Below are 57,023 nucleotides of genomic sequence, written 5' to 3'. Positions count from 1 at the left end.
TTTACTTGCTGGCGCCTGATCATGGACTGCTCTTCAAGGGTCATGAGAATTCCTCCCTCATATATTCTTGAGGTTATTATCTCAGTTCTTAAAGGCAGTTGCTATGTGCAGATTTTTTGACAATTACGATACAACTGCCCAAACTTTATCACTCTAAGTTGTATTTTGAACCGCAAGAACCAAGAACCGCCCCCCCTGAGTCATCCATCTAACCCATATTTATTTTGTAACAACCCAATAAGTCTTTTTCTATAATATTTGAGTTGTATAACCTATCAATCCCTTCCAAAATCTCATTATCTGTATATCTTTTTGCTTTATCCTCAGACCATAGTTTAAATTGTTCTAATATTTCACCTTGCGATAACCCTTTTTGTTCATCAATTAAAAACATTATGGTAGCTAAACACTCTAGCTCATGATTTGAATTAATAGAATTTACATAATTAGCAGCTTTTTCAATACTCGGCAGTAGTTGAGTTAACTTAGCTTCTACATGACCGCTAACAATCTTATTATATAGAATTCCATATGCCTCTTTCGTGTCTTTTACGTTGTGATATTTCTGAAATTCTTTTATGTTTTTACTTATTATTGCTATAGAATTATCATATGGGCCATACTTATATCTCTTAAAATTAAAATAGTTTTGAGAAGAAAATATGTTTAAAAAATAAGCTGTTTTTTGCAACCGCAGTGTATTAAAATGATTTAGCCGTTTTTTCATTTCCATAAGAACAAGCGCAGACAAACTAAGTTTTGGCTCTGCAATGGGTTGTGATACATAACTCTTAGATGGTTCATAAATGATAATTTGCACATCATTACTCAATACTGAAAGCTTTTGCTCAATTATGTCTCTAACTTCACCCCAAATAAGACCTCCATTACCACTGCCAAGCGGAGGTATAGCAATAGTCTTTATATTTAGCCTGTCGATTAACAAGACTAATTCATCAAGTCCATCTTTTATATATTCAATCTTAGAATTTGCTCTCCACTTATCTTTAGTGGGAAAGTTAATTACTATTTTCCCTTTTTCTCTAAAATAATGCAATTTTCCGACTCTAAGATCCCCTTTTTTGCATGCCTTTACATAATCCTTATTATTTTCGGGAAACTGTAATTTAAACTGATAAGCTATACCTTTCCCCATATACCCCTCGCAATTTACAGTATTTACCAAAGCCTCTGCTGGGGATTTTAATAGATCTCCAGTTGTATAACTAATCACAGTCTCACCCCTTTCTAACACCCCACTATTCTAAAACCATTTTTGAACATTCACATAGGGTGGTTGAGTTTTTATCCCTTTTTGTTCTAGTTTTTCCTTAATAAGTAATCTAGTATCTCTATTTTTTACATAAATACACTGAAAATATTTAGCTGGTATTACCCCCTATGAGTATGCATCGTATCCCAGTCTATAGCATTGAATCCTTCATCATACTCCAATAATTTACATTGTTCTTTAGAAAGTGGGTGTATAGGCAGTACTTTAAAATTATTATTTTTTGCTAATTCTCGGGTAATACATATATAGATAAATTCCTTATCTGTATGTGCACTTTTAACTGCTACATCAAAAGATGAATACGGATGAAAATGAAAAGGAATATAGTCATCCAAACCAAGCATCGTACGCTTTGATATGATTTCTTGATCAGCGACATCAGAAAAATTCATGTTATTTTCTTTAATAAATTTTCTTGATAGTAAACCGTTTTCCAGTATTGAATCTAGGTTATCTAATCTTGTCAGATGATAGAGTAATTTGCTGCCCCAAAATTATCCATTTTGTATTTATTATCTTTATTATCTGGTATTAACTCATGGTTATTAATTAATATTTCATACATACTACATACTAGCTCATAAGCCTTATTATCCGCTGACATTATTTTTCCTGACATTATAACCTTCTCTTTAAGTAGTTCCTTTAATGCCTTTATAGTTTTCTCAATTCCATCACTAAACTTTATTACATCTCTTTCAAAGCTATTATTAACTAAATCATTAATTAAATGATGGTACCATCTATTATAATCCAAGTCTGTGTTTTGTGACCATATATACTTTACTTCATCTTTATTTATAAAACTATTTCTTATGCCATCATCAATATCATGATATAAATATGCTAATGTGTCGCAAATATTTACTACTTGACCTTCTAAAGTAGGTAAATCTTCTGGATGAAATTTTTCATATTCATTAAGATTAGTTGTTAGTTTAGTATGTTTTAATATTCCCTCTTTAACTCCATATGTTAAATTCAAACCGGGAATACACCTTCCATTAATTTGCCTATTATGATTAAATTTTTCAACTACCCAAACACTCTGTGCATTATGTGAAAAACCACCTTTATCACTTAGGCAATCATTCAATGCCCTTTCACCGGCATGCCCAAATGGTGTATGTCCTAAATCATGACCCAAAGCAATTGCTTCTGTTAAATCTTCATTTAGCCGTAACGTTCTGGCAACTTGTCTAGAAAGGTGTGCCACTTCCACTGTGTGTGTTAATCTAGTCCTATTATGTTGGGTATTAGGATCACAAAATACCTGTGTTTTTGTTCGGAGCCGCCTAAAAGCATTTGAATATAGTATCCTTCCAACATCCCTTTGAAAACTTGTCCTATATAAATCTTCAGCTTCTTCTAACCATCTATTAGCCTTATATTTAAAATCATTTGATTTTGTAGCTAAATAGAAAAGGTTTTTAACTTCCCAATCCTCTTTGTCTTTTCTTAAAAATAGCCCAGGGATATTAGCCACCACCTAAATATTAAAATTTCTTACTATTAGTTCTTTTACAATAATTTCTACTCAAATTAAATTTTTCCTTTAAAAGGATTATCCCTTTGAATGGAGAAGAACCTTAGTTAGTTTCTAATTTTGGGGTGTTGACTTATGATAAAAAATTACAGTCATATTAAGGGGAAAATAATAAGGGATGCTGTACACGGCGATATTTCTATCCCAGAAAATTTTTTGCAAATAATAGATACACCGGAATTCCAAAGGCTCAGAAGAATTCGTCAATTAAGTACTGCCTACATGCTTTTTCCATCAGCAGACCACACAAGATTTGCTCATTCTATAGGTACCTTCCATGTGATGAAAATGATGATAGACCACTTTACACCTATCCTTGCAGACATGAATATCGAAATTGATCAAAGAGACGTTCAACTAGCGTTAGGGGTCGCTTTATTACATGATATAGGTCATGGCCCGTTTTCTCACGCGTTTGAAAATGCATTACCAAATAGCAATTATAAAAAAATGCATGAAGATTGGACCACAGATATAATTACATCACCAGCAAGTAATATTTATAAAGTGCTAGTAAAAAACTTTGATTCAGATTTTCCAAATGATTTGGCAGGATTAATTAAGAAAGAGCGAGAGGTAAAAGACAATAAATTTGATGTAAGAACCTCTAAAAAAATTGATTTATTTTTTATACTTTCTTCACTTATCAGTAGCCAATTAGACGCCGACAGAATGGACTATCTGCTCAGAGACTCATTTTTTACAGGGGTTTCTTTAGGCCAGTTTGATATATCTCGGTTAATTAAATCTTTAACCATTACCGTACACAAAGATAACTTCTATGTCTGTGTATTAGAAAAATACCTGCCAATAATAGAAGATTATTTATTAGCAAGGTACCAAATGCACGGGCAAGTTTACTACCACAATTTTAAATGCCAAATGGAGCTAGTCGTTAAAAAAATATTACGCAGAGCTTATGAATTATACAATCAGAAACTATTAGGGGAAGCATATCTTCCCGAAGCTATCGTCTCTATATTCGAAGGTAAAGAAATCACTGTGAAAGAATATGTTGATTTAGACGACGCTGTCTTAATTGCCCTATTTTCTAAATGGAAAAAACATAATGATGCAATATTATCAGCTTTATGCACAGTTTTTATAGATAGAAAGAAGTATGCTCAACTAGAGTTACTCGACAATACAGATACTGATATAGAAGAGTTTAAAAAGGAACTTATACAAATATTACAAAATTATAACTATCAAGTAACCGATCTTAACGATGAATACTTTTGGTTAGAGAATAAAGTAGGGCATGTAATCTACAAAGACCTAAAAGATAATATTTGGGTGCTTAGAAATAACGGTACAATCAGTGACCTATTTAAAATTGCCCAAATCGTTACTGAAGACATGAAAGGTGACAAGAACATGGTATTTATAAACACAGAACTTCTTAAATGTCTTAAAGAAATTGATGACAAACAGTCTGCAGCTACAGATGATATCAATAATTTAGTAAAACTATATAATAACCGAAATCATATAGAGATTGAAAAAAAATATATTGTACCGGCAAGTAATATTTTTGATAAGGTACTAACTGTTTTAAAGAACTGGGAAGAATATGAAATTTCAGAACCAGATACAGTTGCTAAACAAGAAGATTACTACTATGATACCGATGATAAAATCTTATATGGTTCAAACAGAACATTAAGAATTAGGAATAAAGGCACAAACTACATTTTAACAATAAAAACCCCTACTAGGAAAAATAACCATGAAGAATACGAAGAAGAAAGCCAAAGCCAACGATTTGAATATGAGTTAACCATAAAAGAAAACGACATTAACAATTATAAAGACTATATTGTTAAGTACCTCCCAGAACTGAAGGAATCAAGCATCTGGACACGTCTCCAAAATACCTTAACCATTAAAAATAACAGAAAACAAATATCAGTATTCAAAAATAATGTTAAATTTGAAATGGTATTTGATGATGTGGAATATAAAGGTTTTAATGATACCAGTCACCAAGAATATCAAATAGAAATGGAACTAAAATCTGACTATCACCACCGGGTTAACCTAAAGTTATTATCCGATTACTTAGAACTAAATGTGCCAGAACTAGAGCCTACTAATGAATCTAAATATAAAAGAGGGTTAAGTCTAACTAGTTAGTAATTTAACGTCAAATGTCGGTGTTAGGAACACTATTACCCGACATTTGGCGTTACTATATACCTCTACGAGCAGTAGTGTTAAGATGATGTACCAACCTATGATAGCTAGCTGGGAAAGTGCATTTTCTATAAGTAATCCCGCACCCTGTACACTGGCCTATAAAATTGAGAACGCAGTAACCGACGGCATCAGTCTGGAATTTGTGAACAAGTTATAGCGAAACAGGCCAGCATCGCCAAAAGACCGGTTGGAGGAGGCAGGATGAGAAAAGCCCCATCTAGTTATTGCATCAAGTGAATAGAGCTTGGATGCGTTACATAAAAAAGTACCCCCTCAGTCCTCTGCCAAAATATCAGCTATCCTCTTGCTGGCAAAACCATCACCATATGGATTACTGGCGTGGCTCATCTTTTCATACTCGTTGTTATCTTCAAGTAATAATTTAAAGGTCTTATAGATAACCTCTTCATCTGTTCCAACTAGCTTCAGTGTTCCTGCAGCAATTCCTTCAGGTCTCTCTGTGGTATCTCTCATAACTAGAACCGGTTTGCCTAAACTTGGAGCTTCCTCTTGAATGCCGCCACTATCTGTCAGTATTAAATAAGATCTGGCAAGGAAATTATGAAAATCCAACACATCTAACGGCTCTATAATTCTTATTCTTTCACACTTACCCAAAATCTCATTTGCTGCTTCTCGCACCACTGGGTTCATATGTATTGGATATATAGCTTTTATATCAGGATGTTCATCAATAATTCTCTTAATAGCCCTAAACATATTTTTCATTGGTTCGCCAAGATTTTCCCTTCTATGGGCAGTTATCATAATTAGTCTACTGTCTGCTGCCCATTCTAATTGCTGATGGGCATAATCTTCCCTAACTGTTGTTTTAAGGGCATCAATAGCAGTATTACCAGTAACATAAATTGTGGCCGGATCTTTTCCTTCCCGCACCAAATTGTCCTTCGACATCGCCGTAGGGGCAAAGTTGTATTTTGCTACTATACCAACAGCTTGCCGATTAAATTCCTCTGGGTATGGCGAATATATACTATATGTTCTAAGCCCTGCCTCAACATGTCCAACAGGAATCTGCATATAAAAACAGGCCAATGCAGTTACAAAAGTTGTAGAGGTGTCTCCATGGACTAAAACCACATCTGGCCTTACTTCTTCTAACACAGTCTTCATTTTCTCTAAAATGCTTATAGTAACATCAAACAATGTCTGCTTTGCTTTCATAATGGATAGATCATAATCTGGAACAACATTAAAAGCTTCCAGCACCTGATCCAACATTTCTCTATGTTGTCCTGTAACACATACTATTGTGTTTAATGATTCTCTAGTCTTTAGTTCTTTCACTAACGGACACATCTTAATGGCTTCTGGTCTTGTGCCAAATACCACCATCACTTTTTTCTTCAACTTAAATATTCCACCTCACGTTTTATTCCCTCTTCAAAGCTCAGTGGTTCATATCCCAAATCTGCCTTTGCTTCCTGATGAGAAAAGTTTTTATTTTCATTAAGTCTTAACACCTGTTCAGCTTTCAAAATTGGCTTACTAGTAATCTTTTCGTAAATTTTTAACAAATTGTAGCTCAAATTCATCGGTATATGAATTTTTATCACTTCTTTACGTAAAACCTTTGCAGTAGTATCAACAACTTCATTATATGTTAGTGGTTCTGCACCAGATATATTATAAGCTTTTTTAATGCTTATTGATTTTTCATATGCTTTCACAATAGCACCAGCTAAGTCTTCAACATACACAGGCTGCTGTAAATAGGTGCCGTTTCCTAATATCGGAAGTATACTTAGCCTATCCAAATATTTTACTAACCGCCACATATTTCGATCTCTAGGTGTTCCATATATCATAGTAGGTCTAATAATTGTATAATCTAAGCTACTTTCTTTAATTAATTTCTCGGCCTCTAAACGGATTGCCTTGCTTTTAGGATTTAACTTTGTAAATATCCCGGTAGTACTGACAAAAATGGCACGCTTAACATTCATATCCATACATGCATTTACAATTTTAGGCCCATTACCTGAACCTAAAGTTACTATGTTAATAAATGCATCCTTTGCCTTTAATGCCTCGCAAATAGACTTATAATTATTCAAATCTCCATAAACATATTTAACATTTAATTTTTCTATATTGTTAAGATTGCTTGTTTTTCTTACAAAACAAGTAACTTCATGACCTCGGGCCACTAGTTCCTTTAAAACAAACTCCCCTAAAAAACCCGTTGCTCCCGTTAGTAAAATCATGCTAATCAACCTCTATATGTTGCTTATAATCTCTAGGTACTTTTCAGCCAACTTATTTCTCGAATAGTTCTGCTCCACAAAAGCCGGTCCGTTTTCCTTGAACTCACTATATAAAACCTTGTCATTTTTTAATTTAAGTATTGCAGCCTTAATTTCTACCGGATTATCAGGTGCAACAACTAAAGCCGCTTTAGAGCTATTTAAAATATCTGCTGCTTCCCCCTCTAAACTTGCAACAATAGGAACACCACAGGCCATTATCTCAAACATTTTAGATGGAATAAATGTTTTAAACAGCTCAATATTTTTTAACGGCACTAAACATATATCTGAGATACTATAAAATTCAGGTATCATTTCTTTCGGCTGCGAATCAATAAATTTGACATTAGTAATACTTTGTTCTCTAACAAATTCCTTTAACTTATCTTTCTCTGCCCCTTCGCCAATAAATAAAAACTGAATATCTTTTTCTTTTAATAATTCTTTTGCCACCTTTAAAATAACACTTAAATTCTGTGAGATCCCATGTGCTCCTACATAAGAGATAACAAATTTATTTTTTAAATCGTATTTATCTACCAAATATTTGTTCTTCACCCTTGGATAAAACAACTCTCGATTTACACCATTGGTTATTACGTGGAATTTCTCAGCATCAATTCCTCTAATAACAACATTATCTTTAAATGACTCGGTTACCATAATTAAACGATTGCTTTTTTTATAGAAAAACAACTCCATTTTCTCTAATATATTGGTAATAAGCCCTTTTTTCATAACACCCAATTCAATCATAGCCGCAGGCCATAAATCTCTAATCTCTAGCACAAAGGGAACTTTTTTTCTCAAGCTATACCAGTAACCTGAAAAAATTGAAAAGAAGGTAGGAGAACTTGTGATGATAACATCTGGTTTTTTTATTTTATTCATAGAAAATAACACTGATGAAAGCATAAAAGATATATGTCCCAATGTTTTCTTAACAAATCCTTTATTTGGGGTTGCATATATGTAGTTTCTATGCACATGAATACCATCCAACATTTCATGCAAATATTTAATTCCCTTATATTCATCTGGTATAACTCCTGTTGGATGATTTGGAAAACAGGTCACAACATGAACGTCATTACCTAGCTCCACCCAGTGTTTAGCCATTTCATATATTCTTGCTGAAGGTGCCCCAATTTCTGGATAAAAATAATGACATATAACAACTATCTTCATGGTCTACCTCAATTTTATAACGACTTATTTACTGATTTCTCAGTCTCACTTTTTAGTGTTCCAGTTGCTCCTTCAACAATTCCATCACCCTTAACAACACTAACAATTGTTCCGAAAAAACATTTCATATCCATTAAGAGGCCAATCCTTTGTACATAGTCCCCATCAAGTTTTGCCTTAACCTCAATGGGCAATTCATCTCTACCATTAATCTGTGCCCAACCGGTAAGTCCTGGTCTTATGTCATTGGCACCATATTTATCTCTTTCTTCAATTAAATCATACTGATTCCATAAAGCGGGTCTTGGTCCTATAATGCTCATTTCACCTTTAAGGATATTAATAATCTGGGGTAACTCATCTAAACTTGTCTTTCTTAAAAACTTACCAACCTTCGTTATCCATTGATCGGGATTCTCCAAAAGATGTGTTGGTGTATCCTTGGGAGTGTCAACTAACATAGTACGGAATTTCAATATATTGAAATGGTTCTTATGAATCCCCACTCTTTTTTGCTTAAACAAAATTGGACCTTTAGAATCTATCTTAATCGCTATAACTAAAACTAGAAATACTGGAGATAATAAAATTACACCTAATAACGAAAAAATAATATCTATTAACCTTTTAATTTTTAAGTAGGTCATCCTAATACCTCCAATAAAGTTAGGCAATACTATAACAAACTAATTAGCCTTCTGATAACTGATAAAATTAGGCATAATCCGTGCTAAGCTTTCAAATACCCTGCCGTTATCCAGTACATCTTTTTCTGCTAACTTCATTATTTCTTCTGTTAATGCTGTATGTTCTATTTCCACCGGCTTAGCCACAAATATCCGTTTATGCTGGGTGCTGGCGGAACCTTCCTCTGCTGTTAGCAGCTCCTCAAACAATTTTTCTCCTGGTCTAACACCAGTATATTTAATTTCTATATCTTTACCGGGATCAAATCCAGACAACTTTATTAGGTTAGTAGCTAAATCAACTATTTTAACTGGCTCACCCATATCCAGGACAAATATTTCGCCCCCTTGAGCCATGGCGCCAGCTTGAATAACTAGCTGAACTGCTTCTGGTATGGTCATAAAGTATCTTTTCATTTCTGGGTGAGTTACTGTAACCGGACCGCCCTTTGCAATTTGCTCTTTAAATATTGGTACCACACTACCTCTACTACCAAGAACATTACCAAACCTTACTGCCACAAATTTTGTTTTTGAACCTTTAAACATATTTTGTACTATCAGTTCAGCCATGCGTTTGGTGGCACCCATTACGCTGGATGGGTTAACAGCTTTGTCTGTGGATATAAATACAAAGGCATCACAATTTGATTGATCTGCCAACTCTGCTACATTTTTAGTACCAAAGACATTGGTTTTTATTGCTTCATCCGGGTGCATTTCCATTAGCGGCACATGCTTATGGGCCGCTGCATGGAATACAACATTTGGTTTATGCTTACTAAATACCAGCTGCAGCTTATCTCTATCCCTAATATCTGCTATTTCCACTGCTAGGTTAATATTGGGATAACTTTCTCTTAATTCCAACCAAATTTCATAGATGCTGTTTTCGCCGTGACCTAATAGTATAAGCTTTTGGGGTTCTAATTCACAAACTTGGCGACAAAGTTCTGAACCTATTGAACCACCAGCCCCGGTAACCATTACCACTTTTTTATGAAGATACAATGAGATTTCTTGGAGATTAACTTGCACCGGTTCTCGGCCTAGTAAATCTTCAATATCTATCGGTCTTATTTTGCTTAGAGTAACTTTACCATCAAGTAGTTGATAAACACCAGGTAAAATTTTAACGCTTGGTACATGTTTTTTACAAATCTCTACTATTTCTTTAATTTCTGCTCCTGCTACCGATGGCATGGCAATAATCACTTCATTAACACCATATTTACTTACAATATTTGAAATATCCCCTCGACCGCCCAGCACCAATAGACCGTGTATAGAAAGGTTATGTTTACTATAATCATCATCAACAAAGCCAACCACTGGTTGGTTGCCGTTATAGTGGTTTTTATATTCTCTAGCTACTAGCGCCCCGGCATCCCCAGCACCATAAATTAAGATCTTTTTATTAGTAGTCGGTGCATCTGGTCTACCCTTATTTCTTGATCTTATATACTGTTGCCAAGCAAATCTTGATCCGCTGATAAAAATAATACAGAAGGCCCAAAACATAAGAATAATACTTCTTGGTATATGGGTTTCTACCATATATGTTAAAAATATAATAACTAAGGAACCAGCACTGATCGAATGTATAATCGCTATTAATTCATCGGTACTAGCATAGGACCAAACCCGGTGATATAGCTTTGTATAGTAAAAAATAAGTATTAATACAGGGGTAGCAATAAGCATTAAAACATACATACCTTCAAGAAACAGTGCTGGAATATTACCTTCAAAACGTATTAAGTATGGAATAATTATGGCAAGGTTAATCAATATTGTATCAACCAATATTAATAATGGTATTCTATAATGCCTTATTACTTTAGACACCCCCCTTCATTCTTTCTATAAACTTAAGCCAAATCAATATTAAGAACGTTGTAATCAACAAAGTATCAAACAGTGTTTATTTTCTTATTCAAAATCATAGAAGCACTAATGAAAAGCTACAGCAAGTAAACATTATAAATAGTCAGTTGCTAGCTAATATTTCAATTTATTAACTTAGTTTGCTATTCACTTATAATTTAAGTTTCATTAACCCTTCTTAAAAAAGGCTCAACAATATCATCATGTTTTTCAATATCAATCACTTCTACATTAATTCTAGACTCATCAACCCCAAACTCTTTTGCATATTGAATAAAGTAATCTACATGATTCTCTAAGTATAAAGTTTTTATTCCAGTAATAATCTCAATGGTCCCACGAAATCTACTACCACATTGAGCAATTATTTCTTTAAACTTGCTATTTAATAATTCTTTACCTTCTTCATTGATTCGACCAGTCATTACATAAGCTATACTCTTAAAATATTCTGCATTCTTCCATCCTTTACTAAACAAGAAGTCTCCAATTCTTACTTGTGGTTCCCCCACTATAACATTTCCAAAGCCCAACATCATTCCGTAAGCTAACGCAATAGTTCCACCTTTTGATGTCCCCACTAAGTACAAACTCTCTCTAGGTATATTTAACTGGTTGATTGATTCTTTTAGAAGAGCTAGTACTGCATTTCTAACTTGATTGCACCCAGATACGTTTAACAAATAACATCCATGTGCGCCAAAGCTATCTTTAATGTGTAGAACATTGCCATCTAGGGAATCCCTAAGTCCGTAGTATGACATCCTAGTAAATCCAGGTGTACTATCTACGCCAGAAAAAACCACATATAATTTATTTGAGGAACCTCTTTTTAAAGAGTAGATAATATATCTGTTTTTAAATTTAAATACACCATCGGGTAAAAGTAAGTTATTATCATATTCTGTTTGGTAATTCATATGTGCCCCCCAATAATTTAATATATAGTTACAAGAAATTAAACTCTTAGCATATCTGATACCATAATATTAAGCCTGTTGCAGCATACCCAAATAGCTTATTTTAATCAGTAGTGAATAATTGAAACAAATAATTCTAGTGTTTCACGCCAATATCTACCGATACCGCATATCTATCATCTGTAGAAATATAAAGACTCAATTGTAACTCCATGTTTATACACAAAATGGATAGGCTTCCAATTGGGTACTTAATGCATACAAAGAAATACCTTAACTTGACGACCTGCGCCTGCAACATCTTGGATTTCCAATATACGCGCAATCATTCAAAACTCGTTACACAATCATTTCCCAATACCTTCCCCCACCTCTTCCACACACTCTAGGATTAGTGGTATAAGTTCGATAGCAGAAATAAACTGCTGGCGCTCATAAAAGCGCTCAAAAGCAAACATCAATGCGGATAAACGAATCTTCTTGATAGCAACCCCATCTAGTGTAGGTCTCTTTTTTGCTGCATAGGAAAAAAACTCAGGCAAGATTTCCCACTCTTGTTTACTTAACGGCCAACCAGCGCCCACTGGCTCTAGAGACCATTTGCCCCAGTTTGTGGCCATAAACTTATTATTCTCCAAAACAATCATGGTATCTGCAACTAGATCCGGGTTATAGATGCAAAGTGGCAAGTCTGACAGTATTTCCCTGATTACATCTAGCTTTTGCTTTAAACGCTTCATTTCTACAACAGAATCCGAATGTTCAGCTATAATCAGCAGTCGGTCAATCATTTTCCTGTTAATCCTCTCAGCCAGCAACGGACGGGAACGACGGAAACGGTTTACGATGTCTTTAGGTGGTTCAATGGACCAGAGTTCCGCCAACAAAAAACGTACACCATACTTCGCCTCTTGCGGTGAAGGCTTGGTCCCACTATACAGCTCAAAAATATGACAGTTGTAACTATCAACCTTTTGCACCCCATAAAAACGCGGTACTGGTAAACCTCCGCTCTCAAAGGCCATCAACAAAGTTGCCTCATGAATAGCCAGTGCCTGACGTTTAGTATGAAACAGCTTCACCAAATAACGCTTAACTAATGCTTCTGTCTTATTGGGCGCCTGGATATCAAACGCCACTACGTCAGCTACCCCGGTTTGATGCCAAGATATTCGCAGGCCTTTTACCTCGACCCCTGTAGCTTCTACCAAAACCGACTGGATCCATTCCTTACAACGACTAACTTCTAACAATGGCCAAAACCCACTATCATTTTTGGGGTTCTCATCCATTAAAGTATGTCCATAAAAAAACAAAGCAGTAATCTTTAGCCGTTGTTTTTTTAACGCAATAAAATCTTTTGCCAGAACTACTAACTTATTTAATGCCTGGCGAACCAACACTATAGAAATAATGGCAACCAGCAAGTCCGGTGGGGAACCAAAAAGAAAATCCATCACTATAAATGCAAAGGTGAGCAGAAACCCTGCTTGCCCAACCATGCCTATTACTTCACCCAAGCCTTCATACATTCGTACACAGAAAGAATGGTTCACAAGATACAAAAAGACAAAAATTAAATAAACTCCCACGCCAGACCCAAGTAACAGCATTGTCAATAATGGGTAAATTATCCCCAGAATTAGAAAGGCAAGTCCTGCAAATATTCCCGCGGCGAGGCAACGTGTGTATCGCTTATACGCCATAACAGCAACTTCAACCTGATTTTCGAAAAGGGTAATCTTTTTGCTTTTTTGCAATAAAAGTTGAGCACCACAATCTGCCCAATAACCTATCAATTTTTCCGCTAATAGATATACAAAATAGAAAGCAATCGCGGTTACACTCAACAATAAAACTAATTGTGTCCTGTCAAACTCTAGAAACACCTGGGGAAAATAACTCGGAACTCCTGGTGAAGCCAGGAGCATAATGACCTTTAGTGGTAAAAAAGATGCAAGAAGCAAAGCGACCTCCGAGATTAGGGTAGCAGACACCACCGAAAGAGTTTGACCTGGTACCACACGGGCAAACTTGATACCAACAGATAAAAACCACCGAAAAGTATTGGCTAAAAACATTATAATTGATCACCCTTAGACCTTATCTTCATTTCTTTGTTTCTTATTGGGGAAACCTTTTATTATTCTAGCAAAAATGAGCACACTAATCTTTTAATTCTCGACCTTAAACATTGTGAAGAATCTCTACTAAACTGAGTGCATTTCCTTTAAAATGGGTTATTATCCTACACACTTTTAACCACCTTAAGTTCCCATTGACATGAATGACCAATTTCTATTTGGTAACCAACAGTGTATGTGTCATTAATCTGCATAAACCCAGCCCCCGCAACACTTTTGAAATCAGCTTCTTTATCCCAACCACTATACACCTCTGGTTTACTAATTGAGCATTCCAACCTCAGTTGGTAACAAGAATCAGCATGTAATAGTATAACAGCATCTTCATCAACCTTAGCCTTTACACCTTCTCCTAGATGAAAAACTAAGTATGCTCCTTGTTCATTATCATTAGATAAATTTTCAACACAATCAAAGCCTTTTATATTAAGCATTGAAACTTGACCTGTGATGCGACGTGAAACTTTATAATTTGAATAAGCATTATGCTCACCAAATAGTTCAAAGCTCTCTTGATCGCTTGAACCCTTTATATATGCCAACTCTGGCTCTATAGAATAACTATTTCCTGGTATGGCAATATTATTGTGTGCTAATGCACTCCGTAAATAGGCTGGAATATCACTTTTATATTCATGAGAATAAAAACTCGGGTCAATTAACCATTCAATCCCATCAAAAAATAACGTAATAGAAAGATTATCCTCATGCTTGTGGGTTTTGCTCAAGGATGTTGCAAACATACATAACATAAACGGCACCTGTTCATGATTACCTTTTACCACAGCGTACCCGGCTTTAGGCAATATTAGACAATGCGGTTGTTGATAAACTCTACCACGCCGTACTTTTTTACCCGTCACGTTCGGGAGGCGAAAAGTATCGCCTTGAGAAGGACTACGTTTGTCAGGATAGCGAAGATAGTCGGACCAAGCGTTTAACTCATTAGCTATAGTTGGGATACTCGAAGGACGACCAGATATTTGAACTAGCTCACCTGCAAACTCCACCAGCCGCTGAATACCATGATGGTAACCAATAGAATTCTCAACAAAAATAGCGAAACCATTATCTCTTACTATTAACTTGTTAAGTTGGTCTGTTAAGCGAAACATACCGCATTCCAGCCACCGTTTAGCACATGGAAAATCATCCATCGCGATTGCAGTAGCAATCAATGCCATATCTTGAAACCAAGCATGGTTATGATAACGCGTTGATTGATAGAATGCATAAAATGCTTCAGATTCCAACAATTGTCCGTGTCTAAATATCGCTAGCCGGATACGTGACATAAATCGATAATCAAAACTATTTTCACGACCCAGTTCGTACAAAAAAAGTAGGGCAAGTAGGCGCTCGGCTGTGCCGTGGTCATACCATGCAAACTTGCGATCTGGATCAGGATTAAAGAAGCTTCTCTCCAACCAATCGGATATAAAGTCACGTGCCGCAAATATAGATGCCATAGTCTTGGTTTCTCTTGCATAAACCATAAGAGATATGGCAGGTTGCATAGCGTGCCATAGATAACGATATGTTCCAACTTCCTCAAATTTTTCTGGTAGCGGCTGGTCAATCGACCAATATAAGCTAGCATCCCCAGTCAGCGGAAAATCACCACTCGCAAAAAACCTTTCAACATGTTGTTTAATATTTGGATTACAGCGTTTAAAATACTTTTGAATTGCTAAAAAAAGCTTATTACGCCTTTCTTTAGTTGCCATCTTAGAATGATCTGTAGACGATTCTTTATATAAACCGCAAAAATAAGTTTTTCTTGCTAAACCCTCTATTTTTTCTAACCAAGCCGCCGCCCAACGTGCATCAATTGAAGCCCCTTGGTGATTTGGTCTACCCTTTACATACAGTCTCAAATCACTTATTACCGAAGGTGCTGAAACCTCCCAATCATTCTGGAGACCAAATATCAAGTCGTTCCACCCCACTGAAAAAGTGACCCAATCCTCCTGCAAGGGGTTTGGAATTTTTACATGTCTGAACGTTTTTCCAGCCGTGTGGCCAATAGCTAAATAACTAATGTCTACCCAACCTGACAACCTAAAGTCAACCGATAATCCGTTAGCTAATTCTAATGGTGAAGGAAAGTTTATTTTTAGCTGGTATGTACTTCCTTCCCCGGAAAATAAGGCTCTAATATGATCTTCTTCAAGGAACACTTGCCCATTAGACTCCAGTTTCACCGTTGCTTCGCTATTACAATCTGCTAGATCAACCACCACCGCGTTAGTCACGCCTACCTGGACGATATTAGTAATATTTCTCTCAACTAGAGCTGATTCTACTTTTTGACATAAAACACTGGCTTTTTTATAAGTGTCACTTGAAAATATCTGCTGGTCTTTGTAACAAGATTCGGATTTCAGCTTGCTCACAAGCTGTTTATAAAAACTATCAATAAAATGAAACGGACTCCTCCCCCATTTATGCATATCAGCACCAACCATTAAATCATTTTCAAAATTATAGAACTGGGATTTCAATAAATCCTGTGCCATTCGTTTATAAAGCTTATCAAGAAACTTATTGGCTATATCAATCTTTTCTTGACTATACGATGGGAGATACTTTTCACCACTTTTAGATTGACTAGCCCAAAAAACCTTATTTATACGTAAAACATCTAATTTACCAACCGCATTAAGCTGGGTAATAAACGCACTCCAACCCCGTTCCCACAAACGATAGAACTCTTCTGACCCAGAAGCTATCATTTCAATACCTTCTACATACTTGTAAACCTCCGTTTGTGCAAGTTCATTAGAAAATGTGCAAATTTCCCCACCTTGCATTTTGAGAAGAGGAAAACGCTCATCAATTGGGTCGTACACTAAAATGTCAAATACAGCTGTACTTAAATATTCTTGAAACTTTTTTTCTAAATCAGCTTTTACAATGCGCTTTTGGAAGGAAGAATTAATCTTCTGAAGATCAATACCTTTTACCGATTTTCTGGAATAAGCGCTTGCCAATGAGCTTCTAGCAAAATAATTAACAAGTTCTAGCTGTTGACTATCATCAAATTCTAATGCATCACGGGTAACGCAACTTCCAAAAATCAGCACTTTCATCTGTTCAACCCCTGTTTAGTTACCGTCGGCATTATCGACGAACTTTGTATAATGAGCAACTCCTGTTCAATTATTTTTTTAGCACCACTTTGACAACGAACCCGCTCGGATGCTGCTCTCGACATAGAGACGAATTTATCCGGATTTTTATACAAAGCCATAATACCCTCAGCCAGGGCATTAGCATCTTCGGGCGGTGCAAGAACACCACTAGTTTGATCAACAAATTCAGGTATAGCTGCAATAGCATTGGTTACTGGCACCAGTCCAGATGACATAGCCTCATCACGAGACACACCTTGTGAATCCCACCGTGTTGGACAAAGGAACACTCCATACTCTTTATGCAACGCAGCAATTTCACTATGGGTTAAAAAACGCTGCTCAATTGAAACATTGTTAAACTGGCGTAGCGGTGCTATAGTCTCATCAAATAGTTTTCCGTCACCAATAATTTTAAACTCTAATTCATTAAAGAAATGATTTTTTGAGAGCTCAAGAATAGCCTGTACAGATAAATCATTCGCATACTGGCGTGAAGCAAATGGCCTTATTGACAATATTTTTTTGCGCTGTTCCGCTGGCTTTTCTTTATATGCAAACTTATCAGTATTTATTGGGTTATGAATAACGCTATACTGAGTTTCTGGTATATCAAATCCCAAATCCTCAAACACCTCATTGGCAAAACTCTGCGAGACAAAAATCAGATGTAGATTAGCAGGCATTGGGTTAAGTATTGTTTTCCAAAAGCCCATGCGCTTATCACTTTCTATTTTAGCAAGATCACGCTCTGCATCTGTTGTATAGTTGTAGGCACGCCTATACCAAGGATGAATTTCTGCACCATGTAACCAAACCACAACCCTAACATTGTCAATATGCTGTTCTAGTACTTGCCACATTTCAGGGCTTAAAAAATGAACCAGCACACTTTTGTAACGACCAGATGATATCATCTTATCTAATGCTGCTGCATCTCCAGTTAACACATCGATATCTTCAAACTCGTTAGCATTTAAAGGCTCGTTGTTACGCAAACGGAACACATCAACCTTAACACCGCGCTCAGCATAGGCCTTAACACGACTGTGGACAAAACCATTGCGGTAAAGATCATGATAAGCAGGATAGTTATTGGTTAGTAATAAGTACTCTGCCTTACCTATTACTTCAGCCGGTTGCAGGTCACGATGACCCACTACAATGCCTTTTATTTCTGTCTCGCCACCGGAGAGCACCCGTAGTCCTAAACGTAACCAAGTTGTTTCCGGTGGAATTTCTGTTGTACCGTTACGGTTAGCCTGAAAAATAACATGATTAATGCGTTGTTTCTGGGCATCCAAAAACAATATAACTAAACTAACTGAGAGACCAGGTGTGGTGTCTAGGTAGCATTTAAGTTCTCGACCGTTTACCAGCACAGTAGGTTCTAAATCTTCAGTTGCATAAAGATACTCATGTTTACCATCACCCAATTTAGAGCGAAGCACCATTGCTGTGTCAGTCGGCGTAACCTTAATTTTTTTACTTTTACATTTAGCAAACAGTTTTGCCAGTTTGTTAGGTCCCAATAGCACTTCACCGTTAGATTTACTAGCTGGTTGAATACTTTCCGCCAGCGACTGCAACTGTTCAATGCTTAGACCGAGATCTAGATCCGGCAGATCATCAACAACTGCCTTGACCTGTTCTAATGCAATATCGCCAACATTACAGCAGTAGTTATAAGGATCAATAGCCAACCCCTTGGCACATTCATGCTCATAAGCGTACAGGTTGTCTAGCCACTGATGCAGGGCTTCTGTAGACACAAGTTCTGTTCTTATGGCAGACCTGCGAGCAGGTAATGTTGCAATAGGTCTATAAGTTGCATCTACCTGTTGCAACTGTATATTCTTATCGGCAACCTCATAGTAAGCCGCTTTACCAATGAGTTCAGCACAACTGTAATGTGTCGCAAGAGCAATATCCAGTAAATAGTTGGGGCCATAATAATCTTTGGCGCACATGCATGTAAGCCAAGTAGCACCACGTGCAACGTCGCTTACCTGAGTATCCGCAACTTCATTTTCAGTTATATACTGCACCCGCTCATCATCTATTTTCCGTACATTATCAGTAGTAACCAATGTCATGCTTATTGTCGGGTGGGTTTGTGCCAAAAACTGTTCAGTTAACCTGTCGGCTTCAGCTTGATTTGTCGCCTTTGCCAATACCGCAATCTCTGGAAAACTTTTTTCTATTGCTTTGCCCCTTACTTTAGCAAGAATATAATGTAACCGCTGTTGGTAGGTGTGTTTCTGCATAACCTTGCGTAGAGCAGCCAACCTAAACTTACCTACTTTTTCAGGATTATCAACCACATTTCGCAACCGCTGAACTAACTGGTTACCATTATCCGAGGTAATAACCAGATCACCAAACATTAATCGCAAGCCACGTGAAAAATTGCTAATCGTGATGGTGTTGGACGCCAGTAGCTCAAACACACGGCGTGCAAACATTGATTGCGATTGTTTGATAGAGTTCAGGTTAATTGCATACTGATAGCCTTTATAAGCAATATCTATCTTATCAAAGGGCAAGGTGCCAACAATATAAGGCTGATACTCAGCCGGGAACTGATAATTTGGATCGTCTTTTCCATAATTACGATCATAAATTTCAACAGGTCTAAACTCTGGCAACGCTTGCAAAAAGCTTTCCAAATCCCGGGTTCGTTCTGGATAACGCACATAGTAGGCACCTGCAAAACTAATAGCATCCTTGCGCCGGTAAAGCTCAATAGGATTATGCACCGCAGGTTGGCAGGCAAAGGGCAATAAGTAAACCCTCTCATGGCCCAACGCTGCTTTGTATCGATGGATACAGTCAATATCGGTAGTAAAAACGTAATCAAACAGTTTTGCAGTGTTTAGAAAGGTCTGGAAATGAACTGGGTCTTCCTTGTTCCAGAACACTGTTGGTATAGAACGATCTTTGCACCATCGAACTATGTCTTGTAGCTCCGAACTTTTATGCCCAACCTTACCACCCCAAAGTCCGTCTTTACCACGCCAAGCGGATTCTATAAACAATATTTCTGGTTGGAAACTTTCTAGTTCTGCCTGCCAGTTGTCCGGAGTAAGTTGATGTAGTCTGCACTCAGGCTGATAACATCCAAATGAGAAGTCGTCCATAATGCAGGCGACCTTAATTGTGGTCCGATTACCTTGAACCTGCAATGCTTTTACCTGTGACTGGTTCTCTTCTTTGATTAGTGCTGGTGTCACTTGTGGATTTATCTGTGGCCGAAGGAACTTTTTCTTGTGCTGTGACGGCCTGTTCTGGTCTGTTTCAACAATTTTTTTTTGTGAAATCCCACGACGTTTTTTGGCCTGTTTATATATTCGCCAAAGAGCCAGTGGTAGACGAACAAATCCTCGCACAGAGGTGGCCGCCATTTTAATTTGATAGCCAAGTTGATACGTAAGGCTGGCACGGGTTTTGATTAGCCTTTTCTCTATTGATAGCCGCTCAGCTGTAACCTTTGCTAGTTGCTTTTGCAAGCTGGTAATTTGTAATTTCAATGCTGGAATTTGCACACCAGTGGCTTCCCGATATTTCTGATTGGCCCGCTCTAGACTTTGTTTGATCGATTTTAATTCTGCCGTTTTTTCTTCTATTATCTTCTCCAGCGTTGCCTCTTCTAAAAGAACTTGCTCTTCTTTTAGTGCTTGAGTAGCAGCTTCAAGTGTAGGCTTTATCTTATTGATCTGTTTCTGTGCTTCATACGTAGCTATTAAATCGGCCTTTACTGCTGCAGTCAACTCGGCAACCTCTTTTTGCCGTGCATCCTGTTCATTTTTTAACGCCTGCACGGCAGTTTCAAGTTGTGCTTGTAACATAACAAATTTCTCGGTTGCAACTTTTCTAGCGTTTTCTTCCTTTCTTAACTGTTCTTTGAGTTGTGCATATCGCTCATTTACTTCACGATACTTTTTATTAGCATTATCAAGTTTAGCCCTTAAATTTGCAAGTTTTTGATTTTCCTGATAAGAACCTAGCACTTCCTTAAACTGCAAGCGTGACACACGACGTTGAATATCAACCTGTTCATTCGGCAGAAACAAATGTGTCGGTGTAGCGTTAAATGTGTCCCAATAGCCATAATTTAGAGTATCCAACCAATTCACTACACTGCGGAAATCACTATCTGTCTGACATTCTACATAGAGCATTGGCCGATCGTTACGCAATAAGGTTTCTGCTCCTTGCAACACCAAAAGTTCCATACCTTCAACATCAACCTTGATTACTTTAACTGGCTTGGGTAACAACAAACTGTCCAGTGGCATCACACGAATGTTACCTTCGCCCAACTCAACAGATTGAGCACCTAAATTTTCTTGAATCTCACGGACAAATCTACCATATCCTTCGGAGAGTGCTGCGGCAACTTTCTCCACATGCACGCGATCCGCTAAGCCATTGAGGGCTGCACTCTCTATAATTGCTTCGGCTAGGGTTTCATTTGGCTCAATGGCGATAACCTCACATCCTACAACACTAGCAAGGTATAAGGTGTGATTACCAACATTAGCGCCCACATCTATTACCAGGTCATCTACTGAAAGGCGATTTTGCATATCCTTAAGCATTTCGAACTCATATGGTGTGTGCTCGTTATGTAGTTTTTTCTGAATGTAGTCAGTATCTGCGTTAGGAGTAACCAAAAGATAAGAGCTATCGCCTACGCTTAGCTCTACAACATCAGGTCGTTTCTCTTTCGCTTCAGTGTTAAAATTCTGTTGATTATTCATCATTTGCTATACTCTCCTCGTTACTAGCCCGACACACATTAACCGCAAAATTTAGTAATAGTGTTGTGTTTAGGCATTAGCGGCTAAAGATTTATTATCAAAAAAATTATTAACATCATCTTTATTAATGGCATCGCCTAGCAAGATAACTTCAAATCCCGCTTTTTCCCACACATCATGATCAATTATATTTTTAGTATCTATAATTAATTTGTTTGCAACTAATAGGCTAAATACTTCTGGGTTGAGTGATTTAAAATTTGTATGGTCCACTGTTATTAAAACGCAATCAGCGTGGTCTAAACATTCTTCTAATTCTATAGATGTTGGGACATAGGGATCGTAGGCGGTTACTAAATAGCCCTTTTTCTTTAGTAAATTAATAATTTCCAGGGAAGGACTTTCTCTAGTGTCATCTACATTTGCTTTATAGCTTAGCCCTAACACCGCAACTTTTCCGGCTTTCTTCACTTTTTGACTAACAATATCCACTACATACCCCGGCATACTGCTATTTATTTTTCGTGCAGTGGTAATTAGTTCTGATAAATTCGGGGCTGCTCCAATGATAAAGTAAGGATCAACCGCAATACAGTGTCCCCCTACCCCTGGTCCTGGTTGGTGCAGGTTAACCCGCGGATGTTCATTAGCTAATGAAATTGCTTCCCAAACATTTATACCCAAGCTTGCACAGATCTTAGCCATTTCATTAGCTAAAGCTATATTAACATCTCTAAATGTGTTTTCCATCAATTTAACCATTTCTGCGGTTCTGAGATTAGTAGTGTACATTTGCCCCTTAACAAAAGAGCTATAAAGTTCTTTTGCTACTTCTGCTGACTTATTAGTATTACCGCCTATAACTCGATAGTTATTGACTAACTCATCAACAATCTTTCCAGGTATAACTCTTTCCGGACAATGTGCAACATAAATATTTTTGTCTTGCATTCCATTGGCTTTTAATTGAGCTATCACAACGTCCTCGGTGGCACCTGGATAGACAGTTGATTCCAAGACAATTAGATTACCTTCTTCTAAATATGGAATTATCGACTTCATAGCTTCGTTGCAGTATTTCATATCAGCTTGTTTTTCTTTTGTGCAGGGGGTTGGTACTGAAAGTATAAATGCATCAGCTTTTTCTGGCGTCGTACTAACCGTCAACTTTTTTAATCTCACAGCCTCTTCAATAAGCTCTGGCAGACCGGGTTCTACATAAGGGCATTTACCCTGTGATATTTCTTCAACGATCTTAGTGTTGATATCCACACCATGAACTTGTAAACCGGCACTTGCAAACATTGCTGCTGTTGGTAAGCCTATGTATCCTAATCCGACTACGCAAATTTTTTGCAACTTAAAAGTCCCCTCTCCAAATGACTGTATATATTTAATAGTTTCTGCTCTTGTGTTGACCATAAGAACAATTGTTTATTATCTTTACAGTTACTCTTTAATTTTTGTATTAAGCCTTCATTAGTTATATATTTAGTTATGGTTTTTGCAATTGCGTTTGGCTCTAATGTTTCACAAATTAGCCCAACATTATATTGTGCCACTTCTTCACTTATACCTGGTTGATTACCCACAAGCACCGGTGTGTCTGCCATTATATAATCATACATTTTATTAGGAGCTGCTAACCAGTTATTTAAGCTTATATTTTCATAAAAAGCTACACCCAAATCAGCTTGTTTTAAATAGCCATGTATTTCCGAAGGATTTATAGGGGGCATTATTATTACCCGTTCTGTTAAACCTTCAACTTCAACTTTTTCTTTCAGTGCAGTTGTTAAGTTGCCATAACCGATTAATAGCAACACCGCACCTGACTCAATAAAATTCATTGCTTCAACTAAGTTAGTCAGTGCCCGGCCGCCCTGAAGTCCACCTATGTATATGATAATTACAGTTTCTTTTTCTATACCTAGTTGATTTCGTAGTTTTATATTAGCATTATTACTTTGTTCCTCATCGGGGTAGTTCTTTATTACTACTGGCAAACTAATTTTATACTTTTTACTCATTATTTCAGCCCTTGGCTCATTGGCAGAAATAACTATGTCGGCACGTTTAATTAAATTACTCTCTATTAATGTATATATTATTTTTTCTAAACTACCTCGCCCCGTCATTTCTGGGTATAACTCATGAGAATCATATACTACTTTACCACCAAACTTGGCTGAACAACATAACCCAATGGGCAGCGCCGGTAAGTCGTGGCAGTGGAAAGCTAAATCACTTTTGTAGCCATTCTCTAGTAACCATTTAATTACAAAATCTAAATATCTTTTATATGCTAATAAATTCTTTACTAACCGGAAAGGTTTTTTTAGTGAATATAAAAACCTAGATTTAGGACTTAGATTTTTATGTTTAACCTGTGCTTTTCCAAAGGGGACCAAAGTAACACCAGGATACAAAAAGTTAGCGTTATCCTTTTTAATATAAAAAATCAGTACCTTATGACCATTTTTTGCTAGTGTTTTAGCTTCTTTTTGAACCCTAGCATCGTACCTTATTTCTTTAAGTAGAAACATGCATATTGTAGTTTTTTTCATTTTATTACCCCTGTTATATTGTTAGCAGTTAATCAATTTTATTTAGAGTTTGCTTTATTATTGAGTAAAGTTCGGCGCCTTTAGGGTACAACTCTATAGCATTCTCATATGCTTGTTTGGACTCATCTATCACATTTGCTTTTTCTAAAGCAGCAGCCTTCCATAGTAGTATTTCCCCTTTTAGTTTAGTATCTTTAGAATTGACGCCTTTTTCTGCTTGGGCCAATTCCTTCAATGCCATATCATAGTCACCAGCATAGCAGCGTGCTTGGCCCAACAGTAGCCTCATATTAGGTGTTAATTTGTTAAGGGGTGGTGCACCAGTCCAAAGACTCTTTTCTGTCTCACTAAGTTGGTTATATCTGTCATTCATTAATTGTGGAAGTTTTAATATTTCACTTATATGTTTATGTATCCCTTCATTTTTGCTATCATAAAGTTGTTGCTGTACCACATTAACTAACATAGCAGCATGTTGTTCATATCGTGTTCCCCTTAGGGGTTCTAACTCAATTACTTTTCTGCTTTCATCTAAGGCCTTGTCAAATTCCTTTTGGCTTAAGTAAAAGTTAGCTAATCTTAGCTTGGCTGCAGTATTGTAAGGGTTTTTTTGTATAGCATCAGTTAACTCTTGCTCTGCTCTTTGCTTTTCACCTACCATAAGCATTAGGTCTGATAGATATAACTTATATTCCGCATTATAGGGGTTTAAACTAACTGCCCATTCCGCTTGGTCTATAGCAGAACCATAGTTATTAGATTTTAGATGGTTGTAAGATGCGGCCAAAGCTTTATTGGCTGAAAACAGCATTAGCCCACCTAAAGTAACAACGCCAATTAATGCTAATGAGGTTATAAACTGAACGTTATTTTTAGTGTCAGTAGTTGATTTTACATCGCTGTACTGAATTAATAAACCTCTAGTTATTGCTAGTATTACCATCAATACAATAGTAAGGGCTGCCAATGATAGGTTAAAGTCTATTGTAGCGTGTACGAAAACCAACATAGCAGAGGTACCTAACAAAGCAGCTAGATCCCTGTATCCCTCCTTAGCTAGGTCAAATACTAATTTGATAAATACTACTACTATTGCCAACACTACCAGCATACCGATAATACCGGTCTCTACACCAACCTGAAAAATATAACTGTGGGCTTCATTTGTATTATAAAAATACCCCAGGTAGGATTGGTACATTTCCTGCCAACCGCCACCACCCCATCCGAGTAATGGGCGTTCTTTAATCATCTCAGTGGCTGCGCTTATAAACTCTACCCGAGTACTGGCTGTGCGCAGGTTTGAAAACCGGCTTATAATATTACCCACTCCACCTTGAAGCAAGAAGTAAACAAGGCCAGAAACACCTGCTAAACCAAAGATACCGGCAGTTGCCATTTTGAGCTTTCTGCTATTAAATCTAGAATACACAAACCACATTATAATTTTAGCAATGAAAACAACCAGCATGCCTAACAATACCCATAGCCAAGCCATGCCTAGGTTTCCTGCTTCTACACTGCGTAAAAACATGGTTGAACTGGGAATTGCCCCTAGGGCAATAATAATAAATTCGATTAATAGTCTTTTCTTGTTAAAGCTAAAAAATATAAAAACGGGTAAGGTGGCGGCAAATACCAAAAATCCACCGCGGGAACCGGTAGCCCAAAAAACAAGTAAGATTATAAAGCTTACTATTGAAATGCCTACAGATATATATTTACTTTTATCTTTTATTGTGCTACTTTCTTTACGGCTAAACTGGTTTAAAAAGTATAGTCCAATTAATAGACCTACCCCTAGGTATGAAGCAAGGGCGTTTGGGTATTGCAGCGTTGAGTAGATACGACCATTAATATAGCCATCCTTTATAGCTATAATATCAGTAGCAGCCGCTAGACCCACAATAGATAACACAAAAGCCGTGCTAAAGATTACAGCTAACACTGCTTCCGCTGATTTTTGGGTGATAATCAGCCTTGAGGCACACCAAAAGATAACAAAGTATAAAACATTGACTAGTATTTCATCGACAGATAATCCCAAATTGACAGCGTTAAAGCCTGAAATAATGTACACTAGTGGCAATGCTAGTATAAGAAAGTCTATGGGGTGACTTAGAAATGTAAGGTTTGTAACGCCATAACTTCTACTTCTCCACACATAAAAAGCTGCTGTAAGGGCCAACAGCGAAGCAAATATTAATATTTTTACTTGATCCTCTGGGAAGAATAAACCTCGCATGAAAGGTGTAATAATTATTATTAAAGATAAAATTATAATAGCAAATTTACGAATAGAATTATTGCCACTTGCCTCTAGGTTATTATACATTTTAGTATTACTCATATTACCCCACCTAATCACTGATATTCGACAAACATATTATATAATTAGACAAACACATCTCCTTTCCTGCTAATTTCTCAAAGGTTATTGTGGTTTGTCTTGTAACTCATGAAAAAAACTCCCTGATTAGGGAGTTTATAAGCACTTACTTCTTGTTATAGTGGGACACCAAATCATCACCAGTAAGCACTTGCAGTTGTGTTTTGGCGATATCATAGTTGTACACCAGTTCTCTCATTTGCTGTAATTTTTCTTTGTATTCTTGCTCAGTTTGTTGTTTTTGCAGGGCTGTGGCCATACCAACCTCGTATTGTAGATTTACAACACGGTTTTTCTCTTCTAGTGTTTTGACATTTTGCTCTAGGGTTTTATAGTTTTCGTCCAATGTTTCTAGAGATAGGTATAAGGATTCAACCTGTTGCTTCATTTTATCTTTAGCGTTACCTGCTTCTAGATCCTTAATGCTCGCTTCAATATCTCCAACTTTATAGTTGCTAGCAAAATCTTTAAGTCTATCCGTCACTTCAGCCAGACGATCTGCCGCCCATATTTCTACCCTTTGAGAGAGGGCTTTTGCAACAACATAATCCTTTGAAGTGAAATCGACTTGCTCATACTTTGAATTATCTACCAGACTATAATCAAAACTACCACTGACACCTAAAAGCGTGGCTAGTTTGCTTTTAGCTTCATCTAACGCATTTGTGGCAGCAACCAAATCTTTATTAGCATTTTGGTAACTGGTTTCCACTCCCTGAACCTCCACCTTTGTACTCATACCAACTTCTTGTTTTATACGAGCCTGTTGCAGTTGTAGCTTAGCTAATTTTAAAGCTTCTTCTGCTGTGGTTAACTTCTTCTCAGCAGTTAGGACATCGTAGTAGGCCGTTTTAACATCCACAACCATTTGTTGTCTTAATGCTTCCAGTTGCTTTGTCGCTATACGGTATTGAGTTTCATCACTAAGATAAGTGGTCCAATTCAACACAGTCTCTTGGTCAGCCAAGAGGTTACTTGTCGGTGTATTCCCTTTGCTTACATTAGTTCTAGAATCATCAAGGGTCTCTTCTGCTTTTTCTACTTCCAGGTCTTGTATTTTTAAATCTCTATTTCGTTCCAAAGCCATTTTTATAGCATCATCTAGAGTTAATTGCTTAGCATCTTCTGCAGCTAAAGCTGATGGTATAAAGACACTCAAGGCAAAGCATAGCGCAAAAAACATACTTAATATACGTTTAGACATTTATAGCGCGCCCCTTTATTGTATAAAGTGTTGTATTAATAGAGAAGCCCAGAACCTATTCGATTCTGGGCTTCAAATTAACTAATAAGTTAATTATTTGGAGATTACTACAGTCTTGCTGGCAGGATCGAAACCTACTTCGTAACCAAATGCTTGAGCTACATATCTTGCAGGCAACATGGTGCGGCCATTGATAGCTTGAGCAGCTACGTCCATAGTTTGAGCAGCACCGTTTACAGTGTAGGTTTTGCTGCCAAGTACGAACTCAACAACTGTTTCACCTTTGGTTAAGGTTGCAGTCTTGGTAGCTTCATCGTAAGCAACTGTAGCACCAATGGATTCTGCCACGTAACGTACGGGTGTAAAGGTGCGACCATCAATAACTTGTGGAGCTACGTCCATAACTTTAGTAGCACCATTTACAGTGTAGAGAGTAGAACCTAAGTTCATAACAACACTGTTACCTGCTTCGTCTGGTGCAGGAGTTACAACGGTACCTACTACTACATCGGTAACCTTTTCATAGTAGTCGGAATCAATAGCTTTTGAGAACTTAGTGTTTGCATCGAATTTGTTTTTAGGATCATCCTTATCTCCATCCACATAACCATTCATAGCATCGTTTGAAGTCATGAAGATGTCGAAGGTGATGTCACCTACAGGAACAGTACGGTCTAAGTTCATTTTAATATCAGAAATAGTAATTTCTGATGCACTCTTAGCACTTTCAGCATCAATTCTAAATGCAAAGTACTCATCGTCAGTATCTTCGTCATCAATTTCAATATCACCGTCAGTTACTTTAACAGTTGGTGTATCTGCAAAATACATACCATTCGGAGCTTTAACAATGATCCATTTGTTTTCCTCTATTGCTTCATCTTCAGTTTCTGTAATTACAATGTCACCCATTTCTTGGTTGTTAACACCAATTTGGAATTCTGGTTTCTCAGCACTCACCTTGAATGGAGGTAATACTTTGGCAATAACTACCTCTTCATCAATACCTTGGCTACCAGTAATTGTAACTACCAAGTCGCCTTCTGGAGCATCTGAATCAATGTTTACAGTCAGGTCTTCTAATTCCGCCTCACCAGTTTCACCAATAACAGTAAGTTTCCATTCTTCTTCATCAACTTTGGTAGTTTCTAATGGTCCATCATCATTAGTATCATTCCACTCAGCCCATGTAGGCAATTCTAATGTTACACTTCTGCCTTTAATCCATGAGCCATCAACTACATCATCAATATTGATTTGAACAACGTCTTGATCATTTTTACCAGCAATTACTGTAGGAATGTCACCCTCAGTTTCAACTTCAAAACCAAAGTCACCTACTTTAGCAATTACAACGTCCTCTTTAGTTGTTTCGTTGCCATCAACGGTTACTTCTACTTCATCACCATTGTCAGCATCGTCTGGAACACTAATTGCAAGGCCTGATAAGCTAATAAATCCGGCTTGTGTTCCGGTACTAGCCTTTTTAATTTTAATTTTAAGTGTATCAGTACCGAAGCCATCATCATCTACTTCAACAACTAAGCCAGCAGTGCCTTGAGGTGCCTTATAGTTTTTGCCTTTTACCCACTCATAGTCATTAGGCAAAGTCAATTCAATATCTTCGTATCCTGGTTCGCCTTCAGCTTTTAGTTTACCCACAGTAGCTTCAGTAATTCTGATTGTACCAATATCTCCAGTAGTGTCAATACCAATGGATTCAACATCAGAAATTGTGGTTACAGTACCACCACCAATAACACGTGCTACAGTAACAGAACTACTATCAACAGCAGTTCCATGAGCCTCAACTTGTACCTTTATGTCTCCTTCTACATCGCTATCGATATCAACTTTTGGAAAATTAAAAGTCAGTTTAGCCTCATGGTCAGTTTGATCGCCTACAATTTCAACAGAAATAAAGTTATCGCCAGCAGCAACAAATTTCACATCTTGATCATGACTAAGTGAAACGTAATCTCTGTAGTTTTCCTCGGTTACAGAAGTTGAGAATTCAACGCCTGCTGGCAAGTTAACTGTGATAACATCACCAGGATAAAAGAAACCATCACTATCTTCATCTTCCCTGATAACCAAATTACCAATTGTTTGCTCGTCGTCAGCTGCTACTCTAGTTACAGTAGAAGCATAGTTGTCGGTTGCAGCATCAGCTGGCAAAGCAGGTGCAGCAGTAAACAGCAAACCTGCAAGAGCTGCACTAGAAATTACTTTTAAGCCTAATTTCTTTTCCAAGAATGTTCCCTCCTAAAATAATTTTTATAGTTTTTCTTAGTAACTTCATTTATGGAGTTACTAGTTATGGAAAGTTTGTTCAGACCAACCAGTTGGTTCGTCGTCACCACTTCCAAAAACCTTTTTTGATGCTTTAGGTTTTTACCAGTTACTTTACAAAAAGTAACTAAGTGACTGTATTTCTACATAAATGGTAAAAATCCTGCATAATTTTGTACTTTAATTAATCAGTACATAAACTTAGACGATAGCTTTTTTATAAAAGTTCCCTGAAAATCATTTTTTTCTCAAATTCTTTTCTAAAACTTTTTAACCGCCATCACCTAACACTAAAATAGACGGTGGTGTTTACCGTTTTGTTCCCTAATAAGTTATTTTTTTATTTTAAGTAAATGGTTACAAAACAACAGCCATTTGTTTATAATTAGGGTATGTCTAACTAAAATTTTCAAGGGGAGGTATATGTTAGATGAAAAACAGAATATTTCTGACGTTAGTTGCATTTCTATTTTTGTTTTCCGCTTCTTTTGAGTCCGCCAGTGCTTCCGTTGGAGTTAAAAATGTTAATGCCCATTACAACAACATTAAAATCAATGTAGACGGCAGCTATGTTAACACTACAAACGAACCCTTTACCATTTATGGCATTACCTATGTGCCCTTAAGGGAGATTAGCAATATCCTGAACGCAGAGGTAAGGTGGGATGCCGAAAATAATATCATCTTTATTAAGAGTGGTAATAACAGTGCTGTAGCTAATTCCGAACCTAAAGTTATGGCTAACACATCTGACGGAACCCAAAAAGTTAATATCCATTATAATAACATTAAAATTAACGTGGACGGTAAATATGTAAACACCGCCAACGAACCTTTTACAATTAGTGGCGTTACCTATGTACCTTTGCGGGAAATTAGTAATATTTTGGATGCTGAGGTAGATTGGGATGGTGAAAATAATACTGTCTTAATATATAGTAGCAGTAACGAGTCTGTTGATATTTCTGAGCCAATCGACGACGAAAGCATTGATTCTGTTGATAGTTCAGAACCAGAGGAAACTGGTGATAAACCAGTTGGAAGCATTGAGCCTAAGGATGAAAATACTCTGTTTGCCGAGCTGCTATTTGATAAGTATGGCAAACTTGAAAGTGTTGATTTTGAGAAATTTGAGCTTAGCGGAGATAAAAGAGACATTAACCTAAATATTTATCTTAACTTAGCTAATAACACAGATACTTGGAACGCTCTAACCGACAGAAATATCAACGATTGGTTGGAAGATATCATTGAGGATATCCAAAAAAAGTTTGATAAAGACACCGAGGTAACAGGTAAAGTTATTCGTGTTAGTAATTTAAATGTTTTGTTAGACTTTGATAAAGATGGGGACGCCAATTTAAAATCTCGTTTTTACGATGCCAATTACAGAACTGGCGTTGAAGTAAAATCAAAGGCTAAACCTTTAGATAACAACTATGTTGGCAAACATTATTATGTTGATAACTTAGATTTTATCACCACCGCTGCCACTTATGGTGAAAATTTTGGTCAGTTAGATATAGTTTTAACGGCAACCAAGGCTAATACCACGTTTGACTGGGATAAATACTCTACTAGGGATATAAATGCCCATGTGATGGTAGTGTGTGATAAAGTTGTGGGGGATTATGATGGTGAAATAGAAGATTTAAAACAAATTAACCTCAATTTTAAGGATAAGTCCAACAGCCAAATTGCTCTCTTTAGGTATGATGTTAACGAAGAAAAGTTCTTGAGATAAAATTAAAGCCAGTGGCTCGCAACCTGACGTTGCGAGCTACTGGCTTTTTGCTTGGTAGTACTTATCTCTTTTTGTAGGGGCTTCAATTCATTGAGCCCGCAAACAATGTTTGTTTTTAGACTAAACCGTTTCACCACGCGCAAGCGTTACATTTTAAGGGCTCGATAAATCGAGCCCCTACAGAGTGCTTGCAAAGGTTGCTTGCGGTGATGATAGGCACCGCGACATAAGAGGCATTTGTATGTAATAATGACTGTATTCGTATAAAAATTACCCCATTACTTTTTTAAACAACTTCTTATTCTTCTGCGTCGGCAATACATTCAACATGGCCAGCGCTTTGCCAGTGCCAACGGCTACGCAACTGACAGCGTCCTCCGCTACGTATACCGGCAGGCCGGTTTCTTCGCTGATTAAACGGTCGAAGTTATGCAATAATGCTCCGCCGCCGGTCATTACTATACCTTTGTTTACTATGTCTGCTGCCAGTTCGGGTGGAGTGTGTTCCAGCACTTCTTTTACTGCCCCCACCACTGCCTCCAGTGGTTCGGATATGGCTTCGTATACTTGCCGGGTGGTTACGGTGAGGGCTTTGGGTAGGCCGGTTACTAAATCACGGCCGCGGATTTGGGTGCTGCGGTCGTTATCTATTAACGCACTGCCCACTTCTATTTTTATTTCTTCACCGGTGCGCTCACCGATCATTAGGTTGAATTCTCTTCTGATAAATCTAACTATGGATTCGTCAAATTTGTCGCCACCCACCCTTAGGGAACGACTGCAAACAATGCCGCCCAAAGAGAGTACCGCCACGTCTGTGGTGCCACCGCCCACGTCCACCACCATGGAGCCGCTGGGCTCGGAGATGTCTATGCCGGCACCCAGTGCTGCGGCCAATGGTTCTTCTATTAGATGGGCTTGTTTGGCCCCGGCCTGCACTGATGCTTGGCGTACCGCCCGCTCCTCTACACTGGTAACACCAGAGGGGATGCAAACCATTACTCTGGGTTTAAATAACCAGTTTTTACCGGTGGCCTTAGTGATAAAATACTGTAACATTTTTTCGGTGACATCGTAATCGGCAATTACCCCTTCTCGCAGTGGGCGAGTGGCCACAATGTTGCCTGGGGTACGGCCCAGCATGCGGCGGGCCTCTGAACCAACGGCAATTACTTTGCCGGTGTCTTTATTTATGGCCACCACCGAGGGTTCTTGCAAGACTATCCCTTTTCCCTTTACATATACCAAAATACTGGCGGTGCCCAAGTCTATCCCTATATCAGGTGCTCCAAATAATCCAAACATTTTCGGTACATTTCCTCCCCTTATTTTTTCCGGGCTTGTCCTCTAATATATAGGCTCTTAGAAAACTTGGCTTACGCCAGGCTTTTAGGCGTAAGCCTTAGTTGCACTTATACTATCGTCCTTAAATTCATATGCTTTTCGATAGTGAAGAAAAATTGAGCCTTAACATTTTTCTTATAACATAGCATATTTCGACTATGGGGAAAAGAAATCCTTTATATCTCTTTGTATTTTTTTCTGGTGGCCTCTCCACCCCGCAAATGGCGTTCTTGTTTGTTAATATCTAATATCTTTTTGACTTCGTGAGCCAGTTCTTTATTTAATGAAGGCAAACGTTCGGTCATATCTTTGTGGACGGTGCTTTTGCTGACTTGGAATACTTGGGCTGCCTGACGTACTGTAGCCCCGGTTTCTAATATGTAGGCGCATATTTCTAATACACGTTTTTGTATATAGTCTTGCATTAAGTTCCCTCCCCGGGCACACTTGTAACTAGTTTCATATATATGCACCGAAGAGGCAATTATGAATTAGGAATTTTGAATTTTAAATGGTTTGGGGTTGGTGGTGGGAGTTAATCTTGTCAACGGCAGGAGCCTGGCACCGGCAAGGTACTTTTTGCTTTACGGAACGGTGGGGGCACCGTTCGCTACGTTCGGAAATTTTATGTTGGAGAAAGAGGAGTAGCATCATGCATGTCGATATGCATGATGCTTTAATGAAAAAAGATAACATCGAAAAAAATTGAATGCTTTTCGGCAAGTTGTAGGAATGTGGGAAGGAAAAGATACTTCCTTCTTTGATAAATAATGAATCACCAAATACTTTTAGATACCAACATAATAATAAAAAACTGGCCTGAAAAGTGCCAGTTTTTATAACCTTGCGTCAACTTTATGACCCCTGATCCAATCGGCAATATATTTCTTTGATAAAATACCTTCAGCAATAGCAATACCCAAATCAACTAATTCATCTTCATGATAAGTTATACGATAATCATTATAATCAAGTAAAATTAGCATTAAATATATTCCCATTCTTTTATTTCCATCAACGAATGAATGATTATTTATTACGCCAAAGCAAAGGGCAGCGACCTTGCTTTCAAAATCAGGATATAAGTCCTGGCCTCCATAAGTTGCCAGTGGGCCATTAATTGCAGATTCAAGCAACCCCATATCTCGCAAACCTGGGGAACCACCAGTACGGTTAATCATCCTTTGGTGAAGCTTAAGAACATAATCAAGTGATAGCCATTTCATTTACTCGGACAGCCTTTTAAATACATTTAGATTTTTAGACAGAATATCATCTGCAATGCTATCAAGTTTTTGTTCTTCTAGTTGATTTTTTTCGTAATCGTCAAAGTCAATAATCAAATACTTTGGTTTGTTGTTTTTCATTACCAACACTTTCTTCTTTTCATCAACCAACCTGGCTATTTTAGAAAAGTTTTGATTTGCTTCAGAAATACTTATAATACAATCGGTGCCAACTTTCATAAAAAACACCTACCCTTTTTATAGTTATTATAAACTATTTTAGGGTAAATTAAACCTAAATTTTATCCTAGAATAAATAAAATATAACACCCCTACAAAAAGCAGAGTAGCATCATGCATGTCGATATGCATGATGCTTACATCTCTATTCTTGAGCTGGGTTTATGGGGGTTTGTTGTTCTGTTAGGGTGAATTTTAGGTTGTTGGTGGTGCCTAGGGTTTGTCCTTTTATAATTTGTTGGTCCGGTGATACCTCAATGGTGTCCAGTCCTTGGTATTTTGTTTGGTAGCCTTGGCCGTGGTCGATTACAATTAGGTATTTGTTATTTGGGTCTTGATCTAGCGAGATTATTTTCCCCGCCAAAGCTGCCTTTACTGGTGCTGACGGTTGGGTTTGAAATTGCATGCCTTCGCTAAACCGGTAATCGCCATAGGTTTCGGAATAGTAGGGGTCGTTAAACCCGGTGACCACCGTACCCATTACCGGCATGGTTAGTTGACTAACATCCACCTGCGGTTCGGGGTTGGGCTTTGGTGGTTGTTCTTTGGTTACAGTTTGCTCCGTTGCCAGTGGCGCTGGGTTAGCTGTTTTGTTCTGGTTTTGGGTTTGTTTGGTTTGGTTAACGGTATTATTGACTGATTGAATAGGGGTAAGCAGGTAATGGTTTACTGCCACCAATGAGCCAGCCAGCACCAATGCAACCACCGCCAGGCTGGCCAGTTGAAATTTGGCTCCCTTTAGCATCCATTTTCTCAACCATTCTTGGTATTTTTTTAGGGCATCTTGGTTTTTAAGTTTTTGTTTGTCGCTTTTATTGAAAGGCCACATGTTTATCACCTCTGTCTGTATTGTTGCCCTTTGGTGAGTGGTTTATACAAGCAGAACCTTGATTGATCGATTCTATTTAACGTAACATTTGTGCGTGATAAATAATGTTTGATTTATAAATCTACGTTGCGGTTGTGGGCGCGATGAATCGCGCCCCTACATTATGTGTATTGCATTTTTGATAAAACGCATTCATTAATTACATACATTATGCCTTTTGTAGGGGTTCGATTTATCGATCCCGTTTAACGTAACATTTGTACATGGTGAATAATGTTTGGTTTATAAACCTACGTTGCGGTTGGTGGGCGCGTGTATGAAAAGGAGCAGACCAATTTGTTGGTCTGCTCCTTCTATTTATTTTATCTTGGCTATTTTGGTGCCGGGGTAGTAGTGGGCTAGGATTTGTCGGTAGGTTTTATCGTGTTGGGCTAGGCCTTTGGCTCCGTATTGGCACAGGCCCACGGCATGGCCGTAGCCTTGGGTAGTGAAGGTTATTTGGTTATTTTTTATTTCATAGCTGAACTGGGTTGATCTTAGGGCCAGCAATTCCCTAAAGGTTGTGGCCGGTATTTGTTTTTCCCCAATGGTAATTGTTTTCGGGCGGCCAGTTGAAGTTTTGGCAGTTATTTTTATCGGTTGTTGGGCTCCGTTGGCCATAGCCGGAATGGCATTGAGGTCCACCTGCAGGCGCTGGGCCACTTTATCTAAGGGATAGCTCACCGTTCTGATGGGTTGTGGGTCAGCACAGTAGGGGCAGGACACGCTTTTTAAATAGGGTAAATCCGTTTGCCAAACATCGCCGGAGTTTTCGGTGCCTTGGCCGCCACAGGAGGCATGATACACCGGGGTAATTAGTTGCTTATTATAGGTTAGCACTTGGTTTTCTGTGGCCTGCACCGCCCACTTTATTTTGGGGTAATAATGTAGGTAGTTGGCTGTGCCCCAACGTTCTTTCATTTGCTCTTTGGACAGCCAGGCTTGGCCATGGCGGTGATCGTCACAGATGTCTGCCCCGGGATGGGTGGGGTTTTCTACTCCCCCCGGCAACAGGCGCTGGGCTATATAGGTACGGGCTGCTACTGCCTGGGCCTTCAGGGCCTCGCTGGGAAATTCCGCCGGCATTTCTCCGGCCACAACACCAATGAGGTATTCTTCCAGCGGCATGGTTTCTATTTGGCCGCTGGCATGGTGGTAGATTTTTATTTCGTGCCTGGTTACCGCCTTTTGTTCTGATTTGTTAATGGCGGGTAACAGGACAATTATAGCGACGGCAATGAGGATGATGCCAAGAATTGCTTTTCTAATGGTGACCACTCCCTTGTTTGCGAGCTTGTCCTGTATTTATGTATATGCTTGTCCAGGGTAGATTAGAACTTGGAATTTTGCAGGGGTTATTGTTCTTTTGACTGCTATATTCACTTTAAATTATAATAAGATTAATAAGATGAGTAAGAGGGGGTAAGAAAATGCCAATGAAAGTGGGCTGGTTAGCATAAACCCATATGTGGTAGATGATTAATGTAGAGGAGGAAGTGGTTTTTTGTTTGGTTGGTTATGGGGGAAGGAAAACAAATTGGTTAAGGAATTGCGAAAGAATCAAGGGTTCACCGCTAAAGAGTTGGCCATGAAGGTTAAGGTGGATACGGTTGAGATATTGAATGTGGACGAGATGAAATTGAAGGATGTGCCAGAGCCTTTGAAAAGCAAAATATCCCCCATTTTAAAGGGGGAGTACATGGATAAGATACCTTGGTAGTTTCGTTTGGCAGGCCGGCGTGGAAACCAGCCCCTACATTAGGTTGCTTAGCGGTGCCAGGCACCTGCTGGTGCGTAGGTTTGTGGAATTAGTTAATTTTATCAACGGCAGGAACCTGGCACCGGCAACGAAACACTATAGTTTAATTCATTTGTTGCCCAACACCCTGTGCTAATTGATAAATAATAAGTTGATTTAGACTTACATTTTCAGCTTTGGCTTTTTCTGACAGTGCTTTGTGCAAGGATTTTGGCATTCTTAGTCTTAGCTGGCCAGAAAAATCATCGGTCGTCGGCTCTGGTACATCTCTACCTAATTCTAAACAAGTTTTAATCCAACTTTTTTTTGCATCAACTATGTTAGCAATAGCTTCTTCAACGGTTTCACCATCAGACATGCACCCAGGAAGAAGAGGAATTTCTACAAACCAACCACCACCCTCTTCTTCAGTGAGTTTTCTGATTTTAATTTCATAATTTAAACTTTCGTAATATTTTAAGTCCTTCAATCTAACTCACTTCCCTCTTTTAGTTTTTGTATTGCAGCAATCGCCTGTTTAACATAGATAGCTTTAATGGGTCTAGCATATGGTATTGTTAGTACATCAGGTAATTCTGGATGATAGTAATTGTAATGACTAGAACCTCCACTTGGCTGTCTGCATTTAAAACCATGCTTTCTTAGGATTTTGTCTAGAGTTTCATATTTAACGTTTTTAGGTTATTGACAATTTGTGCGTATAACTTGATAATTTTGGTCAATACAAAATCGCCACCTGAATTTATGGTACCATATATGGAACCATGTAGCAATAAAAAATAATTGATATTATATGTATGTTATTTAACATTAATTCTGGTTATGTCGGCCCCTACTTGGCGGAGGTTTTGTTCTAGTTTGTAGTAGCCTCTGTCGATGTGGTTTAGGTTGCTGACTTCGGTGTGGCCTTCGGCCACAAGCCCGGCAATTACCAGGGCGGCACCGGCCCTGAGGTCGGTGGCCTTTACTTGGGCGCCGCTGAGTTTGGGCACACCCTCCACTATGGCGGCGTGGCCCTCTATTTTTATTTTGGCTCCCATGCGTCTTAATTCATTGACGTGCATAAAGCGGTTTTCAAAAACCGTTTCGGTGATGACACTGGTGCCTTGGGCAACCGTCATTAGGGCCATCATTTGGGCCTGCATGTCGGTGGGATAGCCCGGGTAGGGCAGCGTTTTAATATCTACCCCTTTCAACTGGCCGCTGGAGATCACTCTGACACCGTTATCCTCTTCCACTATTTTCACTCCCGCCTCTTTCAGTTTGGCCACCACCGGCTTTAGGTGGTCAACGATTACGTTATCCACCAGTACATTGCCACCGGTGATGGCCGCTGCGGCCATATAGGTGCCGGCCTCTATGCGGTCGGGAATGACATTATGGCTGGTACCCCGTAGTCTTTTTTGCCCTTCTATTCTGATCACTTTGGTGCCGGCACCCTTGATTTTGGCCCCCATGGAATTGAGGAAGTTGGCCAAATCAACAATTTCCGGTTCTTCGGCAGCGTTTTCTAAGATGGTGGTGCCTTCGGCCAGCGTGGCTGCCATCATGATGTTTTCGGTGGCGCCGACGCTGGGAAAGTCTAAGTAAATGCGGCTGGCCACTAATTTTTTGGTTTTAGCTTCGATGTAGCCTTGGCCGTACTCTATTTTTGCCCCCAGGGCGGTAAACCCCTTCAGGTGCAGGTCAATGGGTCTGGTGCCAATGGCGCATCCCCCCGGCAACGAGATTATTGCTTTGCCGGTGCGGGCCAGCAGTGGACCCATCACTAAAAAGGAGGCCCGCATGCGGCGCACGTATTCGTAGGCCGCCTCTGATGAGGTGATTTCTGCGGCAGTCACTTGCATTTCATCATCATCCATGTTTACTTTGGCGCCCAGTGATTCCAACACCGTGCCGATGGTGTAAACATCGGTTAATTTGGGCACCCCCAATATACGGCATTGCTCACCGGTGAGCAATGTGGCCGCTATAATTGGCAAAACGGCGTTTTTGGCACCGCCCACCCTAATGGTTCCATTAAGTTTGTTGCCACCACGAATAAGTAATTTTTCCATCAGTTTGCGCCTCAACATTGTTTTTTGGTTAGATACACCTATTAGTTTTGCCCAATTGGTGTGGTTCAATACGTTGATTTGTCGATCATGTTTAATGTAGAAAAAGAAGACCCTGCAGGGTGAGTTAATTTTAACTCTACCTTGCTGGGTCTTCTGCATTTAAGTAATTTTATTTATTGCACATTGGGTGTTGCATGTACAATAGCGTCTTCACCCCATTGCCCTGATCCATCAACACCATAAACTTTAAACGTATAGGTGGTTCCATCATTTTTCAGTGTATAGGTGTTACCTACGTCATCTATTTCAAATGTATCCACTGTCATAGATGTATCGGTTGTCTCTAGGCAGGTTATATAACCTTCAGTCCAATTATTTGTTTTTTGCCCTTCGTATATCTCAACACAATGCTTAACAGCATTAACAGCTGCAGTCCAGCTTAATTTTACTTGTCCATCCCCTGGAGTTACTGTTAATCCCGTTACTGCTCCTACAGTGGGCTCTGCTATTTCTTCTAAACAAAGAGGAATTTCCTGTTGATCAGTTGAAGCTTCGAAAATCATGTTACTTTGCCCTTCATATCCCTCAGCAGAAACTGTATAAGTGTGTTGCCCGGGCGTTAATTCAAATTCTGCGCAACCGTTTACATCTGTTTCTATCACTGTTTCATCAACTGACACAGTCGCACCCTCAATGGGTTCGCTGGTGTTTTTATCACAAACTTTAAAAATAACGGTATGCATTTTTGTTTCAGATTCAGGTACTATTGTTACCTGCTTAACGCTACTGAATTCGGGATTTTCTTCCGATGTAGCTATTACCATTACAGTTCCTACCTTGGTTGCGGTCAGTATACCATTTTCGTCTATAGTTGCTTCACCAGTGCCAGGATCCACTGACCAAGTTACAGTTTGATCCATTTCATAAGTCAAGTGATCAAAAGCAGTGCTATAGTATTGCTCGGTTGTACCAACCGTTACTACCGATTCTCCGGCAATTTTTATCACTGCCAGTCTTGGCTCTACAATGGTTATGGTTTTGGTTTTTTCGATAGAACCTAGGGTAGCTTTAATGGTGAACTTATCATCTACTATAGCATCTTTATATACTGCAGCTATAACACTGTTTTTGTTGTCTTGGTTAACTGCGTATGAAAATCCACGCACCTTCACTCCCGGTTCAATGTAACCAGCAGTTTCATTATATACGCTCCAGGTTACGGTTTCTTTTGAGTTCCTTACAGTAACAGTATATTCATCCCAATTGTATTGTACCGGATTACTGGAGTTTGGCGATAAAGCGTTTCTGGTGATAGCATCTTTACCCTTGATATCGCTAACGGTTACAGTATTGCTACCACTGCTACTACCGCCGCCACCGCCACCACCGCTGGGACGACTTACTGTGGGTGATGATACGCCTTCGGCTTTATTAATATTGGTTGGTGACTTTTGGAATGATACTCCGTCAGCATTAACCTTTGCGGTGGTTATTTTGCCTTGTCCTGTTACCTTTGCTGCTGCATCTAGGGTTATGGTGTTAACGGTGGTGCCCCGGGGCACATCAATGGTAACGCCTTCAGATTTTACATCCACCGATTCAAAGGTGCCCACTAAGGTGATTTTGTCAGCATCCTGTGCATCAATTACAACTTCCTTAAATCCTTCACCGGTGATGCTCTGTTCTTCCAGTTTTGCTCCGGAGTTAGCCACCACTTCATCAACGGTGGTGTTGCCAGAGACAACGATGCGGATTTTGCCGTTTTCTTTACTGACATTTAGTTTGCCCAGATTAGAATTACTGATGATAATACTGTTTTCGCCACCGCCATAAACATCGGTATTCCCTTTGACGGTAACGTTAGTTAGTGTAACCTCTCCTTCGCCAATTTCTTCAGCTAAGGTTAAGTCACCTTTAATGTTTAGGTTTTGCAAGGTAACGCCATCTGCGGTAACAGTTACATCACCTTCAATGGTTTCTGTACCCGATTTTGGACCATATGTACCTGCTTGATCATAGGTAACATCTTTCACCGGGCTTTCTGCCGGCAATTCCACTTGGCCAATGGCCCGGTCAATGGTTACAATGGCTTCGGCTCTGGTGATGGCTTGGGTTGGTTTAAAGGTTTGGTCCGGATAACCGCCCATGTAACCTTTGACCACCACGGCACCAATTGCCCCTTTGCTCCACTGGGGAATGGATTGGGCATCGGCAAATTTTTCAACGGAATCGGTACTGTTTCTTTCATTAAGTTCAAGAATTCTCGCCAACATGGAAGCTGCCTCTTGGCGGGTGATCTGATTATTGGGTTTTATGGTACCATCACTATAGCCGCCAACATAACCTGCCGCTTTGGCTTTAGCAATTTCACCCGCAAACCAATTAGTTGGCTTAACATCGGTAAAATTAACTTCATCGGTTTCGGTGAAATCAAAGGCTCTGTTTACCAACGCAATAAATTCTGCTCTGGTGATGGTGTTATTGGGCTTAAATGTGCCATCGGAATAACCACCGGTCAAGCCTTTTTCAGACCAATTGTTAATCTGGCTTTCTGCCCAGTGACCTTGGGTATCAGAAAAATCGGCCGCCAAAGCAAAGCCTGCACAGGTGAGAAGCAGGCCCATAGCAAGGATTGCTATTAACGGAAACCTTTTTTGCATTGTTTTTCTGCCTCGCTTTCTTAGTATTATGTAATATCTGGTATATACTACTGCAAAGTATGTCATAATTCCTGCTAATCGATGTGTTTATTTTTGTTATTTCGACAATATAGTACATATTGACATTTGTAGACAGTAAAAACCTTTGGTCTACTAATTAACATTTCGGTTAGCAGGCGCGATGAATCGCGCCCCTACATCATGTGTGTTGCGTTTTTGGCAAGGTGCATTCATTATTACATACATTGGGCCTTTTACAGGGGTTGATTTGTCCGCTTAACGCTGCTTGTTTGTCGGTAAATTTTGCTGCTTAATTGTACTTGACCTTTGGGGTGGGTTTTGGTATAAATATAAATGTGTTGTGCCGACGTAGCTCAATTGGCAGAGCAGCTGACTTGTAATCAGCAGGTTGCGGGTTCGAGTCCCATCGTCGGCTCCAGTGAAAGCCACATCCAAAGGATGTGGCTTTTTTATTGCAAAAATCGACAGAAATTTGATAATAATGAAGGACTTTAGAAAATATTGTAGAAAAATATGGTGATACATATTGGGCAAACCTGTTGAAAGGCAGGGACGCAAAGCCATGGGCCTACGGTTTTTCTATGGTTGCCAGGTTGCTTAGTGATAGTATTGTTTATCTTAGCAACCTTTTTGTGGGTTGCTTTTTGTGTTTTTAGTTGTTTGTGGGTTATACAGGCATTTTTCCCTTTAACGGAGGTTACATTTGAGTGGGATTGATGAATCGAACCCCTACATAATGCGTTTGCATGTAATTATGAATGTCTTTGTGGAATGCAGAAGATTAGGAGGTGTGATAGCGTAAGATGGATGTTAACTACATAAATTCTTTTATTATGGGTACCGAAGAAATTTTTAAACAGATGGCAGGCAATATTAAATTAACCCGGCAAAAACCCTTAATGAAAGATAGTCAGTTTACCGGTGAATCCATTGTATGTATTGTTGGTTTTAACGGCGAAGTGGAGGGCCAGGTGGTTTTTTCCTTTACCAAGGACTTTGCCTTGCGATTAACCAGCGAAATGTGTGGCATGGAGATTGCAGACATTGACGATTTAGCATTGTCTGCCCTGGGGGAAATATCTAACATGGTTTCGGGCAATGCGTTGATTAAGCTCAACGAATTAACTGCCAAAAAGGCCAATATAACGCCGCCGACAATATTATACGGCGATGGTCAAATGAATGTTAGCGTTAAATCGCCCATTATTGCCATACCCTATAATGGCGAAGACAGTTGTGCCTTTGAAATTAACTTTTCATTGAATTAACAATGGAATATAAACGCACAAAAAAGTCAGGGTTTAAAACCTGACTTTTTTGCGTTATGATGCTTTGCCGGCCGCCTTTAGTCTTGCCAGTGAGCGTTGCAGTGCCGCTTCGGCACGGGCAACGTCTATGTCGGCGGTTTTGCTGGCAAGGCGTTGTTCTGCGCGTTTTTTAGCCTCTTGAGCCCGTTCGACGTCAATTTCGTCTTCACTTTCGGCCGTGTCAGCCAAAACCACTACGCGGCTGTTTTTTACCTCTACAAAGCCGCCACTGATGGCAACTTTAAATTCTTTACCACCCTGCTGCACCCGCAGCACGCCAGTTTTTAACGCGCTGACTAGGGGAGCGTGCTCGGGCAGGAAGCCCAACTCGCCTTCCACTCCAGGTGCTACGACGAATTCAACTTCCTCGCTGAACACCACTTTTTCAGGGGTGACAATATCAAGGCGTTGAGTCTTCGCCATATTAAGCACCCTCTTCTAACATCTTCTTGCCTTTTTCAACGGCTTCGTCAATGGTACCTACGTATAAGAAAGCACCTTCAGGTAGGTCGTCGTGCTTACCATCGAGAATTTCGTTAAAGCCGCGGATGGTTTCCTTCAGTGTCACGTATTTACCAGCATAACCGGTAAATTGCTCGGCCACATGGAATGGCTGAGATAGGAAACGTTGCAGCTTACGGGCCCGGGCAACGGTTAATTTATCATCCTCGGACAATTCGTCCATACCTAGAATGGCGATGATGTCCTGCAGTTCTTTGTAGCGCTGCAGTACGGCCTGTACGTTACGGGCGCACTCATAGTGTTCTTTACCCACAACGTTGGGGTCCAGAATCCGTGAAGTACTGTCCAGTGGGTCGATGGCTGGGTAAATACCAAGCTCGGCGATGGAACGGGACAATACAACGGTGGCGTCCAAGTGCGCAAATGTGGTTGCAGGGGCCGGGTCTGTCAAGTCGTCCGCAGGCACATAAACGGCCTGAACAGAGGTGATAGAACCCTTCTTGGTGGATGTAATCCGCTCCTGCATTTGACCCATCTCTGTGGCCAGGGTTGGTTGGTAACCCACCGCTGATGGCATCCGGCCCAGTAGCGCCGAAACCTCAGAACCGGCCTGGGTGAAACGGAAAATGTTATCGATAAAGAGCAGCACGTCTGCCCCTTCATCACGATAGTATTCACAAAGGGTGAGCCCTGTAAGTGCCACCCGCAGACGGGCACCCGGTGGTTCGTTCATCTGACCAAACACCAACATGGTTTTGTCCAGAACGCCTGACTCCTTCATTTCGTAGTACAAGTCGTTACCTTCACGGGTCCGCTCACCAACGCCAGCGAAAGCAGAAATACCACCGTGCTGCTTAGCGATGTTGTTGATCAGCTCCATAACGATAACGGTTTTACCTACGCCGGCACCACCGAACAGACCAATTTTACCACCCTTCAGGAAGGGGATCATTAAGTCTACCACTTTGATACCGGTTTCTAACATATCTTCGCCAGAGGCCTGGTCGATTAATGCTGGTGGTTGAGCGTGAATGGGGTGATATTCATCAGCCACCACTTCGCCTTGACCGTCAATGGGTCGTCCCAGTACGTCCAGCATCCGTCCCAATACTGGCTTGCCCACTGGTACCGCAATTGGTTTACCAGTGTCTACTACCTTCATGCCCCGCACCAAACCATCGGTGGAGGACATTGCAATACAACGAACCCGGTTGTTACCAAGGTGTAGGGCCGCTTCCAGAGTTAAATCCCACTCTCCGTAATCGCGATCCTGGTCCTCGGAACGAATCACTAATGCGTTGTATACATCTGCTATCTGTCCGGGTGGAAACTCTACGTCAACAACAACACCCGTGACCGATATAATATGGCCAACGTTCATTTCGTTCTCCGACCTCCTTGCGTGTCGACATTATTACTGCGTTATTTTAACCAAGTGCCGCTGCTCCACTAACAATTTCGGAAATTTCTGTAGTGATTGCAGCCTGCCGTGCTCGGTTCAATGACAGTGTCAGACTGTCAATTAAGTCCTTAGCGTTATTGGTTGCGGAATCCATAGCTGTCATCCGGGCACCAAGTTCACCGGCCTTAGATTCCAACAGCACTTCGAAAATACTTACCTCAATATATTTAGGTAACAGTTCGCCTAAAACGCTTTCGGCACTGGGTTCAAACATATAGGAAACCGATGCCTTTTTCTCTTGCCCGGCGGCTTTTTCGGCTGCACCCTCTTCATCAAAGGATTCGATGGGTAACAGTTTAACCTTTTTGGGCCGTTGGGTTAAAACGTTGACAAACTCGTTAAACAAGAGGTAAACTTCGTCGAATTCACCGGCGGTGTACTTGTCGATCACATAATTAGCTATTTCTTTCGCACGACCAAAGGAAATACTATCGCCAAGGTTAACATACTCTGCTACAATTTCAGCATTCTGCCGTCTAAAGAAATCACGGCCTTTACGACCCACCGTCACCAATGCCGGCTGGTCATACTGCTTTAATTCGGCTGAAGCTTGGCGGATAATATTGGCATTGAAACCACCACAAAGCCCTGAGTCGGCAGTAACAATAATGTAGGCGGTCTTTTTAGCTTCACGAACTTCCAACAGCGGGTGATTAACCCCACCGGCGGCGCTACTAACCCTTCCCATTACCTGACTGAGCTTTTTAGTAAAGGGTCGAGCAGATGTAGCTGCTTCTTGAGCGCGGCGTAGTTTGGCAGCTGCCACTACTTTCATCGCTTTGGTAATCTGTTGGGTGTTCTTTACACTTTTGATCCGACGCCGAATATCGCGCGCGTTAGCCACAACTTCTCACCACCTTAATCATAATACTGCCAGTTTTATACAAAGGTCTTTTTGAATTCCTCAATAGCAGCTTTCAACTGCTCTTCGGTTTCTGGCTTCAATTCTTTGTGTTCTTTAATGGCGTTGAGGATTTCTGGCTTACTGGAGCGAATGTACTGCAACAAGCCTTGCTCAAAATCGCCAACTTTCTTGAGGTCCAGGTCATCCAGGTAACCACGCACCGCACTAAAGAGGGAAATAACTTGCTCTTCTACTGGGTATGGTTTGTACTGACCTTGTTTTAACACTTCCATTGAGTGGGCACCACGGTTTAGGCGGGCTTGGGTAGCTTTATCCAAGTCGGAACCAAACTGAGCAAAGGCTGCCAACTCACGATATTGAGCCAAGTCCAAACGCAATGTACCGGCAACTTGTTTCATCGCTTTAATTTGTGCCGCACCACCAACCCGGGATACTGACAGACCTACGTCAACCGCTGGACGGAAACCGGAGTTAAACAGGTCGGTGTCCAGGAAGATCTGACCGTCGGTAATGGAGATAACGTTTGTTGGAATATAAGCAGATACGTCACCTGCTTGGGTTTCAATAATCGGTAGCGCTGTTAAGGAGCCACCGCCGAAATCTTCGTTTAATTTTGCAGCCCGCTCTAACAGGCGAGAGTGCAAGTAGAATACGTCACCGGGGAAAGCCTCACGGCCCGGTGGGCGACGTAACAGCAGTGATAATTCACGATAAGCTGTGGCCTGTTTGGACAAGTCATCGTAAACCACCAATACATCTTTACCTTGTTCCATAAATTCTTCACCGATGGTACATCCGGCATAGGGAGCGATGTACAACAGTGGTGAAGGGTCAGAAGCCGCAGCGGCAACCACAATGGAGTACTCCATGGCGCCATGGGCTTGCAGTGTGCGCACAACGTTAGCTATTGTGGAAGCCTTTTGGCCCACCGCCACATAGATACAAATCATATCTTGGCCCTTTTGGTTGATGATGGTGTCAATGGCCAACGCGGTTTTACCGGTTTGGCGGTCACCAATGATCAACTCACGCTGACCCCGACCAATGGGAATCATTGCGTCCACTGCCTTTAGACCAGTTTGCATCGGCTGGTGCACCGACTTACGGGTAACAACACCAGGAGCAATCCGCTCAATGGGACGGAATTTATCGCTTGCAATTGGGCCTTTGCCATCCATAGGTTGACCCAATGGGTTTACAACACGACCAATTAATGCATCGCCGACAGGAACAGACATAATGCGACCAGTACGCTTAACGGTGTCACCCTCTTTAATGTGGGTGTATGGTCCCATAATAACAACACCGATGTTTTCTTCCTCTAAGTTTAGGGCCATACCCATGGTGCCACCAGGGAATTCCAACAGCTCACTGGCCATACATTCTTCCAGGCCATATACACGGGCAATACCGTCACCTACATATATAACGGTACCCACGTCAGTAACTTCTACTTGGGCCTGGTATTTATCAATCTGCTGCCTGATAATGGAGCTAATTTCTTCAGGTCGCAAACTCATCTACCATTTCACCCCTATCTATCTACTAACTAGTTTTGGACATGAGGCGTTGCTTAAGGGTTTCAAGTTTATGTTTAACACTACCATCAATAACTTTATCCCCTATACGTACCACCAATCCGCCTATTATGGAAGCGTCAACTCTAAATTCTGGGCTGACCTCTTTACCGGCTAGGCGGCTTAAAACCTTAGCCAACTCCCCTTGATGGGCTTCGCTTAACTCTTTGGCGGAGATAACCTCGGCATCCACCATGTTACGAGCTTCGTTGGCCAAGCGGGTAAATTCTGCAACAATGTCGTTTAAATAGGTTTCACGATGACGATCGACAATTAGATACAAGAAGTTTAATGTGGTTTCGGATACTCTGCCCTCGAACAACTCTGTTATCAGTTGTTTTTTGCCATCAATGGTTACTTGAGGGTGGTTGAGAATCTTTTCAATGCCTTCTTCTTTATTTAGAAGGGCAGTGACATCTTTTAATTCCTGTTCCGCTGCATCCAGCGCACCTTTATCAATGGCAATTTCGTAAAGGGCCTGGGCATATCTTCTGGCCACAGCGCCCCCTAACATGGCAACTTACCTGCCTCGTCGATAAACTTCTTCACTAAGTCTTCTTGTACGTCATCGGTAATTCTTTCGGAAACTACTTTGGAAGCCACTAGAATAGATAAGCTAGCCACTTCATTTCTTAATTCGGCAACGGCTTTATCCCGTTCCATTTTGATTTCTTGCAGTGAGTCTTCTTTAATTCGGTTTGCTTCGTTTTTAGCAGATTCTATAATACCAGCAGCTTGATCTTCAGCTGCTTTGGAAGCCCGTTGGATAATTGCTTGGGCTTCATCTTTGGCTTTAGCTAGCTCAGCCCTCAGTTGTGCCTGAAGCTCTTCAGCCTCTTTGCGGTTTTTCTGTGCAGCTATAATGTTTTCACCAATTTGCACCTTGCGTTTTTCGATAACGTTAATTAACGGTTTCCAAACAACAAGACGAAGGAATATTAATAATAGAGCAAAGTTAAATAGCTGGGCCCCAATGGTGGCGTTAAATACTAATGGGCCAGAGGCTTCCGCGGCTGAACGAGCGACCTCAAGTGCTTGCAGTTCCACTTGTTCCCCTCCTTCCATTTCAGCGGGACAAAATTAAGGCGATAGCAGGTTCGGGCTGCCCAGAACCTGCTATTTGCCTACAAAAGAAACAAATAAGTACCAAAAGGAGTGAGTTAAGCAGCCTTACCAATTAGCATGAACGCAATAACTACCGCAATAATAGGCATAGCCTCGATCAAACCAACAGCAATAAACATTGTTGTTTGTAGTACACCTCTTGCCTCCGGTTGACGAGCAATACCTTCAACGGTTCTACCGGTTACCAGACCGTTACCGATACCAGCGCCTAGAGCAGCCAGACCAACGGCTAAAGAAGCACCAATAGCAGATGCAGCACTTAATTCCATGCGTTTTCCCCTCCCTTCAAAAAATAATCTTTGATTCTTTATTTAGTGCTTGTTAACAGCTTGGGATGTGTAAACAATGGTTAACATACTGAAAATGAACGCTTGGATGGTACCAATAAAGATACTGAATGCCAACCAAATTACTGATGGTATAAAACCACCCAAGAATGTTGCTGTGAGCGGAATCATCCCCAACAGTACTGCAATCAGCACTTCACCGGCGTAGATGTTACCAAATAGACGGAAAGCCAGCGTAATTGGCTTAGCCAGTTCTTCTACAATGTGTAGTGGTAAAAAGAACGGGTAGGGCTCCACCAGGTGTTTAAAGTGACCCAGTCCTTTGTCTTTAAGGCCCAAAAACTGAGTCATAAAAAATACCATTAATGCCAAACCCAAAGTGGTATTAATATCTGCAGTGGGCGACATCATTGTTGGGAATAGTCCTAAGAAGTTGGAAATTAACAAGAACGTAAATAATGTAACAATAAATGTCACCATAGAAGCAGCCCGTTTCTCGCTGGTGATATTGTCATAAATCAAACCCTTTAAGAAATCGTAAACACTTTCAAATACCACCTGCAATCTACCTGGCTTATCAACACTGACATTTCTAGTGGCCAATATACCAATTAACGCCACTATCACCATCACTATCCAAGTCATAAATATTGTTTTGAAGTTGACATCAATGGGGTAACCCGCTATGGTGCCCAAATGGGTGGGACCAGCAAACAACTCCCCAAAGATAGCATCCCAAAACACCCCTAGTTCGTGATGGACTTGATCAATACTTTTCACCAATTCTCCCCCCTTTCGGTTTGATTTTTGTTTTCAAGGGTATCATGGGCCTTATAATCTTTAATCAGGCTGATATTGAAATCCACCATGGTAATAATTGGGGCAATAAATATGCCAAAGGCCACCCCAAAAATGTTCAACCCTTCAAAATTAAGGGCTAAAAACAATACCGCCATGATCAATAATAAACGCATCACAAAACCAAATTGCATAAAGGATACCGCAGTGCCCTTAGACATAGCGGCAATATGCTTCATGCGATTATACATTAAAAATGTATTGATGGCACCCACAACAGCTCCGATGGCCAGTCCCCATCTAAAGGGGGAGGGTTCTATCATTAAGCTAACAAACAGACCAATGCTGATAGCAACGGTAAATTTAATTGTACGTGAGGTTTGTACGTCCATTGTGCGAGCATTGTATAAAAAATTCAACTATTTCACACCTTTGTCATCATTGTCTTTAAAGAATGCGTTAATTGTTTTGATAATACCCATGACGCCGACGCCCAAACCCAAAAGCAGGCAAATAACTAAAAACACCGGGGTGGTACCCAGCATTTCATCTAAATAGCGCCCACCATAAAAACCCAGGGTTGATGTGATACCTAACTCCACCCCAATGGTTGATGTAATGGCCAGCGCTTGAAACGCTCCTTTGCCTTTATTACGATTATCATCCATGTTTATCCCTTTTTTCACTAATGGGTAGATTAAAAAAGAACTTTGCGCTGTTTTAATGTAATAATTTCTGACAAATACCAACATTCAAATTCTGATTTATCAAAATCTATTAAATGATTCAGACTTATTTGAATGAAAAATTCTACATAACTTGCATTATTCCTTCTGTTTTAATAAATAATTTAATAATTTTTTCTAAATTTTATATGCTGTTTTAAATAATCCTAATTATGGCGAAATTCACCGCTAGAATAATTGGGTACTACTAAGGTATGAACTGTTCAGGCAAATTATGCCATTTGTTATATTTGTAACAAAGTGCCTGCACTATGCGCTGGGCTGCCTTTCCATCCCCATAGGGGTTGACTGACTCGGACATAATTTCGTATGCTTGCATATTGTCCAATAGTTCCCTGGTGTGGTGGCTCACTGCCTGGCTTTTCGTTCCGATTAGTCGCACTGTGCCGGCCGCCACCGCCTCTGGGCGCTCGGTGGTATCCCTTAGCACCAGCACCGGTTTGCCCAGTGAGGGGGCTTCCTCTTGCATACCGCCAGAGTCAGTCAATACCAGGTAACTGCGTTGCATTAGGTTGATAAAGGGTTGGTAGTCCAGCGGTTCAATTAAATGCACCCGAGGTACATCCCCCAGCACCTGTTGCACCACTTGGCGCACCGCCGGATTTTTATGGACCGGAAACACCACTTCCACATCTGGGTAGTCCTGCACAATGTCCTTTAGGGCCCGATAGATATCTCGCATCGGTTCCCCCAGATTTTCTCTGCGGTGGGTGGTTACCAGCAGCACTCTTCTATTTTGATAATCAATGCTGTCCAACTCCGGTATATTAAACTTATATTCCGCCTGGACGGTAGCCTTGAGGGCATCGATGACGGTGTTGCCGGTGACAAAGATCTGTTCCGGGTTAACCCCTTCTTGGAGCAAGTTTTCCTTTGCCCTTTGGGTGGGGGCAAAATGCAGGTCAGCCAGCGCCCCAGTCAGGCGGCGATTCATTTCTTCGGGGTAGGGAGAGTATTTGTTATTGGTGCGCAAACCCGCTTCCACATGGCCCACCGGTATTTGGCTATAAAAGGCCGCCAGTGAAGCGGCAAAGGTGGTGGTGGTATCGCCATGCACCAGCACCACGTCGGGCTTGGCATCGGCCATAACGTCCTTTAAACCGGCCAGCGCCCGGTTGGTAATGTCGTATAAGGTTTGTCCCGCCTTCATGATGTTTAGGTCATAATGGGGGGTAATGTTAAATAGTGCCAACACTTGATCCAGCATTTCGCGATGTTGCGCCGTTACCGCAACGATGCATTCCACGTCATCCGTCTTCTGCAATTCCAACACCAGCGGCGCCATTTTAATGGCCTCTGGCCGAGTGCCAAACACTGTCAGTACCTTTAACATGCTGCTTCTCCTTTATGTATTCAAAATTCATAATTCATAATTATTCGCTAAGGTATCCCTTGCGCTTCAACTTGCCGATGTGTTCTTGGTAGGCTTCGTTTATATCCACCTCATAATGTTCTTCCAACACATACATCATGGAAACGGCGGTTTGAGCCACGTCTAATAATTCCTGGGTAATTACTTGCATCACCTGTTGTTCATCTAACCGGGATGCTTCGCCACTCATGCCCCGCAGTTTACCAATGGCCTGGGCCAACTCCCCCGCTTCTTCCATCAACTTGAGGGCGGTGGATTCCAGCGTGGGGGATAACTTATTTAATTTGGGCAAAGTTATATTTTTAGTCTGCATTATATCACCAGTTTAGATTTTCCTTTCAGCTAGTAAAATATACATGTTTTGGAAATTATAGATTATTTTATTAATTATACAATCTTCTAGTTTGCACCGCTAAATTCCTGCCTGTTTTTTAACTTTATACCTGTTAAGTGACATTTTGCGGTTGTTAATTACGCAGCTGCATACAACGCCTTTTGTAGGGGCTCAATTCATTGAGCCCACTAAACATAACCTTTGCCCATAGCAAAATATTTTGGTTCCTTGAGCATCCGCTGCTTTAGCGGACTTGATGAATCAAGCCCCTACATTAAATTTGTGAGCGCAACAAAAAACGCGGTGCATCTCATCACCGCGTTTTTACTACTATTCTTTAATGATATCGAAATCCGGTGCCAAAGGCTCACTGGTATCGATATGTCCCAATATACTCTCGTCAACTTGGCCTTCAATGGTGAACTGCACCGCGGTGACATCGATATTCTTGGCCAACGTGTTTACAATGCTGTAAAGGGTATGGATTTCCCCTTCGCTGCCGCCCCAGTGGTTGTCTTTAAAGGCTTGGTTTAAATCAACCTGGGCCACCGCATCGGTCACTTCCACCGCCAGCACTTCGGTGTCGTCGGGCATAATGCGGTTTAATCCCTCGGTGGTGGGTCCAGCTATCAACTCCTCCAGCACAGCTTTACCCACCGCTGCCGGCTGTTCACTGGCCACCTCTATCGTCCGTTCTTCCGGTATTAAGTGCATGGCCTGGTCGTCGGAGAAGTACAGCGTCACTGCCAATTGCTCTTTTTGGTCTACGCCTTGTTGTTGGTTATTGGGTTCTGACTGTTTATCATCACTGCCACAGCCCGCTGCAAATATCATTAGGGCAGCCAGGGCCAAGATCAGTACTGGTAACCACTTGCTTTGTCTTATCTTCACTTAATTACCTCCCAATTTATAGCGTTACTTCTATTATACATAAAAAACGCTATTATGAAATTACATTACCTTGATAAATATTTTTATGTTGCTCGGCATAAGCTAACTTTAAATTAAAGGAGGAATATTTATGGTGAAAAAATTATCGCTTTTATTAATGATATTGCTTTTGTTGTCTCCGCTGGGATGTGGCCGCGGTGAGGAAGAGGCTAAACAGCAGTTAAAGGAAAAGAAAATTGCGGTAAACAAGGAATCTTTACAAGAAAATGTTGAAAAGGGCAATGCCGAAGCCATTGAATTGTTAATCAAAGCCGGCATCGACCCCAACACCAAGGTTAACGACGGTGGCGACACTTTACTGATGGAAGCGGCTGATCAAGGTAACACCAAGTCCGTTAAAGCGTTGCTAGATAACGGTGCCGATGCCAACCTTAGGGATGAGAACGGTTGGTCCGCCATCATGGATGCCGCCGAACGGGGGCATGTCGACACCGTCAAAACGTTGCTGGATAACGGTGCCGACCCCAACGCTGCCAATAAATCTGGAGACACCGTTTTAATGTACGCCGCCACCCGCGGGCATTTGGATGTGGTCAATTTGCTGCTCAAGGAAGGGGCCGACGTCAATGCCAAAGAACAGAAAAACGGCTCCACCGCTTTAATGTGGGCCGCCAGCAGAGGTCACACCGACATTGTCAAAGCACTGTTGGACAAAAAGGCCGACATCAACGCCAAAGACAATGATGGCCAAACTGCCCTGATGGACGCCGCCGAAGAGGGCCACGCGGACACCGTCAAACTGTTGCTGGACCGGGGTGCCGATAAAAACATCAAAGACAAAAAGGGCAACACTGCGTTGGATCATGCCCAGGATGAGGAGCATGCCGATGTGGTAAAGTTGTTGAAGTAGGGTAAATGGAAAATTGGAATTATGAATTTTGAATTTTGAAATTCGGTGGTTCAAACGTAGGGACGGTTTCCACGCCGCCCCGCCTTTAACACAATCGTTACTTAACTACAACTTTATCCAACTCAATGCCGGCCTCGGCAAACATCTGCATTGATAATTCATCGGGGTAACTGCCGGCAAACACCACCCGCTTGATGCCGGCGTTGATAATCATTTTTGCACAGACCACACAGGGCTGGTGGGTTACATAGATGGTGGCACCCCTGATGGCCACCCCGTGCACCGCCGCCTGAATCAACGCATTTTGTTCGGCATGCAGGCCCCGGCACAATTCATGGCGCTGGCCGGACGGAATATTATGTTCCTGCCGCATGCAGCCAATGTCTAAACAGTGTTTTAGACCTGCCGGTGCCCCGTTATAACCACTGGCCAAGATGTGATTATCCTTCACCAACGTGGCCCCCACTTTGCGCCGCAGGCAGGTGGCCCGGGAGGCCACCACCTTAGTGATATCCATAAAGTATTGATCCCAATCCGGTCGCGACATTTATTACCACACACTTTCTTAATAAAAAATATGCGTAGGGGCGGTTTGCACACGCCCCTGCTTACTAAGTCGTTTTTTGTAGGGGCTCAATAAATTGAGCCCTCCAAAACGCAACATTTGTCCTTAGTTAAAACGGGTATTCAAACACAAACGCTATTTTTAAGGGCACGATAAATCAGCCTACAACCCCTTACCACTGGTAGAGTGGGTACTTGTCACATAAACCGGCGGCTAGTTCTTTGGCTTTGTTAACCGCCCCTTGATCATCTTTGTGGTTAATTACCAAATTAATAATCTCGGCAATTACGTCCATGTCCGGTTCCTTTAAGCCGCGGCTGGTCACTGCTGGGGTGCCCACCCGGATACCGCTGGTGACAAAGGGTTTTTGTGGGTCGTTGGGGATGGCGTTTTTATTGACTGTTACTCCGGCTTCGTCCAACAGCTTTTCGGCCTCTTTACCGGTGACGCCGTTTTTGCGCAGGTCCACCAATATCAAGTGATTGTCGGTACCGCCGGACACCAAGCTAAAGCCTCTGTCCATCAAGCCCTTGGCCAGCGCCTGGGCATTGTTGATAATTTGTTGCTGATATTCCTTAAACTCTGGCTTTAATGCCTCACCAAAGGCCGCTGCCTTGGCCGCAATGACGTGCATCAGTGGCCCCCCTTGGGTGCCGGGGAAGATAGCTTTATCTATTGCTTGGGCGTGTTTCTCTTGGCAAAGAATGGCACCCCCTCTGGGTCCCCGCAGGGTTTTGTGGGTGGTGGTGGTAACCACATCGGCATAGGGTACCGGGCTGATATGCAGACCCGCTGCCACCAGACCGGCAATGTGGGCCATGTCCACCATCAGGTAGGCACCCACCTCTTGGGCAATGTCGCCAATGGTTTTAAAATCTATTTCCCGAGGATAGGCGCTGGCACCGGCCACAATCATTTTGGGCTGATGTTTAATGGCCAGTTCCCGCAATTGTTGGTAATTGATGCGGTGGGTTTCGTCATCTACACCGTAGGCCACAATGTTGAAGTATTTGCCCGATACGTTTACCGGGCTACCATGGGTCAAGTGACCGCCGTGGGCCAGGTTCATACCCAAGATGGTGTCACCGGGTTGCAGCAGTGCAAAGTACACCGCAAAGTTGGCATTGGCCCCAGAGTGGGGTTGCACGTTGACGTGTTCCGCACCAAAGAGCTTCTTTAGGCGCTCCCGGGCCAAGTCCTCAGCCACATCCACAAATTCACAGCCACCGTAATAGCGCTTGCCGGGGTAACCCTCGGCATATTTGTTGGTCAGCACCGTTCCCTGGGCCGCCATTACCGCTGGGCTGACAAAGTTCTCGGACGCAATTAATTCAATGGTTCTCCGTTGCCGATTCAGTTCGGTATCTATTGCCTGATACAGTTCCGGATCGGTCTGTGCTAAGATTTTAAAATCATCCATCTTTACTAACTCCTCCAATTTCTTTTTTATTGTAAAGGTTTTTTGTGTCCTCATAAAACGTAACCCTTGGGCAAAACATTTTGGTACCTTGAACATACGTTGCTTTGGTGGGCTTGATGAATCAAGCCCCTACAGCACGGGTGTTTCTTAAAGATATACCTTATTTACATAGCAAAAGAATATACATTAACCATGAAATACATCCATCACTGCATGCAATGCCTTTTGTAGGGGTTCAATTCATTGAGCCCGCATAAATCGTAACCTTTGCCAATGGCAAAACATTTTGATCCTTAAATAAACGCTACTTTGGTGGGCTTGATGAATCAAGCCCCTACAGCACGGGCGTTTCTTAAAGATATACCTTATTTACATAGCAAAAGAATATACATTAACCACGAAATACATCCATCACTGCATGCAATGCCTTTTGTAGGGGCTCAATTCATTGAGCCCGCATAAATCGTAACCTTTGCCAATGGCAAAACATTTTGGTACCT

The 57,023-nt window shown here is 40.6% G+C and carries 47 protein-coding genes, 1 tRNA gene and 1 riboswitch; of the genes, 6 read left to right on the top strand and 42 right to left on the bottom strand.

The features are described 5' to 3' along the window. Positions 1 to 208: 208 nt before the first annotated feature. From V6C27_13345 to dgt, 3 genes are all read right to left on the bottom strand, one after another. Positions 209 to 1,234, bottom strand: a complete 1,026-nt coding sequence (locus V6C27_13345; protein MEG6617391.1) for a macro domain-containing protein — start codon at positions 1,232 to 1,234, stop codon at positions 209 to 211. A 158-nt stretch (positions 1,235 to 1,392) separates the two neighbouring features. Then, complete coding sequence (locus tag V6C27_13340) at positions 1,393 to 1,731, bottom strand: DarT ssDNA thymidine ADP-ribosyltransferase family protein (GenBank protein ID MEG6617390.1); 339 nt, start codon at positions 1,729 to 1,731, stop codon at positions 1,393 to 1,395. A gap of 26 nt (positions 1,732 to 1,757) precedes the next feature. After that, positions 1,758 to 2,783: a dNTP triphosphohydrolase gene (dgt, locus tag V6C27_13335; protein MEG6617389.1), complete on the bottom strand. Its 1,026-nt coding sequence runs from the start codon at positions 2,781 to 2,783 to the stop codon at positions 1,758 to 1,760. Positions 2,784 to 2,915: 132 nt separating this feature from the next. Between dgt and V6C27_13330 the strand changes: the two genes are divergently transcribed. Continuing rightward, complete coding sequence (locus V6C27_13330; protein ID MEG6617388.1) at positions 2,916 to 4,976, top strand: CYTH domain-containing protein; 2,061 nt, start codon at positions 2,916 to 2,918, stop codon at positions 4,974 to 4,976. 336 nt (positions 4,977 to 5,312) lie between these two features. Here V6C27_13330 and wecB (V6C27_13325) read toward each other — a convergent pair whose 3' ends face one another. The 14 genes from wecB (V6C27_13325) to V6C27_13260 form a co-directional block, all read right to left on the bottom strand. After that, entirely contained in the window at positions 5,313 to 6,395 is a 1,083-nt protein-coding gene (gene wecB, locus V6C27_13325; GenBank protein MEG6617387.1) for a UDP-N-acetylglucosamine 2-epimerase (non-hydrolyzing), read from the bottom strand. Positions 6,396 to 6,406: 11 nt separating this feature from the next. Then, complete coding sequence (locus V6C27_13320; protein ID MEG6617386.1) at positions 6,407 to 7,267, bottom strand: NAD(P)H-binding protein; 861 nt, start codon at positions 7,265 to 7,267, stop codon at positions 6,407 to 6,409. Positions 7,268 to 7,279: 12 nt separating this feature from the next. After that, on the bottom strand, positions 7,280 to 8,497 hold the full coding sequence (locus V6C27_13315) for a glycosyltransferase family 4 protein (GenBank protein MEG6617385.1): 1,218 nt from the start codon (positions 8,495 to 8,497) through the stop codon (positions 7,280 to 7,282). A gap of 14 nt (positions 8,498 to 8,511) precedes the next feature. After that, positions 8,512 to 9,144, bottom strand: coding sequence for a sugar transferase (locus V6C27_13310; GenBank protein MEG6617384.1), 633 nt, complete (start codon positions 9,142 to 9,144; stop codon positions 8,512 to 8,514). 39 nt (positions 9,145 to 9,183) lie between these two features. Beyond that, positions 9,184 to 10,974 (bottom strand): nucleoside-diphosphate sugar epimerase/dehydratase, encoded by a 1,791-nt coding sequence (locus tag V6C27_13305; GenBank protein MEG6617383.1) that lies wholly within the window; start codon positions 10,972 to 10,974, stop codon positions 9,184 to 9,186. Positions 10,975 to 11,228: 254 nt separating this feature from the next. After that, a complete protein-coding gene (locus V6C27_13300; protein ID MEG6617382.1) occupies positions 11,229 to 11,990 on the bottom strand; it encodes an accessory Sec system protein Asp2 in 762 nt (253 codons plus the stop codon). Positions 11,991 to 12,337: 347 nt separating this feature from the next. After that, the gene (locus tag V6C27_13295) at positions 12,338 to 14,071 is read right to left on the bottom strand and encodes a hypothetical protein (GenBank protein MEG6617381.1); all 1,734 of its coding nucleotides are present in this window, start codon (positions 14,069 to 14,071) and stop codon (positions 12,338 to 12,340) included. A gap of 167 nt (positions 14,072 to 14,238) precedes the next feature. After that, positions 14,239 to 17,226: a DUF6270 domain-containing protein gene (locus V6C27_13290; protein ID MEG6617380.1), complete on the bottom strand. Its 2,988-nt coding sequence runs from the start codon at positions 17,224 to 17,226 to the stop codon at positions 14,239 to 14,241. Continuing rightward, a complete protein-coding gene (locus V6C27_13285) occupies positions 17,223 to 22,034 on the bottom strand; it encodes an FkbM family methyltransferase (GenBank protein ID MEG6617379.1) in 4,812 nt (1,603 codons plus the stop codon). The genes V6C27_13290 and V6C27_13285 overlap by 4 nt, the downstream gene beginning before the upstream one ends. Positions 22,035 to 22,100: 66 nt before the next feature. Further along, complete coding sequence (locus V6C27_13280) at positions 22,101 to 23,390, bottom strand: nucleotide sugar dehydrogenase (protein MEG6617378.1); 1,290 nt, start codon at positions 23,388 to 23,390, stop codon at positions 22,101 to 22,103. Then, entirely contained in the window at positions 23,372 to 24,598 is a 1,227-nt protein-coding gene (locus tag V6C27_13275; GenBank protein MEG6617377.1) for a glycosyltransferase family 4 protein, read from the bottom strand. Before V6C27_13275 ends, V6C27_13280 begins: the two co-directional genes overlap by 19 nt. A gap of 28 nt (positions 24,599 to 24,626) precedes the next feature. After that, positions 24,627 to 26,948 (bottom strand): O-antigen ligase family protein, encoded by a 2,322-nt coding sequence (locus tag V6C27_13270; protein MEG6617376.1) that lies wholly within the window; start codon positions 26,946 to 26,948, stop codon positions 24,627 to 24,629. 145 nt (positions 26,949 to 27,093) lie between these two features. Next, positions 27,094 to 28,191, bottom strand: a complete 1,098-nt coding sequence (locus V6C27_13265; protein ID MEG6617375.1) for a TolC family protein — start codon at positions 28,189 to 28,191, stop codon at positions 27,094 to 27,096. A 93-nt stretch (positions 28,192 to 28,284) separates the two neighbouring features. Beyond that, on the bottom strand, positions 28,285 to 30,444 hold the full coding sequence (locus V6C27_13260) for a copper amine oxidase N-terminal domain-containing protein (protein ID MEG6617374.1): 2,160 nt from the start codon (positions 30,442 to 30,444) through the stop codon (positions 28,285 to 28,287). Between the two features lie 469 nt (positions 30,445 to 30,913). Here V6C27_13260 and V6C27_13255 point away from each other — a divergent pair, with 469 nt between their 5' ends. Then, positions 30,914 to 32,227 (top strand): copper amine oxidase N-terminal domain-containing protein, encoded by a 1,314-nt coding sequence (locus tag V6C27_13255; protein ID MEG6617373.1) that lies wholly within the window; start codon positions 30,914 to 30,916, stop codon positions 32,225 to 32,227. 270 nt (positions 32,228 to 32,497) lie between these two features. On the opposite strand, the gene V6C27_13250 is transcribed toward V6C27_13255, so the two are convergent. The 6 genes from V6C27_13250 to spoIID form a co-directional block, all read right to left on the bottom strand. Beyond that, positions 32,498 to 33,532 (bottom strand): rod shape-determining protein, encoded by a 1,035-nt coding sequence (locus V6C27_13250; protein MEG6617372.1) that lies wholly within the window; start codon positions 33,530 to 33,532, stop codon positions 32,498 to 32,500. 215 nt (positions 33,533 to 33,747) lie between these two features. Next, a complete protein-coding gene (gene spoIIID / locus V6C27_13245) occupies positions 33,748 to 33,996 on the bottom strand; it encodes a sporulation transcriptional regulator SpoIIID (GenBank protein MEG6617371.1) in 249 nt (82 codons plus the stop codon). A gap of 411 nt (positions 33,997 to 34,407) precedes the next feature. Continuing rightward, positions 34,408 to 34,797, bottom strand: coding sequence for a type II toxin-antitoxin system death-on-curing family toxin (locus V6C27_13240; protein ID MEG6617370.1), 390 nt, complete (start codon positions 34,795 to 34,797; stop codon positions 34,408 to 34,410). After that, positions 34,798 to 35,037: a type II toxin-antitoxin system Phd/YefM family antitoxin gene (locus tag V6C27_13235; protein ID MEG6617369.1), complete on the bottom strand. Its 240-nt coding sequence runs from the start codon at positions 35,035 to 35,037 to the stop codon at positions 34,798 to 34,800. Between the two features lie 145 nt (positions 35,038 to 35,182). After that, a complete protein-coding gene (locus tag V6C27_13230) occupies positions 35,183 to 35,866 on the bottom strand; it encodes a M23 family metallopeptidase (GenBank protein ID MEG6617368.1) in 684 nt (227 codons plus the stop codon). Positions 35,867 to 36,223: 357 nt separating this feature from the next. Further along, positions 36,224 to 37,183 carry a stage II sporulation protein D gene (gene spoIID, locus V6C27_13225; protein MEG6617367.1) on the bottom strand — a complete coding sequence of 320 codons (960 nt, stop codon included), beginning with the start codon at positions 37,181 to 37,183 and terminating at the stop codon, positions 36,224 to 36,226. A gap of 226 nt (positions 37,184 to 37,409) precedes the next feature. Between spoIID and V6C27_13220 the strand changes: the two genes are divergently transcribed. Beyond that, complete coding sequence (locus V6C27_13220; protein ID MEG6617366.1) at positions 37,410 to 37,625, top strand: transcriptional regulator; 216 nt, start codon at positions 37,410 to 37,412, stop codon at positions 37,623 to 37,625. Between the two features lie 142 nt (positions 37,626 to 37,767). Here the strand turns inward: V6C27_13220 and V6C27_13215 are convergent, their stop codons facing one another. The 4 genes from V6C27_13215 to V6C27_13200 all read right to left on the bottom strand — a co-directional run bounded on the left by V6C27_13215 (position 37,768) and on the right by V6C27_13200 (position 42,381). Next, positions 37,768 to 38,133 (bottom strand): type II toxin-antitoxin system HicB family antitoxin, encoded by a 366-nt coding sequence (locus tag V6C27_13215; GenBank protein ID MEG6617365.1) that lies wholly within the window; start codon positions 38,131 to 38,133, stop codon positions 37,768 to 37,770. Continuing rightward, on the bottom strand, positions 38,130 to 38,312 hold the full coding sequence (locus V6C27_13210) for a hypothetical protein (GenBank protein MEG6617364.1): 183 nt from the start codon (positions 38,310 to 38,312) through the stop codon (positions 38,130 to 38,132). The genes V6C27_13215 and V6C27_13210 overlap by 4 nt, the downstream gene beginning before the upstream one ends. Positions 38,313 to 38,464: 152 nt before the next feature. Beyond that, the gene (murA, locus tag V6C27_13205; protein ID MEG6617363.1) at positions 38,465 to 39,721 is read right to left on the bottom strand and encodes a UDP-N-acetylglucosamine 1-carboxyvinyltransferase; all 1,257 of its coding nucleotides are present in this window, start codon (positions 39,719 to 39,721) and stop codon (positions 38,465 to 38,467) included. Positions 39,722 to 39,894: 173 nt separating this feature from the next. Then, entirely contained in the window at positions 39,895 to 42,381 is a 2,487-nt protein-coding gene (locus tag V6C27_13200; GenBank protein ID MEG6617362.1) for an S-layer homology domain-containing protein, read from the bottom strand. 363 nt (positions 42,382 to 42,744) lie between these two features. Between V6C27_13200 and V6C27_13195 the strand changes: the two genes are divergently transcribed. Together V6C27_13195 and V6C27_13190 are read left to right on the top strand one after the other, a co-directional pair. Further along, positions 42,745 to 42,820, top strand: a tRNA-Thr gene (locus tag V6C27_13195). A gap of 101 nt (positions 42,821 to 42,921) precedes the next feature. Next, a riboswitch (cyclic di-GMP riboswitch) is annotated at positions 42,922 to 43,003 on the top strand. A gap of 202 nt (positions 43,004 to 43,205) precedes the next feature. Beyond that, complete coding sequence (locus tag V6C27_13190) at positions 43,206 to 43,670, top strand: chemotaxis protein CheX (protein MEG6617361.1); 465 nt, start codon at positions 43,206 to 43,208, stop codon at positions 43,668 to 43,670. Between the two features lie 54 nt (positions 43,671 to 43,724). Here V6C27_13190 and V6C27_13185 read toward each other — a convergent pair whose 3' ends face one another. The 13 genes from V6C27_13185 to V6C27_13125 all read right to left on the bottom strand — a co-directional run bounded on the left by V6C27_13185 (position 43,725) and on the right by V6C27_13125 (position 53,628). Further along, on the bottom strand, positions 43,725 to 44,132 hold the full coding sequence (locus tag V6C27_13185) for a F0F1 ATP synthase subunit epsilon (GenBank protein ID MEG6617360.1): 408 nt from the start codon (positions 44,130 to 44,132) through the stop codon (positions 43,725 to 43,727). Position 44,133: 1 nt separating this feature from the next. After that, a complete protein-coding gene (atpD, locus tag V6C27_13180; protein ID MEG6617359.1) occupies positions 44,134 to 45,552 on the bottom strand; it encodes a F0F1 ATP synthase subunit beta in 1,419 nt (472 codons plus the stop codon). Positions 45,553 to 45,598: 46 nt separating this feature from the next. Next, a complete protein-coding gene (gene atpG, locus V6C27_13175; GenBank protein ID MEG6617358.1) occupies positions 45,599 to 46,477 on the bottom strand; it encodes an ATP synthase F1 subunit gamma in 879 nt (292 codons plus the stop codon). A 35-nt stretch (positions 46,478 to 46,512) separates the two neighbouring features. Then, the gene (gene atpA, locus V6C27_13170; protein MEG6617357.1) at positions 46,513 to 48,018 is read right to left on the bottom strand and encodes a F0F1 ATP synthase subunit alpha; all 1,506 of its coding nucleotides are present in this window, start codon (positions 48,016 to 48,018) and stop codon (positions 46,513 to 46,515) included. 25 nt (positions 48,019 to 48,043) lie between these two features. Next, positions 48,044 to 48,589: a F0F1 ATP synthase subunit delta gene (locus tag V6C27_13165; protein ID MEG6617356.1), complete on the bottom strand. Its 546-nt coding sequence runs from the start codon at positions 48,587 to 48,589 to the stop codon at positions 48,044 to 48,046. Continuing rightward, on the bottom strand, positions 48,583 to 49,122 hold the full coding sequence (gene atpF, locus V6C27_13160) for a F0F1 ATP synthase subunit B (GenBank protein MEG6617355.1): 540 nt from the start codon (positions 49,120 to 49,122) through the stop codon (positions 48,583 to 48,585). The genes V6C27_13165 and atpF overlap by 7 nt, the downstream gene beginning before the upstream one ends. A gap of 113 nt (positions 49,123 to 49,235) precedes the next feature. Continuing rightward, positions 49,236 to 49,469 (bottom strand): F0F1 ATP synthase subunit C, encoded by a 234-nt coding sequence (gene atpE / locus V6C27_13155; GenBank protein ID MEG6617354.1) that lies wholly within the window; start codon positions 49,467 to 49,469, stop codon positions 49,236 to 49,238. A gap of 42 nt (positions 49,470 to 49,511) precedes the next feature. Continuing rightward, a complete protein-coding gene (gene atpB, locus V6C27_13150; GenBank protein ID MEG6617353.1) occupies positions 49,512 to 50,267 on the bottom strand; it encodes a F0F1 ATP synthase subunit A in 756 nt (251 codons plus the stop codon). Next, the gene (locus V6C27_13145; GenBank protein MEG6617352.1) at positions 50,264 to 50,704 is read right to left on the bottom strand and encodes an ATP synthase subunit I; all 441 of its coding nucleotides are present in this window, start codon (positions 50,702 to 50,704) and stop codon (positions 50,264 to 50,266) included. Before V6C27_13145 ends, atpB begins: the two co-directional genes overlap by 4 nt. Next, positions 50,705 to 50,953: an AtpZ/AtpI family protein gene (locus V6C27_13140; GenBank protein MEG6617351.1), complete on the bottom strand. Its 249-nt coding sequence runs from the start codon at positions 50,951 to 50,953 to the stop codon at positions 50,705 to 50,707. It abuts the gene before it with no gap. Positions 50,954 to 51,218: 265 nt separating this feature from the next. Beyond that, on the bottom strand, positions 51,219 to 52,364 hold the full coding sequence (gene wecB / locus V6C27_13135) for a UDP-N-acetylglucosamine 2-epimerase (non-hydrolyzing) (protein ID MEG6617350.1): 1,146 nt from the start codon (positions 52,362 to 52,364) through the stop codon (positions 51,219 to 51,221). 40 nt (positions 52,365 to 52,404) lie between these two features. Beyond that, entirely contained in the window at positions 52,405 to 52,716 is a 312-nt protein-coding gene (locus V6C27_13130; GenBank protein ID MEG6617349.1) for a MazG-like family protein, read from the bottom strand. A gap of 351 nt (positions 52,717 to 53,067) precedes the next feature. Continuing rightward, the gene (locus tag V6C27_13125; GenBank protein ID MEG6617348.1) at positions 53,068 to 53,628 is read right to left on the bottom strand and encodes a GerMN domain-containing protein; all 561 of its coding nucleotides are present in this window, start codon (positions 53,626 to 53,628) and stop codon (positions 53,068 to 53,070) included. Positions 53,629 to 53,758: 130 nt separating this feature from the next. On the opposite strand from V6C27_13125, the gene V6C27_13120 reads away from it, so the two are divergent. After that, positions 53,759 to 54,538 (top strand): ankyrin repeat domain-containing protein, encoded by a 780-nt coding sequence (locus V6C27_13120; GenBank protein ID MEG6617347.1) that lies wholly within the window; start codon positions 53,759 to 53,761, stop codon positions 54,536 to 54,538. Between the two features lie 97 nt (positions 54,539 to 54,635). Here the strand turns inward: V6C27_13120 and V6C27_13115 are convergent, their stop codons facing one another. Both V6C27_13115 and glyA read right to left on the bottom strand, forming a co-directional pair. After that, the gene (locus V6C27_13115; GenBank protein ID MEG6617346.1) at positions 54,636 to 55,085 is read right to left on the bottom strand and encodes a cytidine/deoxycytidylate deaminase family protein; all 450 of its coding nucleotides are present in this window, start codon (positions 55,083 to 55,085) and stop codon (positions 54,636 to 54,638) included. A gap of 190 nt (positions 55,086 to 55,275) precedes the next feature. Further along, entirely contained in the window at positions 55,276 to 56,523 is a 1,248-nt protein-coding gene (gene glyA / locus V6C27_13110) for a serine hydroxymethyltransferase (GenBank protein MEG6617345.1), read from the bottom strand. Between the last annotated feature and the right edge of the window lie 500 nt (positions 56,524 to 57,023).

The organism is Peptococcaceae bacterium 1198_IL3148 (assembly GCA_036763105.1).
In the GTDB taxonomy this organism is placed as follows: Bacteria; Bacillota; Desulfotomaculia; order Desulfotomaculales; family Desulfohalotomaculaceae; genus JBAIYS01.
Note: the sequence above shows the minus strand (reverse complement) of the source record. Positions and strands in the feature narration are given on the sequence as shown.

What these genes read in the sequence shown, in the direction of transcription:
- V6C27_13200 (MEG6617362.1), bottom strand. Translation starts at nt 42,381, where the DNA reads ATGCAAAAAAGGTTTCCGTTAATAGCAATCCTTGCTATGGGCCTGCTT.
- atpE (MEG6617354.1), bottom strand. Translation starts at nt 49,469, where the DNA reads ATGGAATTAAGTGCTGCATCTGCTATTGGTGCTTCTTTAGCCGTTGGT.
- V6C27_13230 (MEG6617368.1), bottom strand. Translation starts at nt 35,866, where the DNA reads ATGTGGCCTTTCAATAAAAGCGACAAACAAAAACTTAAAAACCAAGAT.
- V6C27_13330 (MEG6617388.1), top strand. Translation starts at nt 2,916, where the DNA reads ATGATAAAAAATTACAGTCATATTAAGGGGAAAATAATAAGGGATGCT.
- atpA (MEG6617357.1), bottom strand. Translation starts at nt 48,018, where the DNA reads ATGAGTTTGCGACCTGAAGAAATTAGCTCCATTATCAGGCAGCAGATT.
- V6C27_13315 (MEG6617385.1), bottom strand. Translation starts at nt 8,497, where the DNA reads ATGAAGATAGTTGTTATATGTCATTATTTTTATCCAGAAATTGGGGCA.
- V6C27_13120 (MEG6617347.1), top strand. Translation starts at nt 53,759, where the DNA reads ATGGTGAAAAAATTATCGCTTTTATTAATGATATTGCTTTTGTTGTCT.
- V6C27_13255 (MEG6617373.1), top strand. Translation starts at nt 30,914, where the DNA reads ATGAAAAACAGAATATTTCTGACGTTAGTTGCATTTCTATTTTTGTTT.
- V6C27_13300 (MEG6617382.1), bottom strand. Translation starts at nt 11,990, where the DNA reads ATGAATTACCAAACAGAATATGATAATAACTTACTTTTACCCGATGGT.
- spoIIID (MEG6617371.1), bottom strand. Translation starts at nt 33,996, where the DNA reads ATGCAAGACTATATACAAAAACGTGTATTAGAAATATGCGCCTACATA.
- V6C27_13285 (MEG6617379.1), bottom strand. Translation starts at nt 22,034, where the DNA reads ATGATGAATAATCAACAGAATTTTAACACTGAAGCGAAAGAGAAACGA.
- V6C27_13185 (MEG6617360.1), bottom strand. Translation starts at nt 44,132, where the DNA reads ATGGCGAAGACTCAACGCCTTGATATTGTCACCCCTGAAAAAGTGGTG.
- wecB (MEG6617350.1), bottom strand. Translation starts at nt 52,364, where the DNA reads ATGTTAAAGGTACTGACAGTGTTTGGCACTCGGCCAGAGGCCATTAAA.
- glyA (MEG6617345.1), bottom strand. Translation starts at nt 56,523, where the DNA reads ATGGATGATTTTAAAATCTTAGCACAGACCGATCCGGAACTGTATCAG.
- V6C27_13275 (MEG6617377.1), bottom strand. Translation starts at nt 24,598, where the DNA reads ATGAAAAAAACTACAATATGCATGTTTCTACTTAAAGAAATAAGGTAC.
- V6C27_13240 (MEG6617370.1), bottom strand. Translation starts at nt 34,797, where the DNA reads ATGAAATGGCTATCACTTGATTATGTTCTTAAGCTTCACCAAAGGATG.
- V6C27_13270 (MEG6617376.1), bottom strand. Translation starts at nt 26,948, where the DNA reads ATGAGTAATACTAAAATGTATAATAACCTAGAGGCAAGTGGCAATAAT.
- V6C27_13190 (MEG6617361.1), top strand. Translation starts at nt 43,206, where the DNA reads ATGGATGTTAACTACATAAATTCTTTTATTATGGGTACCGAAGAAATT.
- V6C27_13115 (MEG6617346.1), bottom strand. Translation starts at nt 55,085, where the DNA reads ATGTCGCGACCGGATTGGGATCAATACTTTATGGATATCACTAAGGTG.
- V6C27_13130 (MEG6617349.1), bottom strand. Translation starts at nt 52,716, where the DNA reads ATGCAGACTAAAAATATAACTTTGCCCAAATTAAATAAGTTATCCCCC.
- V6C27_13165 (MEG6617356.1), bottom strand. Translation starts at nt 48,589, where the DNA reads ATGTTAGGGGGCGCTGTGGCCAGAAGATATGCCCAGGCCCTTTACGAA.
- V6C27_13290 (MEG6617380.1), bottom strand. Translation starts at nt 17,226, where the DNA reads ATGAAAGTGCTGATTTTTGGAAGTTGCGTTACCCGTGATGCATTAGAA.
- atpD (MEG6617359.1), bottom strand. Translation starts at nt 45,552, where the DNA reads ATGAACGTTGGCCATATTATATCGGTCACGGGTGTTGTTGTTGACGTA.
- wecB (MEG6617387.1), bottom strand. Translation starts at nt 6,395, where the DNA reads ATGGTGGTATTTGGCACAAGACCAGAAGCCATTAAGATGTGTCCGTTA.
- V6C27_13320 (MEG6617386.1), bottom strand. Translation starts at nt 7,267, where the DNA reads ATGATTTTACTAACGGGAGCAACGGGTTTTTTAGGGGAGTTTGTTTTA.
- murA (MEG6617363.1), bottom strand. Translation starts at nt 39,721, where the DNA reads ATGGAAAAATTACTTATTCGTGGTGGCAACAAACTTAATGGAACCATT.
- V6C27_13140 (MEG6617351.1), bottom strand. Translation starts at nt 50,953, where the DNA reads ATGGATGATAATCGTAATAAAGGCAAAGGAGCGTTTCAAGCGCTGGCC.
- V6C27_13250 (MEG6617372.1), bottom strand. Translation starts at nt 33,532, where the DNA reads ATGTTTGGATTATTTGGAGCACCTGATATAGGGATAGACTTGGGCACC.
- V6C27_13295 (MEG6617381.1), bottom strand. Translation starts at nt 14,071, where the DNA reads ATGTTTTTAGCCAATACTTTTCGGTGGTTTTTATCTGTTGGTATCAAG.
- V6C27_13265 (MEG6617375.1), bottom strand. Translation starts at nt 28,191, where the DNA reads ATGTCTAAACGTATATTAAGTATGTTTTTTGCGCTATGCTTTGCCTTG.
- V6C27_13235 (MEG6617369.1), bottom strand. Translation starts at nt 35,037, where the DNA reads ATGAAAGTTGGCACCGATTGTATTATAAGTATTTCTGAAGCAAATCAA.
- V6C27_13310 (MEG6617384.1), bottom strand. Translation starts at nt 9,144, where the DNA reads ATGACCTACTTAAAAATTAAAAGGTTAATAGATATTATTTTTTCGTTA.